This is a genomic window from Achromobacter mucicolens (genome assembly GCF_902859725.1).
GTDB classification, from domain to species: domain Bacteria; phylum Pseudomonadota; class Gammaproteobacteria; order Burkholderiales; family Burkholderiaceae_B; genus Achromobacter; species Achromobacter mucicolens.
Genome location: NZ_CADIJP010000012.1, coordinates 112,921 through 167,559, shown reverse-complemented (window position 1 = coordinate 167,559; position 54,639 = coordinate 112,921). Strand labels below are relative to the sequence as shown.

Genomic DNA, 54,639 nt, shown 5'->3' with positions numbered 1-54,639 from the left:
GCCACCGACGTGGCCGACGACGACATGATCCTGGACATCGGCCCGCAGACCGCGGCGCAACTGGCCGAGATCCTCAAAAAGGCCGGCACCATCGTCTGGAACGGCCCGGTGGGCGTGTTCGAATTCGACCAGTTCGCCAATGGCACGGAAGTGGTCGCCCGCGCCATCGCCGACTCCGAAGGCTTCTCGATCGCCGGCGGCGGCGACACCCTGGCCGCCATCGCCAAGTACAAGATCGGCGAGAAGGTCGGCTACATCTCCACCGGCGGCGGCGCCTTCCTGGAATTCCTGGAAGGCAAGGCCCTGCCCGCCGTGGCAGTGCTGCAAGCGCGCGCCGCGGGCTGATGTAGCGGTCTGACGGGTGTCTGACGCTCGGCAGCTGTCAGACACCCGGATTGATTTACCTTGCACCGCCCTTGAGCGAGTTGGTTTAGGCTTGGTGGTCGTCCCGCGTCGTGTGGGAGTCCTTTTTTCAGGTCGTCCTGCTGCACCATGAACCTTCGCGTCATTCCTGGCCTGGCCAACTTCCAGGGCATCACCCGCGACTCGGCCCGGCGCGACATCACGGCGGGCCTTAGCGTGGCCGCGGTGGCGCTGCCGGTGGGGCTGGCCTATTCGGCCATGATGGGGGTGCCGCCCGTTGCCGGGCTGTGGGCCGCCATTGCGGGCATGCTTGCCTACGCGTTCTTCGGCTCGTCGCGCACGCTCATCGTCGGTCCCGACACCGCCACCTGCACCCTCATTGCCGCCACGTTGACCGGCATGGCGCTGACCACACCCGAGGCGCGGCTGCAGGCCGCCACCAGCATCGCGCTCACCGTTGGCGTGGGTTGCCTCATCGCCCGGATCCTGCGGCTGGGCGTGCTTGCGAACCTGCTGTCGCGGCCGGTGCTGATCGGGTACATGGCCGGCGTGGCGATCACGCTGGCGACGTCGCAACTGAGCGGCCTGACGGGCGTGGGCCTGCGCAACAGCGGCCTGATCCACCCGTTCATGGAACTGTCCCACCGGCTGTCCGAAATCCGGCTGCCGACGCTGTTCCTGGGGCTGGCCTCGTGCATCTTCCTGGTGGCGATCAAACGCTGGCGGCCTTCGTGGCCCGGCCCCATTTTGCTGGTGGTCGCGACCTGCCTGCTTTCCTGGCTGTTCAATTTCCCGGCGATGGGCATCGCGGTGGTGGGCGACGTGCCGGCCGGGCTGCCGGCCTTCAATCTGCCCGTCAGCCTGGAAGGCGTGGACGGCATCCTGCTGGGCGCGGCGGGGGTGCTGGTCGTCAGTTTTTCCAGTGGCATCGTGACGGCCCGCAGCTTTGCGGCGCGCACGGGCGACCACGTCGACCCGAACCGCGAACTGGTGGGGTTTGGCGCGGCCAATGTGGCCGCGGGCTTGTTCCAGGGCTACGTCGTGACGGGCGCCGATTCGCGCACGGCGGTCGGGCTGGTGGCCGGCGGGTCGTCGCCGCTCGTCAGCATCAGCGCGGCGGCCGCGCTGGCCGTCGTGGTGGGCCTGTTGAGCGAGCCGCTGTTTTGGCTGCCGCAGTTTGCGCTGTCGGCCATCCTGCTGCTCGCCGCGGCCAGCCTGTTCGACTGGCAAGCCTTCAAGCGCCTGGCGCGGATATCTCGGATCGAACTCGCGTTCGGCGTCCTGGCGGCCGTGGGCGTGGTGGGATTCGGCGTGCTGCAGGGCGTCGCGGTTTCCGTGGGCGCGACGCTGCTCTATGCCATGTATGTGTCCGGCAATCCCCGCGATGCGCTGCTTGGCCGCTTGCCGGGCGAAACGGTGCTGGGCAAGATGCACCTGAATCCGCAGGCCCAGCCCGTGCAGGGCGCCGTGATCTGGCTGTTCGAGTCCTCGGTCTGGTTCTTCAATGCGGACGCGTTCCGCCGCCGCGCGCGCGAAGTCATCGAACAGGCGGGCCACGTGCGCTGGTTCGTGCTGGACGCCGAAGCCATGACCCAGGCCGATGCCGACGCCGTCGAGGCGCTGTATGAACTCAAACGCATCCTGGACGAGCGCGGCATCTCATTGCTGGTCGCGGGCGGCCACGGCAAGTTCCGCGAGGCGCTGCAGCGCTCGGGGCTGGTCAAGAAGATCGGGCCGGACAGGATCTTCGTCAGTCCTGAACAGGCGGTGGAAGCCATCGAGCGCTGGCGCCAGGGCGGGCCGGCGACGCTGGGCTGACCTTCGAATGACCAAGGTGTCTGACACCTTGCAAGCCATTACCCGCCTCAATCGATGATGTGATACCCGCCGTCGATGTACAGCGTCTGCCCCGTCATCAGCCGCGCAGCGTCGGTGGCCAGCCAGGCGGTCGCTTCGCCAACGTCGTCAATCGACACCAGGCTGCGCGCGGGCGCCTTGGCCTGGGCGCGGTCCAGCATGGTGTCGAATTCCGCAATGCCGGACGCGGCGCGCGTCTTCAGCGGTCCCGGCGAAATCGCGTGGACGCGGATGCCTTGCGGGCCCAGTTCGGCCGCCAGGTAGCGCGTGGCCGATTCCAGTGCGGCCTTGACCGGTCCCATCATGTTGTAGTGCTCGACCACCATCTGCGAGCCGTAATAGCTCATGCAGAAGAGGGCGCCGCCATTGCGCATCAGCGGCTCGGCCAGCTTGGCCATGCGGATGAAGGACCAGCATGACACGTCCATCGCCTGCAGAAAGCCCGCCCGCGAACAGTCCGTGACACGCCCGTGCAGGTCCTCGCGCGGCGCGTAGGCCACCGAGTGCAGCACGAAATCCAGCGCGCCCCATTCGTCCGTGATGCGGGCAAAGACGGCTTCAAGCTCGCCGTCGTTCAAGAGGTTCAGCGGCATCAGCAAGGGCGCGTCCACCTGTTGCGCCAGCGGCGCCACGTGCGGCAGGGCCTTGTCGTTCAGGTAGGTCACCGCCAGTTCGGCGCCCATTGCGCGAAACGCCTTGGCGCAGCCCCACGCGATGGAGTCGGCATTCGCGATGCCGGTCACCAGCCCGCGCTTGCCGGCCAGGGGCAGGTGCGCGCTCATTGCTGCCTCACGAGGGCAAGCGTGTGTTGCGCAATGATGAGCTCTTCGTTCGTGCGCACCACGTAGACGCCGATGCGGCTGTCGTCGGTGGAGATGCGCGGCCCGTGGCGGGCGTTGCGTTCGGGGTCCAGCTTGATGCCCAGCCATCCCCAGTGTTCGCTGATCGCCTGGCGGATCTCGGCGGAGTTTTCGCCGACACCGGCTGTGAAGACGATGCCATCGATGCCGTTCATCGCGCAGCCCAGGCCGATCATGCCTTCGGCCACGCGCCAGGCGAAGTACTTCAGCGCCAGCTTGGCCGACGGTGCGGTGCTGGCCAGGAGTTCGCGCATGTCGTTGCTGATGCCCGACAGGCCCTTCATGCCGCAGTCGTGATACAGCATGTGCTCGATCTCGTCGTGGCTCATGCCCTGTTCCATCATCCATAGCACCACGCCGGGGTCCAGGCGGCCAGGGCGCGTGCCCATCGGCAGGCCTTCCAGCGCCGTGAAACCCATGGTGCTGTCCACGCTCTTGCCCGCCTGCATGGCGCAGGCCGACACGCCTGAACCAAGGTGCGCGGCGACGATCTTGCCCATGGCGATGTCCGGCAGCGCCTGCTTCAGGCGCTGCGCGATGTACTCGTAGGACAGCCCATGAAAACCGTAACGGCGCACGCCTTCCAGGTACAGGCGCTCGGGCAGCGCATAGCGGTCGGCCACGTCGCTGTGGCTGCGGTGAAACGCCGTATCGAAGCACGCCACCTGCGGAATCCAGGGCCGGCGTTCGCGGATGACGCGAATCGGCGCCAGGTTGTTGGGCTGATGCAGCGGCGCAAGCGGCGTGAACGTGTCCAGCTTGGCCAGGATGTCGTCATCGATCAGCACCGGCTCGGACAGGTCGGGCCCGCCGTGCACCACGCGGTGGCCCACGGCCAGTGGCGCGCCGCCCAGGTGGCCGCTCAACCACGTGCCCACGACCTCCTGCGCGTTGGGCACGTCTGGCGCGTGGCTGGGCGCAATGTCGCGCTCGACCAGCGTCTCGCCCGCCGCGTCGCGAACCCGCAGGTGCGGATGCGTGGTGCCGATGCCTTCGAGCTGGCCGCCCAGCCGGGGCGCGAGCTGGTGGCTGGCATCGATGTCATACAGGTAGAACTTGATGCTGGAACTGCCGGCGTTGATGACGAGGATGGTGTCGCTCATGGCGGTGTGCTTCCATGTTGGGACAAGTCGCGCGAAAGCCCGCGTCGGCGGGCCGGGGGCAGGGAGCTGGCGTCAGGCCAGCGGTTTGGCCTGTTGCTGGGCAAGATGGTGGGCGTAGATTGCCGCCACCGCGCACGAGGCAAGACGCGAGCGCGGGCTGTCGGCGCGGCTGGTCAGGATGATCGGCACGCGCGCCCCGAGCACGATGCCGGCGGCTTCGGCATTGGCGAGAAACGTCAGGTTCTTGGCCAGCATGTTGCCGGCTTCCAGGTCGGGCACCATCAGCACCTGCGCCACGCCTGCCACAGGGGAACGGATGCCCTTGATGCGTGCGGCTTCCGGGCTGATGGCGTTGTCCAGCGCCAGCGGGCCGTCCAGCACGCCGCCCGTGATCTGCCCGCGGTCGGCCATCTTGCACAGCGCGGCCGCCTCGATCGTGCTGGGGATGCTGGGCGTGACCTGTTCCACCGCAGACAGGATCGCCACGCGCGGTTCGCCCAGCCCCAGTCCCAGATGCAGGTCGATCACGTTGCGGATGATGTCGGCCTTGGTTTCCAGGTCCGGAAAGATGTTGATGGCCGCGTCCGTGATGAAGAGCGGCTCGGGATAGGTCGGCACCTCCATGATGAACACATGGCTGATGCGCCGGCCGCTGCGCAGGCCCGTCGTGCGCGCCACGACCTCATGCATCAGTTCGTCGGTGTGCAGGCTGCCCTTCATGAGCAGCGACGCTTCGCCGCTGCGCACCAGCGCGACAGCCTTTTCCGCGGCGGCATGGCTGTGCGGCACGTCCACGATGCGGGCATCGCCCAGGTTCAGGTTGAACTTTGCGGCCGTGTCGCGGATCTTGCCTTCCGGCCCGACCAGGATGGGCCGCAGGAGGCCCAGGTCGCGCGCTTCCAGCGCCGCGGACAACGAGGGCTCGTCGCACGGGTGGGCGATGGCGCACGCGGCCGGTTCAAGCGTCTGCGCGCGTGCGATGAGTTTGTCGTAGTGCGTGGACGTCGGGAGGCTCATGGTTGTCAGGCCTTGGCGGGTTGATGGGCGGCAGCCGCGCGCTTGGCGGGCGATTTGGCGGCGTTGGACGCGGTTTTCGTGGCGGGAGCGGCCGGCTTGGCTGCTTGCTTGGCGGGCGTCCTGGCGGCTTTAGGGGCAGCTTTATTGGCGGCTTTTGCGGCGGTCTTTGCTACGGTCTTGCGCGCAGCCTTGGGCGCGGACGCCGCATTCACGGCCTTGCGCGCGGCGTCGGGATGCGGCCGGGCGGTCTTGCCGGGCACCTGTGCGGCCTTGTCGACCAGGTCGCTGACCGGATCATCCATCTTCGCGTCTTCGGCGCCGCGCGAGGGCTCGGCCTTCCCCTGTTCGCGGCGCTGTGCGCGGCGCTCGGCCGCTTCGAAGATGCGCTCCATTTCGTTCAGGCTTTCGCGCGCCGCGTCGCTCAGCGGTTCGGCCGCTTCCAGGACGCTCTTCATGGCGACCAGACCGGCGCGGATCTCGGCAGCCGACGAGCCGTCAAGCAAGTGCGGCATGGCCTGGATGGCAGCGGTGGAATCCAGCGTCATCATCAGCGCCTGTTCGCGAATGACGTCCTTGAATTCCTCCAGCGACAGGGCGTTGTCGGCCTCGGCACGCATCTTGCGGATCAGCGCGAAGCTGCGCTCGTCCAGGCCGCCCTCGGCGCCCGACACGTACAGCAGCATCCGGATCGCCGCTACGCGCAGTCCGCCTTCCTGCAGCATCGAGCGCAGTTCCGCGGCGCGTTCTTCCATGAAGCGGCGATGCTCCGGCGAGACGCCCGGATGCCTGCGCGGCGGGCCGGACTTGGCGCCCAGGCCGGCCAGATCCTGCACCACGGGCGAACCGTAGACGCTCATGAAGGTCCGTTCGTCGGCCGAATCGCGCAGCTCCTGCCAGATGTTCAGGCTGGTCTCGATCATGTTCGAGAACATCTCCTGCGCGACCAGGAACGGATTCGTGGGCGAGGCCTGCTTGCGGTGCTCGCGCACCTGTTCGGCTACCTTGGCGATGGGCGCGATGACCGGGTTGCGGTCGGAGATCAGTTCGTAGGGCAGGCGCAGCGGGTGCATGCGCTGCATCCATTCGGCGGACTGCGGCGTGACCATGGCGCGCAGCCAGGGCTGCACGAAGCTGCGGTACATGCCCAGGTTGATGTCGGAGATGCGGGCCACCGCGGCAAAGCGCTGGTCGTCCTCTTCCTTGCGGTCGACGATGGCGCGCACGTCGTCCAGCTTGCGCTGTTCGAACGACAGCACGTAGTTGCCGAAAGCCAGGTCGGCGTTGGGCGTGTCCGGCGTCTTGTCGGCGATTTCGGCCTGGTAGATGCCGGGCGGCAGCACATCGATCATGTCGATGTTGGAGGTGAACTCCTGGTGCTCCTTGCGGGCCACGCTGCCGGACACGAAGATGCCCAGGTGGCCGATGCTTTCGTGGATGGCGTAGACGATGGTCTGGCCGTGGGCCAGGACTTCGGCCTCGTTCTGGTACAGGTCGGGAATCCAGCCCAGCGCCTGCGGGGGCGGGGTGATGTTGTCGCCCTTCGAGCAGAACACCACGATGGGCGAGCGGATGTTGCGCAGGTCGATGCGGATGCCGTCGGAGGTCACCAGACCCGCGGTCGCCAGGCGGTTGCCCACGAACAGGTTGTCGACGATGTACTGGATCTCGGGGCCATTCAGGAAGACGTGGCCGCCCCACCATTTTTCGAAGCTCAGGTAGCGGCTGGCCTCGGTGTCGACATTGGCGTACAGGTTGTACTGCTTGGACCACAGGGTGTTGGCCGGATTCAGGTTCTCGAAGTTCTGCACCAGCCAGGCGCCGTCGAACTTGCCATTGCCCAGATCGCTGGTCATGGCCGTCAGCCAACTGCCACCCAACAGGCCGCCGGCATAACGCATGGGATTCATGCCGCGCCAGCCCGCCCAGTACGACAACGGCGCGCCCGCGACGATGATGGGGCCGAAGAGTTCAGGGCGCACCGCCGCGGTCATCATGATCTGCCAGCCCGCCTGGCAATTGGCCACGACGACGGGCTTGCCCTCGGCATCCGGGTGCAGCGCGATGATCTCTTCCAGGAAGCGGGCCTCGGCCATCATCACGTCTTCGACGGTCTGCGTGGGCATGGGTTGCGGCAGGAAGGTCGCGAAGTAGCAGGGGTGCCCGGCACGCACGGCCACGCCGATCTCGCTTTCCGGCTTGAAACCGCCAATGCCCGGCCCGTGGCCGGCGCGCGGGTCCACCACCAGGAAGGGGCGTTTGATCGGGTCCGTTTCGACGCCGGCCGGCGGCTTGATCCGCAAGAGGCCGTAATTGACCGGCCGGGGCAGCTCGCGGCCGTCGAGCACCAGTTCGAATTCCATGCTGAGCACGTTGGGCGCGCGCTTGGCCATGTGATCGTGGTACTGGTTGCCGCGCTGGCGCATCACATCGGCGTAAAGCACGCCGCGCTGCCAGGCATCGACGGCGTATTCATAGGCGGCCGTCCAGGGATTCAAGGACGGGGCAAGCGTGTGATCGGTGCCGGATCCGGCCATGGCGATCTCCTGTAAATAGCTGCCGGCGGCAAATGGCCGCCAAGCCGGTCCCCAGTGGAACCGGCGGAGTTGACCTCCCCATTACACCGCAATGGATGGTGCGGTGCAACATCCGAGCGATTGCGGCAGGTCAACCGGGGCAGCAGGATGGAGCGCCGCCCTGGGACAGGGATCAGTTCAACGCGCGGCGGCGTTGTGTTCCAGCCATTTCTGGACGGCGGGCCGCTGCCACTGCGCATCGGCGTAGGCGCGCAGCGTGTCGGGCAGGTCGTCGTGCGCAAGGCGCTTGAGCATGACCGCCAGATCGGTATCGGCGATGCACCACGCATCGAACAGCGTCGTCTGGTCAACGCCGATCAGGTGGCTGGCCACCTGGATCAGCTTGGCGGCGGCGGCATGGGCGGCGTCGGAAAGCGGCTGGCCTGTTTCGCCGTAGAACACGGTTTCGGTGGGGCGTTCCTGGCGCAGGGCGGCCAGGTCGCTGCGCAGCCAGGCCTGCAATTGGCGGGCGCGTGCGCGTTCGTGGATGCCGGACGGAAACAAGGCTGCGTGGGCGGGCGCGGGGAAGGCTTCGTCCAAGTATTCGGCGATGACGCTGGATTCGGTCAGGTTGAAGTCCGCATGCGTCAAGGCCGGCACCCGGGCCGTGAGCGCGCGGCACTGGAAGGGCTGCATGCGCTGTTCGCCGGCGCCCAGGTCGATGGGGCGCACTTCGAAAGGCAACTGCTTTTCGGTCAGCGCCACATAGACCGACATGGCGTACGGGCTGAGAAACAGGGAATCGACGTATAGCGTAATCGGGGCGCCCAAAGCTTGTCTCCGGTCAGGCGGGGTAACGAATGGTCAGGCAGCGCGCGGCGTCTGGTTTGCAAAGCGTAACGCAAGTGCAATCCAGGCGTGTCGCGCGGGCGCGTCAGTCGACGATGAAGAGCTTGGCGCCGGTTGCGGTGGACGAGCGGTGCGGCTCGGCTTGATCGGCCACCTGATAGCTCATGCCGGGCGTCAGGACGAATTGGCGGCCGTCTTCCAGTTCGGTGTGCAGTTCGCCTTCCAGGCAGAACAGAATGTGGCCCTTGGTGCACCAGTGGTCGGCCAGGTAACCGGGGGTGTATTCCACCATGCGCACGCGCAGGTCGCCGAAATGGCGGGTCCGCCAGTAAGCCATGCCGGTGTCGCCGGCGTGTTCGGTGCGTTCCACTTCGGACCAGTCGGTGGTGCCGAAGGGGATGTTGCTCATCTTCATCGTGATTCCTGCAGGGTCGGTCCGCCCCCGAATCCGGGGCGAAAAACACATACTACGCCATTCAGGCGGCCAGCTTTTTCTGCCAGAACATGGCGCGGCCGGTCGCATCGTCCAGCGCGTAGCCTTCGAAGCCCAGCTTGCGGTAAAGGCCCTGGGCGACGGTGTTACCCTCCAGCACTTCCAGCGTGATCTTGCAGCAATCCATCTGGCGGGCGCGATCCTCAAGCGCGGCGAGCAGCGCCTTGCCCACGCCCTGGCCCTGAAACCGCGGCGACACCGCCAGGTCGTGCAGGTTCAGCAGCGGGCGGCAGGCAAAGGTGGAGAAGCCTTCCACGTAGATTGCGACGCCGGCGGCCTGGCCGTCGATGCGCGCCAGCAGCGCGCGCACGGTCGGGCGGCGGGCGAGCTCGCGGATCAGGTTGGCCTGCGCATGGGCCGGCAAGGGCGTATTGCCGCCCATGGGGCCGCTGGCGTATTCGTTCAGCATGGCCAGCACCTGGCGGCCGTGGTCAGGGTCGTTGAAGTCGGCGTCGATGATTTCCAGCACGATCGGTCCTTTGAGGTAAGCCGCGCAAACCGACCATTATGCGCTTGGCCGCCAACTGCGCAATTGCATTGAAAAATCGGTCCATAACCCCTATCTTCTGGCTATTCAAGGCCGGATCCGGCTGTGCCGGACGCGGCCTCAACCCTCAACGTGAGCTGGAATATGGAGTTCAAGGACTACTACAGCATTCTCGGGGTGGAACAGGGCGCGTCCGACGACGACATTCGCAAGGCGTACCGCAAGCTCGCCCGCAAATATCACCCCGACGTCAGCAAGGAAAGCGACGCTGAAACCCGCATGCGCGACGTGAACGAAGCGTACGACGTGCTGCGCGACGCCGAAAAGCGCCAGGCCTATGACAATCTCGCGGCAGGCGTGTCGCCCGGCGGCGGCTTCCAGCCTCCGCCCGGCTGGGACGAAGGCTTCGAGTTCCACCGCGGCGCCGCGCCCGGCGACGAGGCGCAATTCAGCGAGTTCTTTTCGTCGCTCTTTGGCGGGCGGGGCGGCCGGCATGGCACGCGGCAACAGGAATTCCGCGCGCGCGGCGAGGACCACCACGCCGCGATCGAGGTCGACCTGGAAGACGCGATCAAGGGCGCCACGCGCGACATCAGCCTGCGTTCCATGCAGATGGACGACCAGGGACGCCCGCACATGCAAAGCCGCACGCTCAGCGTCAAGATTCCGGCAGGCGTGCGCGAAGGCCAGTACATCCGGCTGGCGGGGCAGGGCATGCCGGGCTACGGCGGCGGCGACAACGGCGACCTGTATCTGGAGGTGCGCTTCAAGCCGCATCCGCGCTACCGTGCCGAAGGGCGCGATCTCTATATGACGCTGCCGGTCGCGCCCTGGGAAGCTGCGCTGGGCGCCAGCGTCAAGGCGCCCACGCCGGGCGGCACGGTCGAAGTGTCCGTGCCGCCCGGTTCCGGCAACGGCCGCAAGTTGCGGCTGCGCGGACGCGGCATTCCGGGCGATCCGCCGGGCGACCTGTACCTGGTCCTTGACCTGGTGCTGCCGCCCGCCGACAGCGACGCCGCCAAGGCCGCCTACCGCAAGCTGCAGCAGGACCTGCCCTTCAACCCGCGCCGCAACCTGGGGGTCTGAGCATGAAAAAGATAGTGATCACCAGCGCCACCGTCGTGGGCGAGTCGCAGCCGCTCAGCGCCGACGACCTGGCCCGCGCCTGCGGCGCCGAAGTGGAATGGGTGGCCCAGCTGGTCGAGGTCGGCATCGTCAACGCCAGCGGCAGCGGCCCCTCGGAATGGCGCTTCTACAGCGTGGACCTGCAGCGCGCCCTGCACGCGCGCCGGCTGGAGCACGATTTTGGCGCGGGCCTGGACGCCGTGGCCCTCATCCTGGACCTGAGCCAGGAGGTGCGCCGGCTGAAGTCGCAACTGCGGGCATTGGGGGCGATGCCCTGAGCGCGCGGGCCACGCGATAGCGCGCGTACGGCGATGGGTAAAATGGGCGCCCGCCGCACTACGTAGAAGCAATGAGCGCCTTGGAGACTCCCCCCGACGCCGCGCGCGCCCCGTCCGGCAGCGCGCGCATCGATGGCCTGAAATCGTGTCTGCCGGTCATGATCGGCTACTTTCCGGTGGCTGTGACCTTCGGCATCGCCGGCGTCGCGGCCGGCCTGACGCCGCTGCAGGTCGTCTTGATTTCCGTGCTGGTCTACGCGGGCGCCAGCCAGTTCCTGTTGCTGGCCTCCATCAAGGCGGGAACGCCCTGGCTCTGGGTGGTGGCGCTGTGCTCGCTGCTGAACGCGCGCCACCTGCTCTACGGCCCGCTGCTGTCGCGCTTCCTGCCCGCGGCGCTGCGCGATCGCCTGAAGGTCGCCTTCCTGCTGACCGACGAAGTCTTTGCCACCGCCTTCAACCGCCTGCAGGCCGTCGAACCCGGCCGCCGCCAGGGCTGGATGATCGCGCTGGGCCTGGGCGCATGGCTGACCTGGATCGCCGGCACAGCCGTGGGCGTGTACGCCGGCGATGGCTTGGAGAAACACTATCCGATGCTGTCGCAGGTCATGCGTTTCGCGCTGCCGGCGCTGTTCATGGCGCTGGTGTGCCAGAGCGCGCGGCGCGGCATGGGATGGCCCATCCTGGCCGCCGTGGGCGGGGCCGGGCTGATTGCGGCGCTGGGATACACCAGCCTTGCCATCCTGGCCGGTGCGGTCATCGGCTGCGCCGCCTATCGCATGGGCAGGCCCGCATGAACACCAACGGCTTGGAATTCTGGGGCGCCGTCATCGCGATGGCGGTCATCACTTACCTCACGCGCGCGCTGCCCTTCATGCTGTCCGAGCGCAGCCGGCTGTTGCGGCGGCTGTCCCGCGAGGGCTCGGCCCTGTCCGCGCTGGGTCCGTCGCTGCTCGCGGGCATCGCGGCCGCCGTCATCGTGCCCGATCTGCTGGGCGCGGCGGACGATGCCGCCCGCATCGCGCCGTACGTGGGCGGGCTGGCTGTCACCGGCGTTGCTGCGCGCCTGGTCAGCAATACGGGCGTCGCGGTGCTGCTTGGCATGGGCGGGTACGGGATATTGCTGGCTTTGGCGGCCTAGCAAGCGCCCGAGACGTCAGGCGCCGCCCTGGATGCGCGTTTGCAGATGATCGCGCCATGCGTCGGGACGGCCCAGATAGCGGCTGGGTTCGAGCAGCGTGAAAACGCCATCACGCTCCAGCGCCAGCGTCGGAAAACCCGTGCCGCCCACCTGCGCCAGCAATCGGCGGCTGGCGGCAATATGCGCGGCCGTCTCGTCGCCTTGCGCCTTGGCGTAGGCGGTGTCGAAGGCGCCGGTGTCCCGGCCGATATCGGCGGCCAGCGCGCGCAGCACGGCGGGGTCGGCGATGCGCAGACCTTGGACGTAATGCGCGCGTTGGATGCGGCGCAACAGGTCCAGGCCGCGGCCGGCCAAGGTTTGCGCGGCCAGGATGGCGGTGGTGGGCGGTTCCGAATCGAACACGGCGCCGGTGTCTCGTAGCAGACCGTCGAAATAGTCCTTGCCGAACGGCTGGCCCGTCAGGCCGGCGATGCGTTCGTCGTGCGGCATGACATAGCGGCGCAGGGCGTCGGTGACCGGCTGGCGGTTGCTGCCCGTCATCATGCCGCCGCCATGAGGCTCGATGTGAAGGCCCGCAATGCCGCGGGCGGCCTCCACCAGCGGCGCGGCGCCATAGCACCAGCCGCAAAGCGGATCGAAGATGTAATGCAGGGTGGGGGAAGCGGTAGTCATGGCGCCATCGTAGACGGCGCGTGGCGCGGGCGCATAGGCCTGCGCAGTACCCAGATTGTTGCAGCGGCCGTGCAGATTGCCTGCACGGCCGGGTTTCATCAGCCGGTGAACTGCACGCCGATCCAGAAAAGGCCTGCGGCCAGCAGCATCGAGGCGGGCAGCGTCAGCACCCACGCCAGCAGGATGTTGCGCACGGTGTTGCCCTGCAGCCCGGACTTGTTGGCGATCATGGTGCCCGCCACGCCGGAGGACAGGACGTGGGTCGTCGACACCGGCAGGCTGAAGACGTTGGCCAGCCCGATGGCGCCCACGGCGGTCAGCTGCGCCGACATGCCCTGCGCGTACGTCATGCCTTGCTTGCCGATCTTTTCTCCCACGGTCAGGACGACGCGGCGCCAGCCGACCATGGTGCCCGCGCCGAGCGCCAGCGCCACGGCCACGATTACCCAGAAGGGCGCGTATTCCGTGGTGGCGGTCAGGTCCGCGCGCAGCCGTTGCAGGTCGGCAGCCTCGCGGGCGGGCAGGCCTTCCAGGCGGGCCACCTTCTTGGCGGTGTCGTCCAGGCACAGCAGGTAACGGCGCACGTCGATGCGCTTCTGCGCGGACAGGTCGGCGTAGTTGGACACGCCGTGCAGGTCTTTTTGCAGCGCCATGATGGTCGGCACCGTCAGCGTGGGATCGCAGCGGAAGTTGGCCGGCAGTTGTTCCTGCATGTCGACGCGGCGCAGCGACAGGTAGTCGCCCAGCAGCGCCTCGTTGCGCTGGTAGAACACCAGCAGGTGGTTGGCCGCGTCGCGTGTGCGTTCGATCTGGTAGGTGGTGCTGTGGGTGTCCAGCACGAAATTGGCGGGCACGATGCCGATCAGCACCAGCATGATGAGGCCGATGCCCTTCTGCCCGTCGTTCGAGCCGTGCACGAAGCTCACGCCCATTGCCGACAGGACCAGCACCAGGCGGTTCCAGAATGGCGGGTGCTTTTTGTTGTCGATGGCGCGGCGCTGTTCGGGCGTCTTGTGCATCTTGGACAGCGGCAGCCAGCGCTTGAGCGCCAGCAGCAGCAACCCGGCCACGGCAAAGCCGGCGATGGGCGAGGCCACCAGCGACATGCCGATGTCGATGGCCTTGCCCCAGTTCACCCCTTCGCCCAGCGGCAGGTCGGTGATGAGCGCATTGGCCAGGCCCACGCCCAGGATCGAGCCAATCAGCGTGTGCGAACTGGAGGCGGGAATGCCGAAGTACCAGGTGCCCAGGTTCCAGGCGATGGCCGCCGCCAGCATGGCGAACACCATCGCAAGCCCGCGGCCGGTATCGACATTGATCAGCAGTTCGACGGGCAGCAGATGGACGATGGCGTAGGCGACGCCCACGCCGCCCAGCAACACGCCCAGGAAGTTGAAGATGCCGGACAGGACCACCGCCAGGTGGGGCGGCATGGCCTTGGTGTAGATGACGGTTGCCACGGCGTTCGCCGTGTCATGAAAGCCGTTGATGAATTCGAAGGCCAGGACGAATGTCAGGGCCAGCACAAGACTGAGGCCAACCCAAAGGTCTAGGCCGTGGAAGAGGTCGAACATGGGGGAGGGGGCGAGGTTCCGGCGAGAATGCCCCGATTATTGCAGATTTATGACCTGTCCCTGAATGAAGCGGCCCCCAAATCTTAGAACTTCGAATATTGGAATTCGATCTCCATGGGTTTGCCCAGATTGGCGGAGGTATCCGCCTGGATGACCATCACGGCCAGGATGCCGAGATAAAGCAGGCAGAGCCAGAGTGTTCGTTTCATGGGCGGAATACCTCGGCGATCTTCTGATTGACGCGCAGCCAGCCCAGCTCGCCCAGATGCTGCACGTCGCGCAGCGTGCCCACCTCGAAGGGCGCGTCATACATATCCATGCAGGTCATGGCGTAAGTCTGGCACAGGCCGGCGACCTGGCGCTGGATCGGGTCGAACCGGTCCAGGTCCTTGAAGACCATGGGGTGCAGGGGCTGCATGACGAACAGCGCATTGACCTCGTGCTGGCGCAGCAGCGCCATCAGGGCCGCCAGTTCTCGCAGTTCGTCGCGCCCGGTCAGGGGTTGCGGCTGGTAGGCGGTCTTGCCCCCGGCGGGGATGGTGCGCAAATACTTGTTGAAAAATTCGTCGCGCACGGCATACCGGTTGTCCGTCATCAGCGCCTGTTCGGCGGCCTGCGCCTCGCCGGCCAGCGCATCCCAATCCACGACGCGGGCCGCCATCGCCGGGCCCTCGCGCTCCGGTTCGGGGGCGGGCGCGGCATATGCCGGCGCCCCCAGGCCCGCCAGGCGTTGCCGAAACACATACGCCTGCTCGGCCGCCATCGACCAGTACACGCCCGCGTCCGCCTTGGCGTCCAGCCAGCGCATGACCTCGGCCCGGCCTTCGGGCTGGCGCAGCAGGCGCGGCAACAACGGATTGGCGTGTTCCTTGAATTCGTCCGGTCCCAGTCCGCCGTCGCCATCAAACCAGCCGGGCGACAACATCACCACCACGCGCGAGGCCGGCGACAGGTCGTCGGCCAGCGCCGCCAGCACGAACTGCATGCCCAGCGACTGGAAGCCCGAATGGCCGTACGCCAGGACGGGCATCTGCAGCTCATCGGCCAGGAAGCGGTAGGGCACGAAGCGCAGGTCGTTGCTGGTGAGCTCAGACGAGCCCAGGATAACCAGCCGGTCGCCCGTGCGCAGCGCCTGGCTGAGCCGCGACAGGTTGCGCGTCTGCTCGTCCAGCGTATTGCCCAGGTTGGGAATGTAGAGGCCCGGCGCGGCGGCGGGTACCGGTTCGGTCTTCAAGGCGAGCGTGTGCAGGGCTGCCCAGCCGGCCACGGCCGCGGCGGACAGGGCCAGCGCCGCGGCAAGCGCGTGCTGCCGGAGAGTGCGTGTGAACATGGAAAACCTGAAAATGCGCCGCGCCGCGACAATGGGCCGGGATTGTTAGCGGATGTTATCCAGCGTCCATGACGCGAACAAGCGCGGGAAACCCTGGGCGGCGGGCGGTTTCCCCTTTTTGCGACACTTGGGGCCGCCGCCCCCGCCGCATGCCGCCTTACAGAATGCGATAGCATCGATGTCGCGCGGCCGTCCGGCAAGCCACGGCGGCCGCGCTGCCTGCCGCCGCCGCGGCGCTTCATTGCCGGATTTCCCGCTACGCCATGACCCACATTGCCCGCATTGCCCGCAGCCATCCCGACGAACTCATCGTGGGCCTGGTGTCCGTTTCCGACCGCGCCTCCTCCGGCGCCTACCAGGACCAAGGACTGCCCGCGCTGCGCGAGTGGCTGGGCGGGGCGCTGGCTTCGCCGTGGCAAGCGGTCGACCGGCTGATTCCGGACGAGCCGGGCCGCATTTCCGAGACCCTGATCGAGCTGGTCGACGGCTGCGGCTGCGATCTCGTCCTGACGACCGGCGGCACCGGCCCGGCGCGGCGCGACGTCACGCCCGAGGCCACGCTTGCCGTCGGCACCAAGGAAATGCCCGGTTTTGGCGAGCAGATGCGCCAGATCAGCCTGCGCTTCGTGCCCACGGCCATCCTGTCGCGGCAGGTGGCCGTCATCCGCGAAACGGACGGCCATGCCGCCCTGATCGTGAACCTTCCCGGCCAGCCCAAGTCCATCCGCGAGACGCTGGAAGGCTTGAAGGGCGACGACGGCGCCGTGCTGGTGCCCGGCATCTTCGCGGCCATCCCGTACTGCATCGACCTCATTGGCGGCCCCTACGCCGAGACGCGGCCCGAGGTCATCGCGGCCTTCCGCCCCAAGTCCGCCCGCCGCCCGCTGCAGGCGTGAAGCCGCCTCGGCCGGGCGTTGCCGGGCCAAGGCGCCAAAAGACCGTGCGGTATAGTTGGCCGCCCCGATCAATCCCTACCGACCGAGAGTTTCCATCGTCATGAAGGCTCGTATCATCCTGTCCCTTACCGTCCTGGCTGCCCTGTCCGCCTGCGCCAACGTCAAAGACGTCCGCGACCGCGAGCCCGTCTTCTATGGCTCGACCTCGCGCACCGCCCAGGACTACACGCAGTGCGTGGCGGATGCCTGGAAGGGGCTGGGCGTCAATTTCGAACAGAAGCCGGTGCGCAATGGTTACGAGCTCATCCTGCACGGCAGCCTGGGCGTCGAGGCCGTCATGACGACGACCCACTGGCAGGGCAAGACCGAGACCCGCCTGTCCACGCGCATCGCCCGCCGCGACCAGACCATCATCGAACCGGCCAACCTGTGCCTGTGAGTCCCATGTTCGAACGCCGCGATGTCCTGCGTGCCGGGCTGGCCGCGGCCAGCCTGTGCCTGGCCTGGCCCGCGCGGGCGCAGCAGGGCAGCTACATCAGCCGCAAGCTCGACGCCCGCGTGCCGGGCGGGGTGGCCGTCCTGACGCTGGGCGACGCGGCCAGCGCGCCCGAGGTCACATACCAGGACCGGCGCGTGCTGGTGGTGCGGGAACTGGGCAAGCAGTGGATCGCCGTGGTCGGCATCCCGCTCAGCGTGAAGCCGGGCCAGGAACACGTCCAGGTCAAGGACGCCGCCGGCGCTCGCCAGATGGCCTTCACGGTGGGCGCCAAGGATTACGTCGCCCAGCACATCACGCTCAAGAACCGGCGCCAGGTGGATCCGAACCCGGACGATCTCAAGCGCATCGAACGCGAGCTGGCAGAGCAGATCGAGGCCTACCGCGTCTATCGCGCCGGTGTCACGCCCAGCAACCTGATCCTGGACCGGCCCGTCAACGGCGGACGCCTGTCCAGCCCGTTTGGCCTGCGCCGCTTCTTCAACGGCCAGGAACGCAATCCCCATTCAGGCCTGGATTTCGCCGTGCCGGCCGGAACGCCCATCAAGGCGCCGGCTGCCGGGGTGGTGGTGCTGGTGGGAGATTACTTCTTCAATGGCAAGACGGTGTTCCTGGACCATGGCCAGGGGTTGATCAGCATGTTCTGCCACATGTCGGCCGTGGACGTGAAAGTCGGCGACGAGGTGCCGCGCGGCGGCGTGGTGGGCAAGGTGGGCGCGACCGGCCGGGCGACGGGTCCGCACCTGCACTGGAACGTCAGCCTGAACGATGCGCGCATCGATCCGGCGATCTTCATTGGGGCGTTCAAGCCCTGACCCAAGGCGGGATTTGCGGGCAGGCCGGGTTCAGGCCTGCTCTGCCGCCAGCGCGATGCGCTTGAGCACGTATTGGTGCATGCGCTCGGCGTATTCCATCTGCTGCTGCACGCTGCGTTGGCCGGCCTCCTGGTCGTCCAGGCAGTTGTCGTATTTGGTCTTGGCTTCGGCGTAGGTCAGGCCGGTATTGCGCAGGCTGTTGATGAAGGCCTCGCGCGACTGGCGCAGCAGGCGCAGGCCTTCCTCGCCCTTCGCGAATCTTCTTCGCGCCAGGGCAAGCTGGTCTGCGGCGGCTTGCAATTCTTCTTTCAGGTCCATCGTGCTTCGTGCGTATCCGGCCTGGCGTTGCGCCAGGCGAGGGAGCGCCATTCTTTCATGAACGGGCGTTCCACGCATTACGGCAGGACGCGAATCCGGCTTTAGGATTCGCGAAAAGTAGGTGCCGGGCGCCGGCATGAAGCCGGCCCGGGCGGCCGGCTTAGCGGCGGTATTGCTGCGGACGGTGCGCGGCGGGGGCGCGTTCGTCCTTGTGGCGGAAGTTGATGCGGCCCTTGGTCAGGTCATACGGCGACATTTCCAGGGTGACGCGATCGCCCGCGAGGATGCGGATGCGGTGCTTGCGGATACGGCCGGATGCGTAGGCGCCGACTTCGATGCCGTTGTCCAGTTTGACGCGGTAGCGGCTATCGGGCAGCACTTCGTCAACGATGCCATCCAATTCGATGAGTTCTTCTTTAGCCATGCTCTACTCCTTGATCAAAACGCGCAGCCATGCCGGCGGCATGAGGCGCCGCGCAAGGCGGCAAGCGCGTCGGACTCGGATAAACCGGTCCAGCGGTTTGAACGCAAAAAAACGTTCGGGCAAGCGTGGGTATGGGCCACGGCATCCGAAAGGATGTCTGAAATGGCGGATACTCGCGCCCTGAGGTAAGTGCGCGCGGTGCGCGCCTGGGTCGCGGCGTGGGTGCTGCGGGCACTTGGCCGGAAGAAGCGGGGTTGCAGCGGTTGCGGCAACGCCTGGCGCCACGGGGACTGCAGCGGCGTGCTGGGCAGTGACGGGGGGCGCCCAATAAAAAACCGGATCTCGTTCGCGTCGCTGACGTTCATTCAGTAGCGCCCTTTGGTGGGCGCTACAGGTTGGCACGCAGGATGACCGAAGTCCGGGTTTTGCGGAAAAATCACGCTCCCATGTTACTGCAAAGCGGGCGGTTTAGCCAGCTTTTATGCCAGATCGGCCCGTGATAGTTGCGCTTGAACGACTCTAGCGCCGGGGGATGTGGCGCTGGTATTCGGCCTCCCAGGCGGCATTGGCCGACCAGAACGGGCCCGGATCGCGGCCGGCCAGCCGGGCCGCGAGTACGTTCAGATGCGTGTGCCAGCCGCCCGCCACATCGACCATGTCGTCCCGGTTGGCAAGCTTGCGGTGGGTGAGGACGAGCAGGGCGGAATCTGCTTTCGGGGACAGTTCGAACATCACCTCGGACGGGGCGCCCGCCGATCCGCCCCAGGTGTAACTCAGGAGGTGCGGCGGTTCGCACCGGGTGATGAGGCCTTGCGTGGTGAGGCCTTCCTCGTAGGGCTTGTAGGCCTCGGGCGTCGGTTCGCGCACGGAGGACAGGTCGGCATGCAGGAACCGCAGCGTGACGCCGCCCCCCTCCATCAGGTCCATGTCGCCTGAAGCCAGCCACTGGCCGCGTTTGTCGGATTCCGTCAGCCAGGCCCACACCTCCTCCACGCTGGCCGGCAGCGTGCGCGTGAAACGCAGGGTGGTGGGGTCCAGTACGACGCCAAAGTCGCTCATATCAGTCTCCTGTGAAGTCCGGAGCCGGACGTGGGTTCATCTTCCGTGTGAAAAGGTCAGTGGCGGCACCTGCGAATCGTGCTCGGGCGCTTCGTCCATGGCGCCGGGATGCTGGGGCAGCGCATCCGTGATGTCGTACCACGGCGCCTTGCTCGCGACGTGGTAATGCGCCTCGGGCTTGACGCCCGGATCGTCGTCCAGCGGACCCAGCGGCAGGCCGTAGACGTCGGGCGTCTGGTCAAAGCGGCTGAGCAGGGGCGTGCCGCAGGCTTCGCAGAAGCCCCGGTAGTTGCCGGGCGACGAGGCGTACCAGGTCACGTGGTCTTCCCCCCGGGTCCAGGCGAAATCCTTGGACTGGACCGTTGCGCGGCTGCGGAAAGCCGCGCCATGCGTTTTGCGGCACATCACGCAATGGCAGTTCAGGGCATCGGTGAGCGGACCGTTGATCTCGTAGGCGACACGGCCGCAGAGGCAGGAACCTTTGATCATGATGAGCGCCAGGCAGGTTTGGGGGAATAACCCCAATATACCCGCGGCGCCGGGCGTCGGCTCCGGCTTTTGAGCCGGATGTCTTTCAGATCGTTGCTGCGTCAGGATGTCCCGCCGGATGCCGGGCAACGCGCGGCATCCGGGCCGGGCAGCGGTCAGGCGGCGGGCTGTGCCGCCTGCAGCGCCTGGAACGCGGGCAGGGCCAAGAGGGCCGCCAGCCGTGCCGCGTCAATGTCCGCCTGCGTCACCGCGGCGCGCGGCATCAGGAAGTTGACGGTGCCCAGGCACGCGCCGTCATAGACGACCGGCACGTTGATGACGGATTTCAAGCCCAGTTCGCGGATGGCGTCGTGGTCATTGAAGAACTCGCGGATGGCGTCCTCTCCCTGGCCGACGAACACCTGCTGCTCCAGCAGGACGTGCCGGCCCCAGGCCGTGCCGGTCTTGTCCTTGCTCCCGCCCGGCGGGTAGGCCTGCGGGTTCGAGCTGTACAGCCGCACCACGCGCATGGCGCTGGCGTCGTAACGATTCACGGTGCACAGCGTGTGCGCGAGGGCGAGGCCGGCGTAGGCATCGATGGCCTGAAAGGCCGCCTGCGCATTGCCCTGCGCGTACGCCTGGCCGATGGCTTGCACGCCCGTGGCGGCCGGGCTGAGGGCGCTGTCCGTCATTCCGCGGTGATGCCCAGTTCTTTGATCAACTTGCCGTACTTGTCGGCGTCGCGCGCCAGGATCTGGCCGAACTGCTCGGGCGTGGTGTCGGTCAGCAGCACGCCCATGTCGCCCATCTTCTTGATGACATCGGGCCGCTTCAGAATCACGTTGATCTCGCGGTTCAGTCGTGCCGTCAGTTCGGGCGGCATGCCCGCCGGGCCAAACGCGCCGTACCAGACCGCCAGCTCATAGCCGGGCAGCGTTTCGGCCACGGTGGGCACATCGGGCAGCAGCGGCGAACGCTGTGCTTCCGTCACGGCCAGCAGCTTGAGCTTGTTCGACTGCACGTGCGGCAGCGTCTGCGTGCCGGCGCTGAACAGCACCTGCGTGCGCCCGGCGACGGTGTCCAGCACCGCAGGCGCGCCGCCGCGGTAGGGGATGTGCATCATCTTCACGCCGGCGGCCTTCTCGAACAGGACGGCGCTCAGGTGGTTGGTCGAGCCCTGGCCCGCCGAGGCATAAGCCACGTTGTCGGGATTGGCCTTCGCGTAGGCGATGAATTCCTTCAGGTTCGAGGCCGGCACCGACGGATGCACCACCATCGTGTTGGTCACGAGGGCCAGTTCGGCGATCGGCGTGAAGTCCTTTACGCCGTCGAACGGCATGTTGGAATAGAGCGCCTGGTTCATCGTGTGGGTGCTCATCGAGCCCACCAGCAGCGTGTAGCCGTCCGGCTTGGCGCGCGCGACGAACGCCGTGCCGATGTTGCCGGACGCGCCCGAACGGTTTTCCACGATCACGGGCTGGCCCAGCGACTGCGTCAGGCCTTCGGACAACACGCGCGCCAGGATGTCCGTGGAGCCGCCGGCCGCCCACGGCACGACCAGCGTGATGGGCTTTTCAGGCCACGCGGCCTGCGAAAGCGCGGGCGTGGCCATCGCCAGTCCCAGCGCGAACGTGCGCAGCAGTCGTTTGAATTGCAGTGTCATGGTGTTTACCCCTTGCGTAGTGTCCGGCTTCTGAGAGCCGGTCGAATGAAAAGCGATTTAGCGGCCGACGGCGTATCCCTGCATGCCACGGGGATTGGCGGCGGCGCGCAACAGCAGGCGTCCGCCCGCGGCGGGTTCGCGCGTGCATGCGCTGATGCGGCCTTCGGACCAGTCCGGTCCCACCTTGACGTCGTGACCGGCCGCGCGCAGCGCGTCCAGCGTGGCCGCCGGCATGCGCGACTCCACCGTCAACCGGTTCAGCGTCAGTGCGCGCGGCCAGAACGAGCCTGGAAAGTGATCGATATGCCAGGACGGCGCGTCGATTGCCGCCTGCAGGTTCATGCCCATGGCGTGACGCAGGAAGAACGCGACGGTCCATTGGTCCTGCTGGTCGCCGCCCGGCGTGCCGAACGCCATGTAAGGCTGACCGTCGCGCAGCGCAAGGCCGGGCGACAGCGTGGTGCAGGGGCGCTTGCCCGGCTGCAGCTGGCCCGGCACGCCATCGTCCAGCCAGGTCATCTGCAGGCGCGTCGTGAGCGAAAAGCCCAGCGCGGGCACCACGGGACTTGACGACAGCCAGCCGCCCGACGGCGTGGCAGCCACCATGTTGCCGTCGCGGTCGATGACGTCGATCTGGCAGGTGTCGCCCACGAACAATTCGCGCGAGGCCCATTCGTCGACGGGCGGCAACGCCGCGAAGGTCGGTTCGCCCACGCCGTAGCGCGTGTCCGAGGCGGCCAGCGTGCGGATGGCGGCGTCCAGATCGGGCAGGCGCGGCGACAGCCCCTCCGGACTGCCGGGCTGCAGCGCGGCCGACGCGCGCTCGCCGATGCAGGCGGCGCGCGCTCGGGCATAGTCGTCGCTCAGCAGCGCCGCCAGCGGCACCTGCGCGTGATCGGGATCGCCGTACCAGGCGGTGCGGTCGGCAAACGCCAGCTTGGCGGCTTCGGCCACGCGGTGCACGAACTGCGGCGACAGCGGGTCCAGCTTGTCCACGTCAAGGTGGCGCAGCAGCGCCAGCTGTTGCAGATGCACCGGGCCTTGCGACCAGACGCCGCATTTGGCGACCGTGTAGCGGCCATATTGCGTGGTCAGCGGTTCATCGTAGGTTGCGCGCCAATCGGCCAGGTCGGACTTGCGCAGCAGCCCGCGGTTGCGCTGGCCGGTGGTGTCCAGCGCGGCCTCGTTGGTGTAGAAACTGTCGATCGCGTCGGCGACGAATCCCCGGTACCAGACGTCCAGCGCCGCATCGATGCGGCCGCGCCGGTCGGTGCTGGCGGCGTGCGCTTCGTCCAGGATGCGGGTGTAGGTGGCCGCGATGGCCGGCGTGCGGAACAGCGCGTCGGGGGCGGGCACGCGGCCGCCGGGCAGCCAGACCTCGCCCGAGCTTTTCCATTCGTCGCGAAAAAGCGCCTGCACGGCCAGGATCGCCTGCGAGATCCGCGGGACCAGCGGAAAGCCGTCGCGCGCATAGTCGATGGCTGGGCGCAGGACGTCCGCCAGCTCCCACGTGCCGTAGTCGCGCAGCAGCGTCAGCCAGGCGCCGAACGCCCCCGGTACCGTGGCGGGCAGCAGGCCGATCCCCGGCACGAGGTCCACGCCCAGCTCGCGGAAATAGGCGGGGGTCGCCAGCGCGGGCGCCGGGCCCTGGCCGCACAGCGCGCGCATGCGCTTTTCGCGTTCGCTCCAGATCAGGATGGGGACTTCGCCGCCGGGGCCGTTCAGGTGCGGCTCGACGATCTGCAGGACGAATCCGCCGGCCACGGCCGCGTCGTACGCGTTGCCCCCGCGCTCCAGCACGCTCATGGCCACTTGCGAGGCCAGCCAGTGCGTGGACGAGACCACGCCGTACGTGCCGCGTATTTCAGGTCGGGTGGTGAAGGACGGATTCATCGCGGGATACCGGGAGGGCAGGGAATGATGCGTGCAGTATAGGACCCAGAAATAACTAGTTTTATCTTTATGGGCATAATTGCATAACCAAATGGTTATCTGGAAAACGCCATGAGCCGCGATGCCGTCCGACTTGCCAACCGCTTGAAGCACCGGCATCTGATGCTGCTGGTCAATATCGACCGCCATAAATCGCTGACGCGGGTCGCCGCGCAGACCGGCATCAGCCAGCCCGCGGTGACCAAGGCCCTGGCCGAGCTGGAGGACATCTTCGGCGCGCCCCTGTTCCTGCGCACGGGCAGCGGCCTGCAGCCCACCCAACTGGGCAATCTGGCGCTGGTGCGGGCGCGTCACATGCTCAGCGATCTGGACCTGTGGGAGCGCGAAGTCGAGGCGTTGCAGGCCGGCCGCTCCGCGCACCTGCACGTGGGCGTGGTCCCCTACGTGTCCAGCGCCTTGCTTACCGCCGCCATCAGCCAATTGCACCAGCGCCACGGCGTGACGCTGAGCCTGCACCGCGCCACGACCGATCATCTGGTGCCGATGCTGCGCCAGCACGAGCTGGACTGCATCATCAGCCGCGCCACTTCGACGGTGATGCACGAAGACCTGATTCATCGCGTGCTGTACCGCCAACGGCCCCGCCTGGTCGCGCACGGGCGGCTGGCCCAGCGGCTGGCGCGGCGCAAGCCCGACTGGGCCGCGGTGGCGGCGCTGGACTGGGTGCTGCCGGCGGCCAATACGCCCACGCGGCAACTGATCGTCGAACACTTCATCCGTGCGGGGCTGCAGCCGCCGTCGCCCGTGCTGGAGGCCTATTCGACGGATGTGATCGAGGGCATCCTGTCGCAGAACGAATCGTCGATTTCGGTGGTGCCCGAAGACATCGCGCGCGAACTATGCCAGCGGGGCAGGCTGGGCATGGTGCCCTGGGATTTTGGCTGGGAGCTGCCGCCGATCAACCTGATCCGGAGGAAGCGCGAGCAGGCGTTGACGGCCGAGTCGCAGTTTTCCGACATTTTGCTGGACCTGTGCGCCAACGCGGCAGCACCCGTGCCTGCTCAGGCCTGACCTGCACGGGCGGCGCAAGCCTGTCTGGCAAGACATGCACATGTCCTAGGCGCAAAAACGTCGCTTCCCGCCACAGACGAAGTAGCCGGCATCTGGTTAAATGGCTGAAAGGCCACACGGCCCCGGGCAAGCCGCTGCCTTTTCCGGCTTGCCCATCCAATTCACGGAGCCCCAGATGGCACGATTCAATTTCACCCAGGACCTCGAAGAACCCGATCTGTGGGCGGCGGAAAACGTCCCCGCCGGCGAGGGCCGGCCCCCCATCCACGTCATGGTCCAGACCGACGGCGAAGAGCCCGATGCCGGCGCATCCAAGGTGGTCAAGGGCATTCTGGACAACCTGGACGACCAGATTCTGGCCGCGGCCGACTTCCTGCTCGACAACTATTCGTACGAGCACTACAAAAAGCTGGGCATCGAAGACGACCAGCTCCTGGCCGAAGAAACGGCCGAAGCCATGGCTGAAAAAGCCGTGCTGCGCGCGCTGTGGCTGTTTGACGAAGACGGCGACGGCTACGAGCTCTGGTTCACGCTGCCCTGGGATCCGGTGCACACCTACGACGTCGAGTTCGAGGACGGCGCGCCCGTGTCCTGCTCGGTAAACGACTGACGCCACCCGGCCAGCCGGGGCAAGGTCAGCGCGGCAGTTCGTACCGCGTCGCCAGGCTTTGCCCCAGCGATTCGTCGTACTTGTAGCGCACCTTCAACGGCTTGCCCCGCAAGATGGTGCGCGCTGGCACGTTCTCCAGCACCACCTCCACCTCCTTGTCCACGAACTCGCCGCAGTCCGTGTCGGCCCTTTCGCCGTCGGGAATGTCGGCGGTTTTGACTTTCAGCTTGAACAGCACCTGCGTCAGCGCCGTGCCGTCGGTCCGGAACTGCCGATAAGTGGTGGGAAAGGTGGAGACCGTGCCCGCCAGATCGCAGGAAATGCGGGTCCAGGCGTGAGCAGGGGGAATGCAGGCGAACAGGCCGGCGGCAAGCGCCGCGGCCGCGCGGGGCGAGAACAGAAGATTCATGGTGTGCGGGGCCGGGCGCGGCGCCCATGCGCGCCTCGCCGGTGCGTGACGAAAAGGGCTTTTATGTTGCGCCCGGCACTCGCGCCGGTCAAGCGGGCGCGCACCATTGAAAACGGGCCGTTACGGCCCGTATTTTCATGCGTTCTGGCTGGCAGTCCGCGCCGGTTGCAGGGTCGCGTCCACAGTCCCGGCGACCGACTCGCCGGCAATCTCGGCGTCCGTATCCGCGGGCAGATCCTCTTCATTGCCTTCCAGCTTGGCGATCACGGCCGTGGCCAGGCTGTTGCCGACCACGTTCGTGGCGGTGCGGCCCATGTCGAAGAACTGGTCGATGCCCATGATGAGCAGCAGGCCGGCTTCGGGCAGGTGGAACATCGGCAGCGTCGCGGCCACCACCACCAGCGAGGCGCGCGCCACGCCGGCCATGCCCTTGCTCGTCACCATCAGCACCAGCAGCAGGGTGAGCTGCTGCGTGAAACTCATCTCGATGTTGTAGGCCTGGGCGATGAACAGCACCGCGAACGACTGGTACATCATCGAGCCGTCAAGGTTGAACGAGTAACCCAGCGGCAGCACGAACCCCGAAATGCGCTTGGACACGCCGAACCGCGCCAGCGCCTCGATCGTCTTGGGATAGGCCGATTCGCTGCTCGCGGTCGAGAAGGCCAGCAGGGTCGGTTCCTTGATGAGGCCGCCCAGGCGGCGCGTGGACTTGCCCAGGAACAGGTAACCGACGCCGAACAGAATGGCCCACAAAAGGGCCAGGCCAAGATAGAACTCGCCGATCAGCTTGCCGTAGCTGATCAGCACGCCCAGGCCTTCGGTCGTGATGGCGGCGGCCATCGCGGCGAACACGCCCAGCGGCGCAAAACGCATCACGTAGTCGGTGACGCGGAACATGATCTTGGCCAGCTCGTCGATCATGTTGTAGATCGTGTTGTGGCCCTTGCCGCGGATGAACGACAGCGCGGCGCCGAAGAACAGCGAGAACACCAGGATCTGCAGGATCTCGTTGTTGGCCATCGCTTCGGCGATGCTCTTGGGAAACACGTGCGCAATGAACGCCTTGAGCGTGAAGTCGCCCGTCTTCAGGCCCGAGGTTAGCCCCGCGTCCGGAATCGCCAGGTTCATGTGCGCGCCGGGCTGGAATATGTTGACCAGCGCCAGGCCCAGCAGCAGCGAGATCGCCGAGGCGGCGATGAACCAGATCATGGCGCGCATGCCGATGCGGCCCACCGCGCTGGCGTCGCTCATGCTGGCCAGGCCGGTCACCAGGGTGGCGAACACGAGCGGCGCGATGATCATCTTGATCATGCGCAGGAAGATGTCGGTGACAAGGCTGAAGTACGAGGCGATCTGCGCCGCCTCCTGCTGGTTCTGCGCGAACTTGTTGCAGAAGTAGCCCACCACGATGCCCAGCACCATGGCGATGCCGATATAACGCGTCAGCTTCTTAGTGTTCATGTTGAATACGGGAAAACGGGAGCCGCCGCTTGGCCCGAGGGGCCAGGTCCGCCGGCATGAAGGCGGGGGCAGGCGGTCCGGTGACGGACATGCCAGGGCTCCAGGTGCTGCTCGGGTTAACCCTTGGGGCGCGATGTTAACGCCGCCAACCTGACAGCCAGTTGTCAGTTTGGGGACGGATCAGCCGTGCCAGAATGCCCCTTCCGGTCTCGTCAAGACAGGCCGGACGCCACCTGGGAACCCGCCCCGAGCGGGGCGACATGGGAGACAAAGCAATGCCGAATCGCGAATTGTCCGTACTGGCTTCCGGCTACACCTATCTGGAAGGGCTGCGCTGGCACGAAAACCGCCTGTGGGCCTCGGATTTCTATACCGGGCAGGTCATCACGGTGACGCTGCAGGGCGCCGTGGACCGTGTCTGCCTGGTGCCGCAGCAGCCCTCCGGTTTGGGCTGGCTGCCCGATGGCCGCCTGCTGATCGCCTCCATGAAAGACCGCAAGCTGCTGCGCCGCGAGGCGGACGGCACGCTATCGGTTCACGCGGACCTCTCCGCGCTGACCGGCGGTCCCATCAACGACATGGTGGTGGATGCGCAGGGCAGGGCGTATGTGGGCAACTTCGGGTTCGACATCATGGCGGGTGAAGCAGTCCGCACGACGACGCTGGTGCGCGTGGACCCGGACGGCGTGGCGCAGGTGGTGGCGGACGGGCTGTGCTTTCCCAACGGGTCGTTCATCACGCCCGACGGCAAGACGCTGATCGTCAACGAGACCTTCGCGAACCGCATTTCCGAATTCGACATCGAGCCCAATGGCGTGCTGGGCCCGCGCCGCGACTGGGCCAACTTCGGCGAGCTGCCGGACAGCGACGACCTCGCCACGCTGATCGCCGCCTCAAAGATCGCCCCGGACGGCGGCGCGCTGGATGAAGAAGGCGCGCTCTGGGTGGGCGATGCCATCGGCAAGCGCATCGTGCGGGTCGAACGGGGCGGCAGGATCCTGGAGCAGATCGACACGGGCGAGTTCGGCATCTTCGCGGCCGCGCTGGGCGGTCCCGACGGCAGGACGCTCTTCATGGCGGCGGCGCCGGATTTTGTCGAAGCCAATCGCCGGGCCAAACCCCAGGCCCGCATCCTGACGACGCAGGTGGACGTGCCGCACGCGGGCAGGCCGTAGGCCACAGCCCTAGGTCACAAGCGGGGCGGCAAAGGCCTGGCGTGCCGGACTTCTGGTCCGCATGGACGAGATCGCAAGTCGGGATATCAGCCGTCCCGCCCCTTGCGGTATCACCTGAATGGATAGGATACCGGCCGTTGCAAGACCTTTCTTCGATTCCCCCGTAAAATCACGCCATTCAGCAAGGCTTCAACCATCTCTCAATAGACAGTACCTAAGGAGGACCACTCATGGCCCTAGTCTCCATGCGCCAGTTGCTCGACCACGCCGCCGAGCACGGCTACGGCATTCCGGCTTTCAACGTCAACAACCTGGAACAGGTCCAGGCCATCATGGAAGCCGCGGCGGAGACCGACAGCCCGGTGATCATGCAGGCCTCGGCCGGCGCGCGCAAATACGCGGGCGAAGGCTTCCTCAAGTACCTGATCCAGGCCGCCGTTGAGTCCTACCCGCACATTCCCGTGGTCATGCACCAGGATCACGGCCAGTCGCCCAAGATCTGCCAGGGCGCGATCGACCTGGGCTTCTCCAGCGTCATGATGGACGGCTCGCTGAAAGAAGACGGCAAGACCATCGCCGACTACGACTACAACGTCGAAGTCACCAAGAAGGTCGTCGACATTGCGCACAAGCTGGGCGTGACCGTCGAAGGCGAACTGGGCTGCCTGGGCTCGCTCGAAACCATGGAAGGCGACAAGGAAGACGGCCACGGCGCCGACGGCAAGCTGACCATGGATCAGCTGCTGACCGACCCGGAACAAGCCGCCGACTTCGTGCGCCGCACGCAGCTGGACGCCCTGGCGATTGCCATCGGCACCAGCCACGGCGCCTACAAGTTCACGCGCAAGCCCACCGGCGACATCCTGTCGATCTCCCGCATCAAGGAAATCCACGCCCGCCTGCCCAACACCCACCTGGTGATGCACGGCAGCTCCAGCGTGCCGCAGGAACTGCTGGCCGAGATCCGTGAATTCGGCGGCAACATGAAGGAAACCTACGGCGTGCCCGTCGAGGAAATCCAGGAAGCCATCAAGTACGGCGTGCGCAAGATCAATATCGACACCGATATCCGTCTGGCCATGACCGGCGCGATCCGCCGCTTCTTCGCCGAGAACCCCGAAAAGTTCGACCCGCGCGAATACCTCAAGCCCGCCCGCGCCGCCGCCAAGGCAATCTGTGTCGCTCGCTACACGGAATTCGGCACCGCCGGCAACGCCAGCAAGATCAAGCCGCTGCCGCTGACCGAGATCGCCGCGCAATACGCGTCGGGCAAGCTGTCGCAAGTGGTGCAGTAAGGTCCCCGCCGGCGCCGCCTTCCTTGTGAAGGCGGCTCAGGCAAAAAAGGGCTGGTCCGCGAGGGCCAGCCCTTTTGTTTTGTGGACGTGATGCGCGCGGCCTATGCCGGCGAATTGCGCCCAAAGCTCGGCACCGTCCGGTCCACGTGGTGCCACGATGGCGCCGAGTCCGTCCACAGGCTCACCTTGGAATGAAACGCCTCGGGATCGTCCAGCGACCCCGCGCGCACCACCTCATAGCCCATGCCTTCCGAGCCGCCGAACAGCGGCGTCCCACAGGACGGGCAGAAGCTGCGCGTGACGGTATGGCCGGAGTCGCCCTGGTAGCGGTGTTCCTTGGGCTGGCCGCGCAGCAGCGTGACCGCGCCGGCGGGAAAGATCAGGGCGTGGGCTGGGGCGCCGCCGCTGGAATACTGGCAGTCCCGGCAATGGCAGGTCGCCGCGGTGATGGGCTCGTCCGTGAGGGCGTAGCGGATGGCGCCGCACTGGCAGCCGCCTGTCATGTGCACCTGCGCGTCGGCGTGGGGCATGCGCTTGGGGGAAGCATCCTGCATACGACTCTGTCTCCGGACGGGTTGCGCCGTGACGCCCGGGGGCGGCCGGCGCGAATTATGGATGGGGATCAAAGCCTAACCCGGGGTCTGGCCTGCGGCAAGGTGAACTTATTTGCAGTAATCTATGCGCTTTGCAGGGGCCGCCGCGCGGCGCCGCGCCTGCCTGGTATCCGATTTCGTTCCACTTCCCGCCCTGGCGCCCGCCCGTGGCGGGAATGTTCATTTTTGCCATAGGCCATTCCCGTGACTTCTGCTTTGCATGAATCCAGCATCAAGTCCCTGCCGCTGCTGGGACGCGGCAAGGTGCGCGATATGTACGCCGTCGGCGACGACAAGTTGCTGATCGTCGCGTCGGATCGCATTTCCGCCTTCGATGTGATCCTTGACGACCCCATTCCCGGCAAGGGACAGGTGCTGACCGAACTGACCGAATTCTGGTTGCAGAAGCTCGCGCACATCCTGCCCAACCACTCCACCGGCGTGAAGCCCGAGGACGTGGTGGCGCCCGATGAGGTCGACCAGGTGCGTGGCCGCGCCGTGGTGGTCAAGCGTCTGAAGCCGATCCTGGTCGAAGCGGTGGCCCGTGGTTACCTGATCGGTTCCGGCTGGAAGGACTACCAGGCGACCGGCGCCGTGTGCGGCATCAAGCTGCCGGCGGGCTTGCAACAAGCGAGCAAGCTGCCCGAGCCCATCTTCACGCCCGCAGCCAAGGCCGAATTCGGCATGCACGACGAGAACGTGGACTTCGCGCACGTGGTCAAGGAAGTCGGCCAGGAAATGGCCGAGCGCATCCGCGACGTCACGCTCAAGCTGTACGCCGAGGCCGCCGCCTTTGCCGCGACCAAGGGCATCATCATCGCCGACACCAAGTTCGAATTCGGCCTGGACGACGACGGCACGCTGCACCTGATGGACGAAGTGCTGACGCCCGATTCGTCGCGCTTCTGGCCTGCCGACGGCTACCGCGTGGGCATCAGCCCGCCGTCCTTCGATAAGCAGTTCGTGCGCGACTGGCTTGAAACCCAGACCTGGGACAAGACGCCGCCCGCGCCGCGCCTGCCGCAGGACGTGCTGGAAAAGACGGCCGCGAAGTACCGCGAAGCCCTGGACCGCCTGATCGCCTGATCGGACCCGCATTGAAAAACCCGCTCCAGCCGAGCGGGTTTTTTTTGTCGCGTGTGCTTAATCGGCATCACCAACCGGTGTCTGACACCGACCCTCCCCACCCGGGCAAACCCGCAGCTTCCGCATGAAATTATTTCGGATTGTTACGCTATACTCGTGCGCTGCTTGGTTCGGGAATTCCGAGAAAAGGAGCGCCGCATGGTGATGATGCTGCCCTTTGTGACGGGGACGCTGGCAGTATGGTTTGGTCTCGTGGGCCGGCGCCGCCCCTGCGTGACGTTCTGGCTGCTGACCCTGGTCATCTTTGCCGCCTGGTGCAATTACCACATGACCAGTCCGCTGGCGTTGTCCCTGTGAAGCGCCGGCAATGATCTTTTCACGCAACCCGGCGCGCGGTTCGCGCATCCTCAACGGTCTGGCCTTGCTCGGGGTCACCGCCATCCTTTGCATGGCCTTCGTCTGGCAATTCGCCTACGACGAACTGCCGTGTCCGCTGTGCCTGCTGCAGCGTGTCGCGCTGATGCTTGCCGGCGTGGGATTCCTCTTGAACATGCGGCTCGGACCGTCGCCGATGCACTATGCGATGAGCATCGCGGGCGCGCTGGCCGGGATGCTTGCGTCGGGGCGTCAGGTGCTGCTGCACATCGCGCCGGGCGATGCGGGCTACGGCACTCCCTTTCTTGGCCTGCATTTCTACACGTGGGCGTTTGTCGCCTTCACAGCGATCATCGTGTTCTGCGTCGTGATGCTGTGCGTGGACCGCAAATGGGGCGACAGCATGCTCAAGAAGCCCGTGTCGGCGCTGGGCATGGTGGTCATGGCCCTGTTTTTCATCGTCGCGCTGGCCAACGCCGGCAGCACCACGCTGCAGTGCGGCTTCGGTCCCTGCCCCGACGATCCGGTCAGCTACCTTTGGCTGCAAACGGCGGCCACGCCGTAGGGTCCGCCGCGCCGGGTAAAATAGCGGGTTTCGCGGGCCGGTCCCGCGGTTTCCTGACATTTCGCGGCGCGTGCGCCGTGGTCTCAACTACTAGACACCGGTTATGACAGACCAGACTTCCGCAGCGGCGCAAGCCTCCCCCGTGGTGGGCGTGATTATGGGATCTTCCAGCGATTGGGAGGTCATGAAGCACGCGGTGACGATGCTGGAGGATTTTGGCGTCGCCTTTGAGGCGCGCGTGATCTCCGCGCACCGCATGCCGCAGGACATGGCCGAATACGGCGCCGCCGCGCACCAGCGCGGTCTGCGCGGCATCATCGCCGGCGCTGGCGGCGCGGCGCACCTGCCGGGCATGATGGCCGCCCTGACCGAAGTGCCGGTGTTCGGCGTGCCGGTCCCGTCCAAGTACCTGCGCGGCGAAGACTCGCTGCTGTCCATCGTGCAGATGCCCAAGGGCGTGCCGGTCGCCACCTTCGCCATCGGCGAAGCCGGCGCCGCCAACGCCGCGTTGCATGTGATCGCCACGCTGGCGGGCACCGATGCCGGCCTGCATGCAAAGCTGGTGGCGTTCCGCGCCCGCCAGACGCAGGCCGCGCGCGACATGAAGGTTCCGCCCGAGGCCTGACGCGTATGACTCAATCGACTTCTTTCATGATTGCGCCCGGCGGCTGGCTGGGCATGCTGGGCGGCGGGCAGTTGGGCCGCATGTTCTGTCACGCCGCGCAAAGCCTCGGCTACAAGGTGGCGGTGCTGGATCCGGCCGCCGAGTGCCCGGCCGGCATGGTCGCCGACCTGCACATCCAGGCCGCCTATGACGACGAGGCCGGTCTGGCCCGCCTGGCGCAGACCTGCCAGGCCGTCACCACCGAATTCGAAAACGTGCCCGCCGACAGCCTGCGCGCGCTGGCGACCCGTTGCCGCGTCAGCCCGGCGGGCGACGCCGTGGCGATCGTGCAGGACCGCATCGCGGAAAAGACCTTCATCGCCGCGCAAGGCATCCCGGTTGCGCCGCACGCCGCCATCCGCAGCGAGGCGGACCTGCATGCCGCGTCCGAAGCCCTGTTCCCCGGCATTCTCAAGGTCGCCCGCCTGGGTTACGACGGCAAGGGCCAGGCCCGCATCGACACCCGCGAAGAAGCCATCGCGGCCTTCGCCCAGTTCGGAGGCGTGGCCTGCGTGCTGGAAGCGCTGATGCCGCTGGATTACGAAATCTCGGTGGTGCTGGCGCGCGGCTTTGACGGCGCCAGCGTGGTGTTTCCCGTGGCGCGCAACGTGCACCGCGACGGCATTCTGGCGGTGTCCACCGCCGCGCCCGTGCAGCAGGACGCCGCCCACGCCGAACGCCAGGCGCGCGCGACCGAGGCCGCGCAGGCCATCGCGCAGGGCCTGGGCTACCACGGCGTGCTGTGCGTGGAATTCTTCGTGCTCAAGGACGGCAGCCTCATCGTCAACGAGATCGCGCCGCGCCCGCACAACAGCGGCCACTACACGATCGATGCCTGCGTCACCAGCCAGTTCGAGCAGCAGGCGCGCGCCATGGCCGGCCTGCCGCTGGGCGGCACCGACCTTCTGGCCCCGGCCGTCATGCTGAATATCCTGGGCGACATCTGGTACGCCAACGACACCGACACCGCGCAACGCGAGCCCGACTGGGCGGCTGCGCTGGCGGTGCCGTCCGCCAAGCTGCATCTGTACGGCAAGCACGAGGCGCGACGCGGCCGCAAGATGGGGCACGTCACCATCGTGGCGGCCACGCTGCAGCAGGCCCGTGACGATGCCGCCCGCGTGGCGGCCGCGCTGGGCATGCAGGCGCCCGAATAAAGCGGCGAACCGATGTCCTCCTCCACGCCCGCCACCGCCAGCGCCGCGCAAATCGCCCACGCCGCCCAGCGCATGCTGGACGGCGAACTGGCCGCCTTTCCGACCGAGACCGTCTACGGGCTGGGCGCGGACGCCGAAAATCCGCAGGCGGTTGCCAAGATCTACGCGGCCAAGGGCCGGCCGTCGAACCATCCTGTCATCGTGCATATCGCGCCTGATGGCGATGTGTCGTATTGGGCGGCGCACGTGCCGCCCGAGGCGCGGCTGCTGATCAACGCGTTCTGGCCGGGTCCGCTGACCCTGATCCTCAAGCGCGCGCCGCATATCGTGGACACGGTGAGCGGCGGCCAGGACAGCATCGGCATTCGCTGTCCCTCGCACCCGGTGGCGCAGGCGCTGCTGACGGCTTTTGCCGTCGGCAAGCCGAACGGGCAGGGCGGCGTGGCTGCTCCGTCCGCCAACAAGTTCGGGCAAGTGTCGCCCACCCGCGCCGAGCATGTGCGCAGCGAGTTCCCGGACGAAGTCGCGGCCGGCATGCCCGTGCTGGAAGGCGGCGCGTCGGAGGTGGGCATCGAGTCCACGATCCTGGATCTGTCGCGGCTGGACACGGGCGCGGGGCCCGTGCTGCTGCGGCCCGGCCACATCAGCGCCGCGCAGCTCGAAGCCGTGCTGGGCGTGCAGGTCTTTGCGCCCGACGCCGCGGCGCCGCGCGCCTCGGGCACGCTGAAGGCGCATTACGCGCCGCGCACTCCGCTGGAACTGGCAAGCGACGCACGCATGCAGGAAGTGGTGCTGGGACGCAACCTGCCAGAAGGGCGCGTCGTGCTGGTGGCCTACGGCCCGCAGCCCGCCGCAGTCGATGCGCGCGTGCAGTGGCAAGCGGTGCCGGCGGACCCGGCCCGTTACGCGCAGGCGCTGTACGGCCTGCTGCGCGATCTGGACGGGCAGGGCTATGCGCGCATCATCGTGCAGGCGCCGCCCGCCACCGACGACTGGCACGCGGTCAACGACCGCATTGGCCGTGCCGCCGCCGCCTTCACGCTGGACACCACCGGCCTGTAGCCTGGCCGCTCAGGCGGCCAGGAATTCCCCGATCCGTTCAACGGCCTGCCGCAAGGGCGGCAGGAATTCGTCCTGCAAGCGCTCGAGCGGCACGCGCGCGGCCTTCACGCTGACGTTCACGGCGCCGCACGCCTTGCCGCTGGCCGAGCGCACGACCACCGAGATCGCGCGCACATTCAATTCCAGTTCCTGGTCGACCACCGCGTATCCCTGCTCGCGGATGCGCGCCAGTTCCGCGCGCAGTCTTGCCTCGGTGGTCAACGTGAACTCGGTGTAGGGCTGCAGGTCGGTTGCCGCGAAATACCTTGCCAGCGCGGGCTCGGGCAACTCTGCCAGCAGCACGCGCCCGATGGACGTGCAATACGCCGGCAAGCGGCTTCCCAGACCCATCGACGTGGCCAGCAGGCGGTTCACCTCCGAACGCGCCAGGTACAGCATCTCGTGGCCTTCCATGATGGCGAGCGCGCAGGTCTCGTTCACGGTGGCGCTCAGTTCCTCCAGCACGGGCTGCGCCAGCGAGACGAATGGCGTGGACGAAAAATACGCGTAGCCCAGCCCCAGGATGCGCGGCGTCAGCACGTACAGCCGGCCATGCTGTTCGGCCATGCCCAGCAGGATCAGCGTGTGCAGGCAGCGCTGCACCACCGCGCGCGGCAGGTTGGCGCGCCGGCTCAGCTCGGCGGCGGTCTGGGGATGGCGGCGGGTGCCGAACGCGCGAATGACGTGCAGGCCGCGCGCCAGCGTCAGCATGTAGTCCGGATCGCCGCGCAGCTGGTCGGGATGGTCTTCGGCCGCGGGCGGCGCCGCGTAGCCCGGAGGAGGCAGGTTCGGCAGCATCAGCCGGCGCGCAGCGGCGCGCCGGTGCGCGCCTGCAATTCGGTCAGGGTCATGCCGTCGATCATATCCCGGACGACAAGCCCGTCCGGCGTCACGTCGATGACCGCGAGGTCGGTGTAGATGCGGTCCACCACGCCGGCGCCGGTAAGCGGATAGGTGCAGCGCTCGACGATCTTGGGATCGCCGTTCTTGCTGTTGTGCTCCATCATGATGAACACGCTGCGCGCGCCGACGGCCAGGTCCATCGCGCCGCCCACGGCCGGCGCCTCGCCCGGCTTGTTGAGCGACCAGTTGGCCAGGTCGCCGTTGGCCGCGACCTGCATGCCGCCCATGACGCAGATGTCCAGGTGGCCGCCGCGCATCATCGCGAACGAGTCCGCATGATGGAAGAACGACCCGCCCGTCAAGAGCGTCACGGGCTGCTTGCCCGCGTTGATGAGGTCCAGGTTGATGTCGGCCTCGGCCGGGGGCGGGCCCATGCCAAGAATGCCGTTCTCGCTGTGCAGCACGATCTCGCGGCCTTCGGGCAAATGCGCGGCCACCAGCACCGGCATGCCGATGCCCAGGTTCACGTAGCTGCCGTCGGGGATGTCCAGGGCCAGGCGGCGCGCCATGGCTTCGCGGGTCAGGGGACGAAACATGCGGACTCCTGCATGAAGGGTTGCGTCAGCTGGAAAAGGCGGCGTTGGGCACTTCGGTGACGCGCTTGACGAAGATGCCCGGCGTCACGACCGTCTCGGGCGGTAGCTCACCCAGTTCGGCCTTGGCGCGCACCTGCACGATGGTCGTCCGTGCGGCCATGCACATGATGGGACCGAAGTTGCGCGCGCTCATGTTGTAGGTGAGGTTGCCCCAGCGGTCGCCACGGTCGGCCTTGACCAGCGCGAAGTCGCCATGCAAGGGTTCTTCGAACACATGGCCGCGGCCGTTGATGATGCGGGTCTCCTTGCCGCGCGCAAGCTCGGTGCCGTAGGCGGTGGGCGTGAAAAAGCCGCCCAGCCCGGCGCCGGCCGCGCGCAGGCGTTCGGCGATGGTGCCTTGCGGGACGCATTCCAGTTCGATGCGGCCTTCGCGGTAGAGCGCGTCGAAGACCCAGGAGTGAGACGCCTTCGGAAACGAGCAGATGACCTTGCGCACGCGCCCGGCCTTGACCAGCGCGGCCAGGCCCGTTTCGTGGTTGCCCGCATTGTTGCTGACCACGGTCAGGTCGCGCGCGCCCTGGTCGATGAGCGCATGGATCAGTTCGGTGGGCATGCCGGCGCCGCCGAACCCGCTGATCAGCACGGTGGCGCCATCGTGGATGTCCGCCACGGCAGCCGCGGGGGTGTCGATGAACTTGTCGATCATGGAGGGCTCCGATGGGGCGGGCGCGGCGGCGCCCGGCCCGCTCAGTTCACGGTGATGTTGGCCTGCTTGATGATCTCGGCGTAGCGCGCCGAGTCCTTCTTCATCAATTCGGCAAACTGCGTCGGCGTGCCGCCCACCGGCAAGAAGCCCGCATCCACGAACTTCTGCCGCACGTCGGGTTCCTTGACGATTTCGCTGATCTCACGCGCCATGCGTTCGATGATCGGCTTGGGCGTGTTGGCGGGCGCCATCAGTCCGGCCCACGAGCCGGTGACAAAACCCGGCATGCCGGCTTCTTCCATCGTGGGAATGTCCGGTTCCGTGGGCCAGCGTTCCTTGCCCGTGAACGCCAGCGCCTTCAGGCGGTTCTGCTTGACGTACTGCATCGGAACCAGCACGGGATCGAACACCATGGACACGCGGTTGCCCAGCAGGTCCGTGAGGATCGGCGCGCTGCCCTTGTAGGCTACGTGGGTCATCGTGATCTTGTTCTGCAGCGCGAAGTCGGCGCCGGTCAGATGCGCGCTGGATCCATTGCCGCTGGACGCATAGGTGAGCTTGTCCGGATTCTTGCGGGCATAGGCGACCAGTTCGGCCACGTTCTTGACCGGCAGCTCGTTCGCCACGAACAGAAACAGCGGCAGGTCCGCCATCTGCACGACCGGCGTCAGGTCCGCGGGCGTGTAGCCCAGCTTGTAGAGGTGAAAGTTGATGATGTAGGCCGGCAGCATCGACAGGAACGTGTAGCCGTCGGGCTCGGCCTTGGCGGCAAGCGCCGATCCCAGGCTGCTGTTTGCGCCGGGGCGGTTCTCGACGACGATGGTCTGGTTCAGCCTCGGCCCCAGCTTTTCCATCACGATGCGCGTCACGATGTCGGTCGATCCGCCCGGCGTGTACGGCACGATGATCTTGATGGGCTTGCTGGGCCAGTTGTCGGCCGCGTGGGCAGGGCCGGCGGCCAGACCGGTTGCCGCCAGCGCGGCAAACAGCAGGTGCCTGAGGGCTTGGCGGCGGTCAGTGGCCGCCGTGCGAGGGCGCTGCGACTTGCATGCTTGTGCCATGGACTTGTCTCCTCCATGAATTGGCCGATCAGCGGTGCGCGTCCGGGTTTTTGTGTGACGCGACCGGCTTTTTTAAAGGGCTGCGGCTTTGCTGACTATCGGACAAAGACGCAAAAAAAGTATGGCACGGGGGGATGCGCAGGGCGGCGCGGGGCCGCGGCAATAAAGTTCGATCACCGGACACGGGGGCGTCATTCGCGGACGACGCGCCTTACGGGTTTTCACTAGGGATTCGTGCGTTGTTCACGCTGTGGACATGCCTTAATCTGGCGGCCGGTCCAGTAAGGCGGGACCCGATTTCAGCCGCTCCCGGTTACGAGCCCAGAGCGGCCATCTATCTCAGGAGAAGCAGAACATGAAGCGGAAATTGATGGTTGCGGCCGGCGCGATTGCCCTGGCCTGCGCGTCCCAGGCGGCGATGGCCGGTCCCACGCTGGACGCGGTGAAAAAGAAGGGATTCGTGCAGTGCGGCCTGACGGACGGCGTCTCTGGATTCTCCGCGACGAACAGCAAGGGCGAATGGGAAGGCATGGACGTGGACATCTGCCGTGCCGTGGCGGCGGCGGTGTTCGGCGATGCCTCCAAGTTCAAGGGCACCGCGCTGTCCACCCAGCAACGCTTCACGGCGCTGCAGTCGGGCGAAGTCGACGTGCTGCTGCGCACTGTGACGCTGACGCAGACGCGCGACACGTCGCTCGGCCTGTCCGCCGTGGCCGCCAGCTTCTATGACGGCCAGGGCATCCTCGTGAGCAAGAAGCTGGGCGTCAAGAGCGCCAAGGAACTGAACGGCGCCACCGTCTGCGTGCAGCCCGGCACCACCACCGAACTGAACTTGGCCGACTGGTTCCGCGCCAACAACATCGAGTTCAAGCCGGTCGTGATCGACAAGGTGACCGAAGTCGTGCGCGCCTTTGAATCCGGCCGCTGCGATGCCTTCACGGACGACGCCTCGCAACTGGCCGCCGTGCGCGCCACGCAGGTCGCCAACCCCAACGACTACGAAATCCTGCCCGAACGCTTCTCCAAGGAGCCGCTGGGTCCGATGGTCCGCCAGGGCGACGAGAACTGGCTGGGCATCGTCCGCTGGACGCTGTTCGCGCTGCTGGAAGCCGAGGAATACGGCATCACGCAAAAGAACGTGGATGAAATGCTCAAGAGCAAGAATCCCAACGTCCTGCGCATCCTGGGCGTGACGCCGGGCGCCGGCAAGAACATGGGCCTGGATGAGAAGTGGGCCTACAACGCCATCAAGGCGGTGGGCAACTACAGCGAAATCTTCGAGCGCAACGTGGGCAAGGACAGCAAGCTGGGCCTGCAGCGCGGCACGAACGCGCTGTGGAACCAGGGCGGCGCGATGTATCCGTGGCCGATCCGCTGATGTGCCGGCAGCCCTAGCGGCCGGATAAGGCAATCCTTCCGACCCATGCAAGGCCTCCCTCGGGAGGCCTTGCCGTTTTTGGAGACGCCTTGAGCTGGCCACACGAACCGCCCGGGCGCACGCCGTCGCATTGTTTCGGCTGACGGAACCTCGAAGGAATGGTTCCATGTGCCCGATCGTAAATGGCTCTATCGCGAATCCGCCAGGCTCCCTATGATGTCCGTTGCGCGGGTGGCCATGCCACCCGCACTGCCATTGATAACTACTAGGGAAACAACGATGAACGGCGCCGACAGCCTCTGCGACACCTTGCTTGCCAATGATGTGGACGTTTGCTTTGCAAATCCGGGCACATCCGAGATGCACTTTGTGGCGGCCCTGGATCGCAAGCCGAAGATGCGCTGCGTGCTGGGCCTGTTCGAAGGCGTGGTGACGGGGGCCGCCGACGGCTACGCCCGCATGGCCGACAAGCCGGCGGCGACGCTGCTGCATCTGGGCCCGGGCCTGGGCAACGGCCTTGCCAACCTGCATAACGCCAAGCGCGCGCGCACGCCCATGGTCAACATCGTGGGCGACCACGCCACGTATCACGTCCAGTACGACGCGCCGCTGACCAGCGACGTGGAAGGCGTTGCGCGGCCGATGTCGCACTGGGTCAAGCGCACGATGACGGCGTCGGCCCTGTCGGCAGATGCCGCCGAAGCCGTGGCCGTGGCGCGCCGTTCGCCGGGCAACATCGCCACCCTGATCCTGCCGGCTGACACGGCCTGGACCGAATTGCCGGACAACGCGCCCGCGCCCATCGTGGCCAGGGACGAGCCGCTGGCGCAGACCACTGCCGACGCCGTGCGCGCCGCCGCCGCCGCCATCCGCTCGGGCGAAGTCACCGTGCTGATGCTGGGCGGCGCCGCGCTGCGCGAGCGCGCGTTGAACGCGGCGGGGCGCATTGCGCGCGCCACCGGCGTGCGCCTGGTATCGGAAACGTCGAACCGCCGCATCGAGCGCGGCGGCTCGCGCACCCCGGTGGACCGCCTGCCGTATCCGATCGACCTGGCCGTCGCCAAGCTCAAGGACGTCAAGCACCTGGTGCTCGCGGGCGCGAAGTCGCCGGTCGGTTTCTTTGCCTATCCCGGCAAGCCCAGCCTGCTGGCGCCGCAGGACAGCAACCAGGTGGTGCTGGCCACGGCCGACCAGGACCTGCCGCACGCGCTGGAATGGCTGGCCGACGAACTGGGTATCGCCGCCGATGCGCCGCGCCTGGCAGCGCCTGCCGCCAACTATGAAGTGCCCGCCTCGGGCAAGCTGACGGGCGCAGCGGTCAACATCCTGGTCGCGCATCATCTGCCCGAGCAGGCCATCGTCTGCGACGAGTCCATCACGCAGGGTCGCGAGTTTCCGCTGTACAGCGTCAGCAGCGCGCCGCACGACTGGCTGATGCTGACGGGCGGCGCGATCGGCATCGGCCTGCCGCTGGCGACGGGCGCGGCAGTTGCGTGCCCCGACCGCAAGGTCGTGACCTTGCAGGCGGACGGCAGCGGCATGTACACGCTGCAGGCCTTGTGGACGCAGGCGCGCGAAAACCTGGATTGCCTCACCATCATCCTGGCCAACCGTTCCTACGCCACGCTGCATGGCGAGATGAAGAACGTGGGCGTGCAGGAACCGGGCCGCAATGCGCGCCGCATGCTGGACCTGCAAGATCCGCATCTTGAATGGACCCATCTTGCGCGCGGCATGGGCGTGGAAGCAGTCAGCGTGGATACGGTCGAAGGCTTTGCGCGCGCGCTGGCCGAAGGCCTGAAGCGGCGCGGTCCCTTCCTGATCGAAGCCGTGATCTGACGGTCGCCCCGGCGGCGCGGGCGCTTCGCGGGCGTTCTCCCCAAGCGCCGCGCCGCTACACCCCCAGATAGCGCGTCAACTGCTCGGGCTGCCGGGCCAGCAACGCGCTGTCGCCATCCTGCACGATCAATCCCTTTTCCATCACGAGGCACCGGTCGGTGTGTTCCAGCACCGCGCGGTAGTTGCGGTCCACGATCAGCGTGGACATGCCGGTGGCGCGGATCTCGCGGATGATGCGCCAGATCTCCGCCACGATCAGCGGCGCCAGGCCCTCGGTGGCCTCGTCCAGGATCAGGAGGTCGGGGTTGGTCATCAGCGCGCGGCCGATGGCCAGCATCTGCTGTTCGCCGCCCGACAACTGCTGGCCGCCGTGGCCCAGGCGTTCGCGCAGCCGGGGAAACGTGTCCAGCACCCGCGCATAGGTCCAGTCCTGGCCTGCGCGCTGGCCCGGGCGCGCCGCCACCTGCAGGTTCTCGCGCACGTTCAGGTTGGGAAAGATGCCGCGGCCCTCGGGCACATAGGCCACCCCCATGCGCGCGATTGCATGGGGCTGCGCGTGGGTGCAATCGCTGCCGCGCACCCGCACGTTGCCCTGTGCGCTTTTCACATGGCCCATCAGGCTGCGGATGAGCGTGGTCTTGCCCATGCCATTGCGGCCCACCAGTCCCACCGATTCGCCCGGTGCGATGTGCATGTCCACGCCCCGCAGGACATGGCTGGCGCCGTAGTACACATGCAGGCCGCCTGCTTCGATCAGCGCGTGCATCAATGCGCTCCTTGTCCGTCTTCGCCCAGGTAGGCGGTGCGCACTTCCGGATTGGCGCGGATCTGTGCGGGGGCGCCGCTGGCGATGGCGCTGCCGTTGACCATGACGGTGATGGTTTCGGCGATGCGGAACACGGCGTCCATGTCGTGCTCGACCAGCAGGATCGCGTGGCCCGCCTTCAGGGTCTGCAGCAGATCCAGGATGCGGTCGGTTTCCTCGGGGCCCATACCTGCCAGCGGTTCGTCCAGCAGCAGCACCTGCGGTTCGCCCGCCAGGCACATTGCAATTTCGAGCTGACGCTTGCGGCCGTGCGGCAGCAGGCCGGCCGGCTGCCGCGCGTCGCCGGCCAGGCCCGTGCGGTCCAGCGCCGCGCCCGCCAGCTCGGCGCTGCGCCGGCAGCTGGCGGCATCGCGCCACCAGTGCCAGAAGCGCTGCCGGCTGGCCTGTGCGGCCAGCCGGCAGTTTTCAAACACGCTCAGTTCAGGAAAGATCGTGGATCGCTGGTAGCTGCGGCCCAGCCCGGCGCGCGCCCGTTCGGGCTGAGGCCAGGCGGTGATGTCGCGGCTGCCCAGCGTGACCTGGCCGCTGCTGGCCGCCAGTTCACCCGACAGGATGTTGATGAGTGTGGACTTGCCCGCGCCGTTGGTGCCGATCACGGCATGCACCTGGCCGCGCAGCAAATCGAGCGACACGCCGTTGACCGCCGTAAGACCGCCGAAGCGGCGCGTGACCGCGGCGGCCGAGAGCAGGACATCAGACATGGCGTTCTCCCTGGATGGGCAGGCGCGCGGCCGCCGGTTTGCTTTCCGCGCGGGCCGAGGGCGCCGCGTCTTTGCGAACGTCCGCGGCGCGCGCCTGGCGGCGTTCGCGCCATTGGGCCGGCAGACCTGCCAGCCCGTTCGGCAACAGCGCCACCAGCGCGATGATCGCCAGGCCCAGCGGCAGGTGCCAATGGCGTGCGTAGTCGCCAAACAGGTCCTGCGACTGGAACAGCTCTTGCAGCAGCACCATCGCCACCGTGCCCAGCACCGCGCCGCCCAGGCTGCCCATGCCGCCCAGGATGACCATCAGCAGCACCAGCCCCGACTGTTCCCAGGCCAACAGCTCCGGCGTGACGAAGCCATCTTTCAGTGCGAACAGAAAGCCCGCCAGGCCGGCCAGCGTGGCGCCGACGACATAGGCGGCGAGCTTGTAGGGATAAGTCGAATAGCCTGCCGCGCGCATGCGCTGTTCGTTGATGCGGATGCCGGCAAGCGCCGCGCCAAACGGCGAGCGGCGCAGCAACGCCAGAAACCCCCACGTCAGCGCCAGACAGGCAAGGACAAAGAAATAGAACGTGCCGGCGTTGCCCAGATCGAACGGCATCCAGCCCCCCAGCGAGAGTTCCGGCCGGAAATACAGGTAGATGCCGTCGCTGCCGCCGCCGATCTTGGTGTCGTGAAACACGTAGTAGGCCATTTGCGAAAACGCCAGCGTGACCATGATGAAGTACACCCCGCGCGTGCGCAGCGCCAGCGCCCCGGTCACCAGGGCATACGCGGCGGCTGTCAGAAGGGCGGCCGGCAGCAGCCACCACAGGCTGGCCGCTTCCGATTCGGGCGACAACAGCGCCGCCACGTAGGCGCCGATGCCAAAGAACGCCGCGTGTCCCAGGCTCACCAAGCCCGCGCCGCCCACCAGCAGTTGCAGGCTGAGCGCGAAGATCGCGTAGATCATGATCTTCACCGCCAGGCCGGTGTAGTAATCGCTGCCGCTGAAGGAAAAGGCCGCCAGCGCCAGCAGCGTGGCGATGGGCAGAAGTCGGTTGAGCAGAGGCGCGCGCATGCGTGGGTCCTTTTTAGGTCGACAGGACCTAGCCCTGTTTGAACAGCCCTTCGGGCTTGCAGAGAAGAATGAGGGCCATCAGCAGATAGACCAGCACGCCCGCCGCGGAAGGGAACAGCACCTGGCCGAACGTTTCGGCAAAGCCCACCAGCATCGCGGCCAGGAAGGCGCCGCGAATCGACCCGATGCCGCCGATCACCACCACCACGAAACAGATGATGAGCACGCCGTTGCCCATGCCGGGATACACGGACGACACGGGCGCGGCGATGCTGCCGGCCAGCGCCGCCAGCGCCACGCCCGCGGCGAACACGACGCGGTATAGCTTGTTGATATCGATGCCCAGCGAGCTGATCATTTCGCGGTTGCTGGCGCCGGCGCGCAACATCATGCCCAGCCGCGTGCGCGAGATCATCCAGTACAGCAGCAGCGCGACGACGATGCCCACGGCGGAAATGAAAAGGCGGTAGACGGGATAGGTCATCACGTCGCCCAGCGCAATGCTGCCGCGCAGCCATTCGGGCAGCGGCACCCCATGCACGTCGTTGCCCACCAGGATGCTGCGCAGTTCCTCGAACACCAGGATCAGGCCGTACGTCATCAGTACCTGCTGCAGGTGATTGCGCTTGTACAGGTAGCTGAAGAACGCGGCTTCCAGCAGGTATCCCATCACGCCGGCCGCCAGCACGCAGACGGCCAGCGTGGTGAGAAACCCGCCGCCCAGCCAGCGGTCGACCAGCGGGCCCAGCGCGAACGCCATGTATGCGCCGATCATGTAGAAGCTGCCGTGCGCCAGGTTGATGATGCCCATGATCCCGAAGATCAGCGTGAGTCCGCTGGCCACCAGGAACAGCAGCAAGCCGTACTGGAATGCGTTCAGGCTCTGGATGAGCAGGATGCTGATGTCCATGGGGCCTCCCGTGGCGGACGCGTGGCGGGGCGCTACAGCTTGCAGCCGCGGGCGGGGTCGGCCAGCTTCTGCACCGCGACCTCGACGACCTTGTTTTCCAGGCCGTCGACGCGGCGCAGGTAGATGTCCTGCACCGGGTTGCCGGCCTTGGACAGCGTGAACGAGCCGCGCGGGCTGTCCACGGTGGCCGTGCGCATGGCGCTGCGGAAGGCGTCCTTCTTCGTAAAGTCTCCCTTCACGGCGGTCAGCCCCGACTGCATGAGCTGCGCGGCGTCATAGCCTTGCACCGCGTAGACGTCCGGCTGCATCTTGTACGCCTTGGAATAATCGGCGCGGAACGCGTTGTCGCGCGGCGTGTTCAGCCCGTCGGCGTAATGCAACGTGGTCAAGAGCCCCTGCGCCGATGCGCCTTGCGCCTGCAGCGTGCCGTCCGTCAAAAAGCCCGAACCGTACAGTGGAATCGTCTTGTCCAGGCCTGCCGCGTGATAGTCCTGCACGAACTTCACGGCGCCGCCGCCTGCAAAGAAGGTGAACACCATGTCGGGCTTGAGCGCAGCAATCTCTGTCAGGAGCGACTGGAATTCCACATTGGGAAACGGCAGGCTCAGTTCGCGCACGACCTTGCCGCCGGCCTTCTCGAAACCTTCCTTGAAGCCGCCGATGGCCTCGTCGCCCGCCGCGTACTTCCAGGTAATGGTTACGGCGGTCTTGTGGCCCTTGGCGTAAGCCACCGGGCCCATGGCGTAGGCCGGCTGCCAGTTGGTGAACGAGGTGCGGAAGATGCCCGGGCCGCACAGCGGACCGGTGATCGCGTTGGCGCCCGCGTTGGTGACGATCAGCGTGGTGTCGGCGTCCTTGGCCGCCTTGGCCAGCGCCATCGCCACGCCCGAATGCACGGTGCCGATCAGCACGTCGACCTGATCGCGCTTGATGAGGCGGTTGGCGTTCTCGGCGGCCTTGGCGGGATTGGATTCGTCATCCACCTTGAAGTATTCGATCTCGCGTCCGCCGAGCTTGCCGCCTTGCTCGGCAACGTAAAGCTTGAAGCCGTTCTCGATGGCGTTGCCCAGCGCGGCAAACGTGCCGCTGTAGGGCAGCATGAAGCCGACCTTGAGCTTGTCGTCGGCATGCGCGCCGCTTGCGGCGATCGTCAGGGCGGCGGCCAGCGCGGCCCGGGTCAGGACGTGGTTCATGGTTTGTCTCCGTGCTTGTTATGGGCGGACGCGGGGCCTTGATGCGCGGCCTGTGTCAACCGGGTTTTTCCAGCGCGCCGACAAAGCGTGCGACGGCCTGGATAACGGTGGCGGGCTGATCCCGGTGCGGCGAATGGCCGCAATCCGGAATCTCCAGCAGTTCGGTTTGCGGCGCACGCCGGCGGATGCCTCGCACCTGCGCCAGCGTGCCGTATTCGTCGCCGGTGCCCTGAATGGCCAGCACGGGACAGGCAATGCGGCTCAGATCGTCCTCGATGTTCCAGCCGCGAAATTCGGGGTTCAGCCAGATGTCGTTCCAGCCCCAGAACGCGGAATCAACATCCTGGTGATGACGGCCCAGCCGCGCGCGCAGATCTGATTCCAGATAAGCCTTGCGCGCGGCCGCGATGCTGGTGACGGACACGTCTTCGACAAGGATGTGCGGGGCTGCCGCGATCACACCGGCAACCGCGTCCGGATACCGGGCGGCGTAAAGCAAGGCGATCGAGCCGCCGTCGCTGTGGCCGAACAGCACCGGCTTGTCGCGGCGCGCGTTCACGCCCAGGACCTCAAGCAAGGCCGGCAGGACGTCGTGCGCCTCGCGGTGCATGAAGTCCACGGGCCATGCATCATCCCGCGGGCGCGCGGTGGACCGGCCGTATCCATAGCGCGAATACACCAGCCCGCGGCAGCCGGCCGCCTCGCACACCAGCATGGGCCAGTCCTTCCACATCGATACCGATCCCAACCCTTCATGCAGGAAGACGATGAGCGGGGCGTCCGTGCGCTGCGGCGCGATCCAGCGGCATTCCAGCCGCAGGTCGCGCCCGCGTGCGTGGATGCCGGCAAAGACCGTATCCGATTCGGCGGCCGCCGTCATAGCGACGCCTCTTCCAGCGCGCGCAGGCGAAAGCGCTGGATCTTGCCGGTGGCGGTCTTGGGCAGTTCCTCCAGGAAATCGATCTGGCGCGGATACTTGAACGGCGCCAGGTGTTGCTTCACGTAATGCTGCAAGGCGGCGCCCGTCTGCGCGTCCGGTTCGAAGCCGTCGCGCAGCACCACATAGGCCTTGGTCTTGACCAGCCCGTCGTGGTCCGGCACCCCGATCACGGCCGCTTCCAGCACCGCCTCGTGCTGGATCAGGATGTTCTCGACTTCCACCGGCGACACATACTGGCCGCTGACCTTGATCATGTCGTCGCTGCGACCGGCATAGGTGTAGTAGCCGTCGGGATCACAAACGTATTTGTCGCCGCTCTTGAGCCAGTCGCCCAGAAAGCACTGGCGCGTCTTGTCGCGGTTGTTCCAGTACATCAGCGCGGCGCTGGGCCCCTTGATGTACAGGTCGCCGATGGCGCCGGGCGCGACGGGCGCGCCGTTGTCATCGCGCAGCTGCACTTCATAGCCCGGCACGGGCTTGCCCGTGGTGCCGTAGCGCAATTGCCCCGAGCGGTTGGAAATGAAGATGTGCAGCATCTCGGTCGAGCCGATGCCGTCCAGGATTTCACAGCCGAAATGGCGCGTGAAGCGCTCGCCGATATCGCGCGGCAAGGCTTCACCGGCGGATGTGCAGATGCGCATCGCCACCTGCTCGCGCGGCGGCAGGTCGGGCGAGGCCAGCATGCTGGCATACAGCGTCGGCACGCCATAGAACACGGTGGGGCGATGCCGCACCAGGCGCTGGAATACGGCCTGCGGGGTGGGGCGCTCGGCCATCAGCACGACCGTTGCGCCCACCGACAGCGGAAAGGTCAGGCCGTTGCCCAGGCCGTACGCGAAGAACAGCTTCGCGGCCGAAAACACCACGTCGCTTTCGCGGATGCCGAGCACGGGCTTGGCGTACAGTTCCGCCGTGTGCCAAAGGTTGCCGTGTGTGTGCACCACGCCCTTGGGCTTGCCCGTCGAACCCGACGAATACAGCCAGAACGCGATCTCGTCGGATAGCGTGCGGGCCGCGGGCGCCAGCGGGGCGGCGGCCAGCAGCGTGTCGAACGCGTGGGCGCCATCGGGCAAGGCCGCGACGGGCTGCGACACCACCAGATGTTCGACATCCGCCCGCGCATGAGCCAGCGCCGCCTGCAGCACCGGCAGCAGGGCGCCGGACACGAATACGGCGCGCACGCGGCTGTGCGCAATGATGTAGGCGTAATCGTCGGCGGTGAGCAGGGTATTGACAGCCACCGGCACCACGCCGGCGTGCAGCGCGCCCAGAAACGTCACCGGCCAGTCGGCCGTGTCCTGCATCAGCACCAGGATGCGTTCCTCGCGGCGCAGGCCCAGGTTGCGCAGCGCGCCGGCCATGCGGGCCACCCGCTCGGCCAGCTCGCCATACGTGAGCTGGCGCGTGTCGTCGATGTAGGCCGGCTTGGCGGCGCGCGGCGCGTTCAGCGCGGCAAGATGGCTGGCGAAATTCAGTTCGGCGGGGCAGGTATTCACGGTTGTCTCCTGGTGTCCTGGTGGGTGGACGCCGTGCCTGTGGTTGTTGTTGGCGGCACGGTTGCGGCGTCCGGGCCGGTCTTTTAGCCGGGGCGCGTGAATTCGATGGCCCCGCCGGGCAGCAGATACAGCACGAGGGCCCGGCCGCGCGTGACGGTGGGGCGGTGGGCCGAGCCCGGTCCGTAGACCAGCCAGCCCGCGCCGTGGCCGTCAAAGCGCGCGTCGCCGGTAAGCGGCATGATCATGTCGATCTCGCCGTTGGGATGGGCGTGGTGCGGGCCGGCCAGGTCATTCATGTCGACGACGTCCACCGAGCAGCCGCCCAGGTCGTCGGCGGGCTTGATGACCCGGCCGTACTTGATGCCGCCGCCTTCGCGGTTGCACATCCAGCCGTCGGCCACGCCCTGCCTACAGGTGGCAAAAATGTCCTGGAACAGGGCGCTCTCAGGGCCGGCCGCCTGGTTGAGCCGGGCCTGCAGCGCCGCGTCCAGCGGCTGACCGGCCGTCAGGCGCGTCACATCGCGCATCAGGGCGTGAAATTGGTCGGGCGTACTCACCAAGCGGCTCCTTTACACTGTCGGCGCTCAGGCAGTCCGCATTTGGACTGCTGTTTTTTTGCACCGGATCGGCTGTGGACTCGTTGGATGGAAAAATAGTGCTTCCGTTGATGTGGGTCAAGCACTATAGTGCATAAAAGAGCGGTAATCAGGGTTTTTGCGGAGTCAGTCGAACCATGAATCAAGCGCTAGACACGGCGCCCATCGAACCCCGGCGCGAGCCCTTCCTGATCGCCTTGGGCGAGCGCGTGCGCCGCCTGCGCGCCATCCGCGGTATGACGCGCAAGGGCTTGTCGCAGGCGACCGGCGTATCCGAACGCCATCTCGCCAACCTGGAGCACGGCGTCGGCAATGCGTCGATCCTTGTCCTGCTGCAGATTGCCCGGGCGTTTAACTGCGCGCTGGCCGAACTGGTCGGCGACGTCACCACGGAATCGCCAGACTGGCTGCTGATCCGGGAGTTGCTGAGCGGGCGCACCGAGTCCGATCTCCAGCGCGCGCGCGAGGCGCTGACGCAGCTATTTGGCGTGGGCGCCGGCGCGCAGCGGCCCAACCGCACGCAGCGCGTGGCGCTCATCGGCCTGCGCGGCGCGGGCAAGTCGACGCTTGGCCAGATGCTGGCCGACGACCTGGGCTATCCGTTCGTGGAACTGAACCGCGAGATCGAGCGGGTGGCCGGCTGCGGCATCCTGGAAATCCATAACCTCTATGGTCCAAACGCCTATCGCCGCTATGAACGGCGCGCGCTCGAAGAGGCGGTGCAGATCTATCCGGAAATGGTGCTGGCCACGCCGGGCGGGCTGGTGTCCGAACCGGCCACGCTTAACCTCTTGCTGACCCATTGCTATACGGTCTGGCTGCGCGCCACGCCCGAAGAGCACATGGAACGCGTCATGGCGCAGGGCGACTTCCGCCCCATGTCGGGCAACAACGAAGCCATGTCCGACTTGAAGCGCATCCTGGCCGGGCGCGAAGCGTTCTACGCCAAAGCGGACCTGACCTGGGTGACCAGCAATCTGGAAGTGGCCGAAAGCTTCGCCGGCCTGCGCACGCAGGTCCGCAAGGCCTGCGGCCTGCCGCTGTAGCGCCGCCGGCCTGCCGCCTTCGTTTCTGAGGCCGCCCCATTCGGGGCGGCCTTTTTGCTGCGCGCTCGGTACGCATGGAGACATGCACTTTCCTGCATATTCCGCTTGACGCTCCAAATCGCCTGCACTAACCTGCATAATAATTCATGTAGTGCAGTATTTTTCCTGTCAGCGAACAGGGCGTACGAGGAGACACACGATGAGCAGTCCCATCAACCGGGTCGATTTCCGGACAGATCCCGCCCAGTACCGGCACTGGCGCCTGACTTTCGACGGTGCAGTCGCAACCCTGGCCATGGATGTGGCCGAAGACGGCGGCCTGCGCCCCGGCTACAAGCTCAAGCTCAATTCGTACGACCTGGGCGTCGACATCGAACTGCACGATGCCCTGCAACGCATCCGCTTCGAACACCCCGAGGTGCGCAGCGTGGTCGTCACCAGCATGAAAGACCGCATCTTCTGTTCCGGTGCCAACATTTTCATGCTGGGGTTGTCCACCCACGCCTGGAAGGTCAACTTCTGCAAGTTCACCAATGAAACCCGTAACGGCATCGAGGACTCCAGCCGCCACGGCGGCCTGAAGTTCATCGCCGCGCTGAACGGCGCGTGCGCGGGCGGCGGCTATGAATTGGCCCTGGCCTGCGATGAGATCCTCTTGATCGACGACCGCTCGTCTTCCGTTGCGCTGCCCGAGGTGCCCTTGCTGGGCGTGCTGCCGGGCACGGGCGGGCTGACCCGCGTCACCGACAAGCGCCGCGTGCGCCATGACCACGCGGACATCTTCTGCACGCTGGTCGAGGGCGTGCGAGGGCAGCGCGCCAAGGATTGGCGGCTGGTGGACGACGTGGTCAAGCCCGCCCGCTTCGAGGAGGAAGTCCGGGCCCGCGCGCTTGCCTTGGCGCAGGACAGCGACCGTCCGGCAGGCGAGCAGGGCGTGGCGCTGACGCCGCTGCAACGCACCGAAACGGAAAACCGTCTGTCCTATCGCTACGTCGACGTGCAGCTCGACCGCGAAAAGCGTCAAGCCACCTGGACCGTGCGCGCGCCGCAAGGCGTAGTGGAAACCAACCTTGCGGACATCGTTGCCGCGGGGGCGGCCTGGTGGCCGCTGCAGATGGCGCGTGAGCTGGACGACGCCATCCTGACGATGCGCACCAATGAACTGGATATCGGCACCTGGATCCTCAAGACCGAGGGCGACGCGCAGCAAGTGCTGGCGGCGGACGCCGCGTTGGAACAGCACGCGGGCCACTGGTTCGTGCGCGAGACGGCCGGCATGCTGCGCCGCACGCTTGCGCGGCTGGATGTCACGTCCCGCAGCCTGTTCGCGCTGATCGAGCCGGGCTCCTGCTTTGCCGGCACGCTGCTGGAACTGGCGCTGGCGGCCGACCGCAGCTACATGCTGGACGTCGAGGGCGAGGAAGACATCGACGCCGCGCCGCCGCGTCTCGTGGTGGGCGAGCGCAACTTCGGCGCCTACCCGATGGTGAATGGCCAAAGCCGCCTGCAGCGCCGTTTCTACGGCGAGACCGGTCCGCTGGAAGCCGTGCGCGCCCAGGCCGGACGCAGCCTGCCGGCCGCCGACGCGCTGGAGCTGGGCCTCATTACCGATGCGCCCGACAGCATCGACTGGGACGACGAGGTGCGGATGGCGCTGGAAGAGCGCCGCGCGCTGTCGCCCGATGCGCTGACGGGCCTGGAGGCGAACCTGCGCTTTGGCGGGCAGGAAACCATGGAAACCCGCATCTTCGGCAGGCTGACTGCCTGGCAGAACTGGATCTTCAACCGCCCCAATGCGGCGGGCGACAAGGGCGCGCTCAAGCTGTACGGCAAGGGCGAGCAGGCGGCATTCGACTGGAACCGCGTCTGAGCGCCGCGCGGCTGGGAACAGCCGCCGGCCCCATTGCAAAAAAGAATCAGGAGAGAGACATGTCCGGCATCAACTACAGCGACAAGATTCCCAATAACGTCAACCTGTCCGGCGACCGCGCGTTGCAGCGCGCGCTGGAACACTGGCAGCCCAACTACCTGCAATGGTGGCAGGACATGGGCCCCGACGGTTCGCACGGCTTTGAAGTCTACCTGCGCACGGCGGTCAGCGTCGAGCCCGATGGCTGGGCCCACTTCAATCACGTGCGCATGCCCGACTACCGCTGGGGCATCTTCCTGGCGCCGCAGGACGGCCAGCGCAAGATCCATTTTGGCGAGAACATCGGCCGCGACGTGTGGCAGGACGTGCCCGGCGAGCACCGCGCCAACCTGCGCCGCATCATCGTCACGCAGGGCGACACGGAACCGGCGTCGATCGAGCAGCAGCGGCACCTGGGCCTGACCGCGCCGTCGCAGTACGACCTGCGCAACCTGTTCCAGATCAACGTCGAAGAAGGGCGGCACCTGTGGGCAATGGTGTACCTGCTGCACCGCTATTTCGGCCGTGACGGGCGCGAGGAAGCCGATGCGCTGCTGCAACGCAGCTCGGGCGATTCGGACAATCCGCGCATCCTGGGCGCCTTCAATGAAAAGACGCCGGACTGGCTGGCGTTCTACATGTTCACCTACTTCACCGATCGCGACGGCAAGTTCCAGCTGTGCGCGCTGGCCGAATCCAGCTTCGACCCGCTGGCGCGCACCACCAAGTTCATGCTGACCGAGGAAGCGCACCACATGTTCGTGGGCGAGTCCGGCATATCGCGCGTCATCCAGCGCACCTGCGAAGTGATGAAGGAACTGAAGACCGACGACCCGCAAGCCGTGCGCGCGGCGGGCGTGATCGACCTGCCCACCATCCAGCGCTACCTGAACTTCCACTACAGCGTCACCATCGACCTGTTTGGCGCGGATCAGTCGTCCAACGCCGCCATCTTCTACGGTTCGGGCCTGAAGGGACGGTACGAAGAGAGCAAGCGCACCGACGACCATCAACTGAAGAACGACACCTACCGGGTGCTCAACGTCAGCAACGGCAAGCTGTCCGAGACCGAAGTGCCGATGCTCAATGCGCTGAACGAAGTGCTGCGCGACGACTTCATCCGAGATTCGGTGGCCGGCATCGGCCGCTGGAACAAGGTGATCGAAAAGAGCGGCCTGGCGTTCCGCCTGCAGGTGCCGCACAAGGCGTTCAATCGCCAGATCGGCACCCTGGCCGGCATCCGCATGTCGCCCGAAGGCGAGATCCTGTCCGAATCGCAGTGGCAGGCCAACCAGCACAAGTGGCTGCCCACGCCGGAAGACCGCGCGTTCGTCGCCTCGCTGATGGGCCGCGTCACCGAGCCGGGCAAGTTCGCCAACTGGATCGCGCCGCCCGTCATGGGCATCAACCGCCAGCCGGTCAACTTCGAGTACGTGCGTTTCAACTAAAGGCCGCGCGGGCCGCGTGCCCGCGCGTAGGGAGGACGGCGATGAACGCCCCATTACCGGTGGAAGTTCTGAAGCAGCATCTGATCGATCCCGAGATCTGCATCCGCTGCAACACCTGCGAAGAGACCTGTCCGGTCGATGCGATCACCCACGATTCGAACAACTACGTGGTGGATCCCGAAATCTGCAACGGCTGCATGGCTTGCGTGCCGCCGTGTCCGACGGGTTCGATCGATAACTGGCGGCTGGTCGTGCGGGCGGAGGCCTATTCCGTGCAGGACCAATTGGGCTGGGAAGAGCTGCCGCAGGAAAAGCCGCTGCCGGTAGATGCAGCCGCGGGCGGCGAGGGCGGTCAGCCCATGCCGGCGCCGCAGGCCGAATCGGGCCTCGCGCAGCCGGCGGCCCTGACTGCCGCCACACCCGGCGCCGCGGTGCCGCCGTGGTCGGCCGCGCACCCTTACGTGAATCTCTACACGCACAAGACGCCGATCACCGCGACCGTGGTGGGCAACTATCGCGTCACGGGCGCCGACACGGAAAGCGACATTCATCACATCGTGCTGGACTTCGGCGAGCAGCCTTTTCCGGTGCTGGAGGGCCAGTCCATCGGCATCCTGCCGCCGGGCGTGGATGCGCAGGGCCGGCCGCATCACGCGCGCCAGTATTCGCTGGCCAGTCCGCGCGATGGTGAGAGGGCGGGGTACAACAACCTGTCGCTGACGGTCAAACGCGTCACCCAGGACCACGGCGGCGCGGCCGCGCATGGCGTGTGTTCCAACTATCTGTGCGACCTGGCCAAGAACGACACCGTGCAGGTGATCGGCCCGTTCGG

Annotated in this window: 59 protein-coding genes (2 of these 59 cut by a window edge); 25 read left to right on the top strand and 34 right to left on the bottom strand. The window is 66.8% G+C overall.

The features are described 5' to 3' along the window. Positions 1-345, top strand: partial view of a phosphoglycerate kinase gene (locus HV786_RS17230; RefSeq protein ID WP_128827312.1) — the 3' end only. The gene continues 852 nt to the left of window position 1, outside the view; the window shows 345 of its 1,197 coding nt (coding positions 853-1,197); the start codon falls outside the window, past its left edge; the stop codon is at positions 343-345. A 147-nt stretch (positions 346-492) separates the two neighbouring features. Then, positions 493-2,181 (top strand): SulP family inorganic anion transporter, encoded by a 1,689-nt coding sequence (locus HV786_RS17225; protein WP_128827313.1) that lies wholly within the window; start codon positions 493-495, stop codon positions 2,179-2,181. Between the two features lie 47 nt (positions 2,182-2,228). Here HV786_RS17225 and fabI read toward each other — a convergent pair whose 3' ends face one another. The 7 genes from fabI to HV786_RS17190 all read right to left on the bottom strand — a co-directional run bounded on the left by fabI (position 2,229) and on the right by HV786_RS17190 (position 9,524). After that, a complete protein-coding gene (fabI, locus tag HV786_RS17220; RefSeq protein ID WP_056326656.1) occupies positions 2,229-3,002 on the bottom strand; it encodes an enoyl-ACP reductase FabI in 774 nt (257 codons plus the stop codon). Then, a complete protein-coding gene (locus HV786_RS17215; RefSeq protein WP_175211340.1) occupies positions 2,999-4,183 on the bottom strand; it encodes an acetate/propionate family kinase in 1,185 nt (394 codons plus the stop codon). Before HV786_RS17215 ends, fabI begins: the two co-directional genes overlap by 4 nt. A 72-nt stretch (positions 4,184-4,255) precedes the next feature. Then, positions 4,256-5,200, bottom strand: coding sequence for a phosphate acetyltransferase (locus tag HV786_RS17210; RefSeq protein ID WP_128828121.1), 945 nt, complete (start codon positions 5,198-5,200; stop codon positions 4,256-4,258). A 5-nt stretch (positions 5,201-5,205) separates the two neighbouring features. After that, on the bottom strand, positions 5,206-7,734 hold the full coding sequence (locus HV786_RS17205; RefSeq protein ID WP_128828122.1) for a DUF3141 domain-containing protein: 2,529 nt from the start codon (positions 7,732-7,734) through the stop codon (positions 5,206-5,208). 177 nt (positions 7,735-7,911) lie between these two features. Then, positions 7,912-8,544: a glutathione transferase gene (gene yfcF / locus HV786_RS17200; RefSeq protein ID WP_128828123.1), complete on the bottom strand. Its 633-nt coding sequence runs from the start codon at positions 8,542-8,544 to the stop codon at positions 7,912-7,914. Between the two features lie 103 nt (positions 8,545-8,647). Next, the gene (locus HV786_RS17195) at positions 8,648-8,977 is read right to left on the bottom strand and encodes a DHCW motif cupin fold protein (protein WP_056326667.1); all 330 of its coding nucleotides are present in this window, start codon (positions 8,975-8,977) and stop codon (positions 8,648-8,650) included. Positions 8,978-9,038: 61 nt separating this feature from the next. Next, positions 9,039-9,524, bottom strand: coding sequence for a GNAT family N-acetyltransferase (locus HV786_RS17190; RefSeq protein ID WP_128828124.1), 486 nt, complete (start codon positions 9,522-9,524; stop codon positions 9,039-9,041). Between the two features lie 162 nt (positions 9,525-9,686). On the opposite strand from HV786_RS17190, the gene HV786_RS17185 reads away from it, so the two are divergent. From HV786_RS17185 to HV786_RS17170, 4 genes are all read left to right on the top strand, one after another. Further along, positions 9,687-10,628, top strand: a complete 942-nt coding sequence (locus HV786_RS17185) for a DnaJ C-terminal domain-containing protein (RefSeq protein WP_128828420.1) — start codon at positions 9,687-9,689, stop codon at positions 10,626-10,628. Positions 10,629-10,630: 2 nt separating this feature from the next. Further along, complete coding sequence (locus tag HV786_RS17180; RefSeq protein ID WP_128828125.1) at positions 10,631-10,945, top strand: chaperone modulator CbpM; 315 nt, start codon at positions 10,631-10,633, stop codon at positions 10,943-10,945. A 71-nt stretch (positions 10,946-11,016) separates the two neighbouring features. Next, positions 11,017-11,739 carry an AzlC family ABC transporter permease gene (locus tag HV786_RS17175; protein ID WP_252870095.1) on the top strand — a complete coding sequence of 241 codons (723 nt, stop codon included), beginning with the start codon at positions 11,017-11,019 and terminating at the stop codon, positions 11,737-11,739. Then, positions 11,736-12,083 carry an AzlD domain-containing protein gene (locus HV786_RS17170; RefSeq protein ID WP_128828126.1) on the top strand — a complete coding sequence of 116 codons (348 nt, stop codon included), beginning with the start codon at positions 11,736-11,738 and terminating at the stop codon, positions 12,081-12,083. Before HV786_RS17175 ends, HV786_RS17170 begins: the two co-directional genes overlap by 4 nt. Positions 12,084-12,098: 15 nt before the next feature. Here the strand turns inward: HV786_RS17170 and HV786_RS17165 are convergent, their stop codons facing one another. From HV786_RS17165 to HV786_RS17155, 4 genes are all read right to left on the bottom strand, one after another. Further along, entirely contained in the window at positions 12,099-12,755 is a 657-nt protein-coding gene (locus HV786_RS17165) for a DsbA family protein (protein WP_128828127.1), read from the bottom strand. A 98-nt stretch (positions 12,756-12,853) separates the two neighbouring features. Continuing rightward, positions 12,854-14,329: an inorganic phosphate transporter gene (locus HV786_RS17160; protein ID WP_128828128.1), complete on the bottom strand. Its 1,476-nt coding sequence runs from the start codon at positions 14,327-14,329 to the stop codon at positions 12,854-12,856. A gap of 83 nt (positions 14,330-14,412) precedes the next feature. Further along, complete coding sequence (locus tag HV786_RS27465; RefSeq protein ID WP_255357224.1) at positions 14,413-14,538, bottom strand: hypothetical protein; 126 nt, start codon at positions 14,536-14,538, stop codon at positions 14,413-14,415. Continuing rightward, positions 14,535-15,659 (bottom strand): D-alanyl-lipoteichoic acid biosynthesis protein DltD, encoded by a 1,125-nt coding sequence (locus tag HV786_RS17155; protein WP_175211338.1) that lies wholly within the window; start codon positions 15,657-15,659, stop codon positions 14,535-14,537. The genes HV786_RS27465 and HV786_RS17155 overlap by 4 nt, the downstream gene beginning before the upstream one ends. A 263-nt stretch (positions 15,660-15,922) precedes the next feature. On the opposite strand from HV786_RS17155, the gene mog reads away from it, so the two are divergent. The 3 genes from mog to HV786_RS17140 all read left to right on the top strand — a co-directional run bounded on the left by mog (position 15,923) and on the right by HV786_RS17140 (position 17,866). Next, the gene (gene mog / locus HV786_RS17150; protein ID WP_128827314.1) at positions 15,923-16,555 is read left to right on the top strand and encodes a molybdopterin adenylyltransferase; all 633 of its coding nucleotides are present in this window, start codon (positions 15,923-15,925) and stop codon (positions 16,553-16,555) included. 100 nt (positions 16,556-16,655) lie between these two features. Beyond that, positions 16,656-16,994 carry a hypothetical protein gene (locus HV786_RS17145; RefSeq protein WP_128827315.1) on the top strand — a complete coding sequence of 113 codons (339 nt, stop codon included), beginning with the start codon at positions 16,656-16,658 and terminating at the stop codon, positions 16,992-16,994. Between the two features lie 5 nt (positions 16,995-16,999). Continuing rightward, positions 17,000-17,866: a peptidoglycan DD-metalloendopeptidase family protein gene (locus HV786_RS17140; RefSeq protein ID WP_175211336.1), complete on the top strand. Its 867-nt coding sequence runs from the start codon at positions 17,000-17,002 to the stop codon at positions 17,864-17,866. Between the two features lie 30 nt (positions 17,867-17,896). Here HV786_RS17140 and HV786_RS17135 read toward each other — a convergent pair whose 3' ends face one another. The 8 genes from HV786_RS17135 to HV786_RS17100 all read right to left on the bottom strand — a co-directional run bounded on the left by HV786_RS17135 (position 17,897) and on the right by HV786_RS17100 (position 23,691). Further along, positions 17,897-18,184, bottom strand: coding sequence for a hypothetical protein (locus HV786_RS17135; protein ID WP_056326690.1), 288 nt, complete (start codon positions 18,182-18,184; stop codon positions 17,897-17,899). A gap of 160 nt (positions 18,185-18,344) precedes the next feature. After that, positions 18,345-18,608 carry a translation initiation factor IF-1 gene (infA, locus tag HV786_RS17130; protein WP_062683195.1) on the bottom strand — a complete coding sequence of 88 codons (264 nt, stop codon included), beginning with the start codon at positions 18,606-18,608 and terminating at the stop codon, positions 18,345-18,347. A 14-nt stretch (positions 18,609-18,622) separates the two neighbouring features. Continuing rightward, complete coding sequence (locus HV786_RS17125) at positions 18,623-18,973, bottom strand: hypothetical protein (RefSeq protein WP_128827317.1); 351 nt, start codon at positions 18,971-18,973, stop codon at positions 18,623-18,625. A 154-nt stretch (positions 18,974-19,127) separates the two neighbouring features. Next, positions 19,128-19,667 (bottom strand): SRPBCC family protein, encoded by a 540-nt coding sequence (locus HV786_RS17120; RefSeq protein WP_128827318.1) that lies wholly within the window; start codon positions 19,665-19,667, stop codon positions 19,128-19,130. 36 nt (positions 19,668-19,703) lie between these two features. Then, positions 19,704-20,156 carry a GFA family protein gene (locus HV786_RS17115; protein WP_128827319.1) on the bottom strand — a complete coding sequence of 151 codons (453 nt, stop codon included), beginning with the start codon at positions 20,154-20,156 and terminating at the stop codon, positions 19,704-19,706. Positions 20,157-20,311: 155 nt separating this feature from the next. Next, a complete protein-coding gene (locus HV786_RS17110; RefSeq protein WP_175211334.1) occupies positions 20,312-20,827 on the bottom strand; it encodes a GAF domain-containing protein in 516 nt (171 codons plus the stop codon). Then, entirely contained in the window at positions 20,824-21,798 is a 975-nt protein-coding gene (locus tag HV786_RS17105) for a Bug family tripartite tricarboxylate transporter substrate binding protein (protein WP_128827321.1), read from the bottom strand. The genes HV786_RS17110 and HV786_RS17105 overlap by 4 nt, the downstream gene beginning before the upstream one ends. A gap of 57 nt (positions 21,799-21,855) precedes the next feature. Beyond that, entirely contained in the window at positions 21,856-23,691 is a 1,836-nt protein-coding gene (locus HV786_RS17100) for a gamma-glutamyltransferase family protein (protein ID WP_175211332.1), read from the bottom strand. A gap of 111 nt (positions 23,692-23,802) precedes the next feature. Between HV786_RS17100 and HV786_RS17095 the strand changes: the two genes are divergently transcribed. After that, complete coding sequence (locus tag HV786_RS17095; RefSeq protein WP_175211330.1) at positions 23,803-24,762, top strand: LysR family transcriptional regulator; 960 nt, start codon at positions 23,803-23,805, stop codon at positions 24,760-24,762. Positions 24,763-24,937: 175 nt separating this feature from the next. Further along, entirely contained in the window at positions 24,938-25,372 is a 435-nt protein-coding gene (locus HV786_RS17090) for a hypothetical protein (RefSeq protein ID WP_128827324.1), read from the top strand. A gap of 25 nt (positions 25,373-25,397) precedes the next feature. Here the strand turns inward: HV786_RS17090 and HV786_RS17085 are convergent, their stop codons facing one another. Continuing rightward, on the bottom strand, positions 25,398-25,781 hold the full coding sequence (locus tag HV786_RS17085; RefSeq protein WP_128827325.1) for a hypothetical protein: 384 nt from the start codon (positions 25,779-25,781) through the stop codon (positions 25,398-25,400). Positions 25,782-25,916: 135 nt separating this feature from the next. Then, a complete protein-coding gene (locus tag HV786_RS17080) occupies positions 25,917-27,245 on the bottom strand; it encodes a dicarboxylate/amino acid:cation symporter (RefSeq protein WP_128827326.1) in 1,329 nt (442 codons plus the stop codon). A 275-nt stretch (positions 27,246-27,520) separates the two neighbouring features. Between HV786_RS17080 and HV786_RS17075 the strand changes: the two genes are divergently transcribed. Together HV786_RS17075 and fba are read left to right on the top strand one after the other, a co-directional pair. After that, positions 27,521-28,420, top strand: a complete 900-nt coding sequence (locus HV786_RS17075; RefSeq protein ID WP_128827327.1) for an SMP-30/gluconolactonase/LRE family protein — start codon at positions 27,521-27,523, stop codon at positions 28,418-28,420. Positions 28,421-28,650: 230 nt separating this feature from the next. After that, positions 28,651-29,715 (top strand): class II fructose-bisphosphate aldolase, encoded by a 1,065-nt coding sequence (gene fba, locus HV786_RS17070; RefSeq protein WP_056326713.1) that lies wholly within the window; start codon positions 28,651-28,653, stop codon positions 29,713-29,715. 101 nt (positions 29,716-29,816) lie between these two features. On the opposite strand, the gene HV786_RS17065 is transcribed toward fba, so the two are convergent. Continuing rightward, positions 29,817-30,269 carry a GFA family protein gene (locus HV786_RS17065; protein ID WP_128827328.1) on the bottom strand — a complete coding sequence of 151 codons (453 nt, stop codon included), beginning with the start codon at positions 30,267-30,269 and terminating at the stop codon, positions 29,817-29,819. Between the two features lie 243 nt (positions 30,270-30,512). Here HV786_RS17065 and HV786_RS17060 point away from each other — a divergent pair, with 243 nt between their 5' ends. The 6 genes from HV786_RS17060 to HV786_RS17035 all read left to right on the top strand — a co-directional run bounded on the left by HV786_RS17060 (position 30,513) and on the right by HV786_RS17035 (position 35,217). Then, positions 30,513-31,394, top strand: a complete 882-nt coding sequence (locus HV786_RS17060) for a phosphoribosylaminoimidazolesuccinocarboxamide synthase (protein ID WP_056326717.1) — start codon at positions 30,513-30,515, stop codon at positions 31,392-31,394. Positions 31,395-31,592: 198 nt separating this feature from the next. After that, entirely contained in the window at positions 31,593-31,751 is a 159-nt protein-coding gene (locus HV786_RS17055) for a DUF5993 family protein (protein WP_167427990.1), read from the top strand. 10 nt (positions 31,752-31,761) lie between these two features. Beyond that, the gene (locus tag HV786_RS17050) at positions 31,762-32,334 is read left to right on the top strand and encodes a disulfide bond formation protein B (protein ID WP_128827329.1); all 573 of its coding nucleotides are present in this window, start codon (positions 31,762-31,764) and stop codon (positions 32,332-32,334) included. A 103-nt stretch (positions 32,335-32,437) separates the two neighbouring features. Then, on the top strand, positions 32,438-32,959 hold the full coding sequence (purE, locus tag HV786_RS17045) for a 5-(carboxyamino)imidazole ribonucleotide mutase (protein WP_175211328.1): 522 nt from the start codon (positions 32,438-32,440) through the stop codon (positions 32,957-32,959). 5 nt (positions 32,960-32,964) lie between these two features. After that, positions 32,965-34,155 carry a 5-(carboxyamino)imidazole ribonucleotide synthase gene (locus tag HV786_RS17040; RefSeq protein WP_175211326.1) on the top strand — a complete coding sequence of 397 codons (1,191 nt, stop codon included), beginning with the start codon at positions 32,965-32,967 and terminating at the stop codon, positions 34,153-34,155. A 12-nt stretch (positions 34,156-34,167) separates the two neighbouring features. Further along, the gene (locus HV786_RS17035; protein WP_175211324.1) at positions 34,168-35,217 is read left to right on the top strand and encodes an L-threonylcarbamoyladenylate synthase; all 1,050 of its coding nucleotides are present in this window, start codon (positions 34,168-34,170) and stop codon (positions 35,215-35,217) included. A gap of 9 nt (positions 35,218-35,226) precedes the next feature. Here the strand turns inward: HV786_RS17035 and HV786_RS17030 are convergent, their stop codons facing one another. The 4 genes from HV786_RS17030 to HV786_RS17015 are packed head-to-tail and all read right to left on the bottom strand — an operon-like array spanning position 35,227 to position 38,462. Further along, positions 35,227-36,054, bottom strand: coding sequence for an IclR family transcriptional regulator domain-containing protein (locus HV786_RS17030; protein WP_175211322.1), 828 nt, complete (start codon positions 36,052-36,054; stop codon positions 35,227-35,229). Next, positions 36,054-36,695: a 3-oxoacid CoA-transferase subunit B gene (locus tag HV786_RS17025; RefSeq protein WP_175211320.1), complete on the bottom strand. Its 642-nt coding sequence runs from the start codon at positions 36,693-36,695 to the stop codon at positions 36,054-36,056. The genes HV786_RS17030 and HV786_RS17025 overlap by 1 nt, the downstream gene beginning before the upstream one ends. A 25-nt stretch (positions 36,696-36,720) precedes the next feature. Next, positions 36,721-37,401, bottom strand: coding sequence for a 3-oxoacid CoA-transferase subunit A (locus HV786_RS17020; RefSeq protein ID WP_128827330.1), 681 nt, complete (start codon positions 37,399-37,401; stop codon positions 36,721-36,723). 41 nt (positions 37,402-37,442) lie between these two features. Next, positions 37,443-38,462: a Bug family tripartite tricarboxylate transporter substrate binding protein gene (locus HV786_RS17015; protein ID WP_128827331.1), complete on the bottom strand. Its 1,020-nt coding sequence runs from the start codon at positions 38,460-38,462 to the stop codon at positions 37,443-37,445. A 355-nt stretch (positions 38,463-38,817) separates the two neighbouring features. Here HV786_RS17015 and HV786_RS17010 point away from each other — a divergent pair, with 355 nt between their 5' ends. Both HV786_RS17010 and HV786_RS17005 read left to right on the top strand, forming a co-directional pair. Then, positions 38,818-39,840: an amino acid ABC transporter substrate-binding protein gene (locus HV786_RS17010; RefSeq protein WP_056326734.1), complete on the top strand. Its 1,023-nt coding sequence runs from the start codon at positions 38,818-38,820 to the stop codon at positions 39,838-39,840. A 279-nt stretch (positions 39,841-40,119) separates the two neighbouring features. Next, positions 40,120-41,679 carry an acetolactate synthase large subunit gene (locus tag HV786_RS17005; protein ID WP_175211318.1) on the top strand — a complete coding sequence of 520 codons (1,560 nt, stop codon included), beginning with the start codon at positions 40,120-40,122 and terminating at the stop codon, positions 41,677-41,679. Positions 41,680-41,734: 55 nt separating this feature from the next. On the opposite strand, the gene HV786_RS17000 is transcribed toward HV786_RS17005, so the two are convergent. From HV786_RS17000 to HV786_RS16965, 8 genes are all read right to left on the bottom strand, one after another. Next, complete coding sequence (locus HV786_RS17000; protein WP_128827332.1) at positions 41,735-42,445, bottom strand: ABC transporter ATP-binding protein; 711 nt, start codon at positions 42,443-42,445, stop codon at positions 41,735-41,737. Then, on the bottom strand, positions 42,445-43,206 hold the full coding sequence (locus HV786_RS16995) for an ABC transporter ATP-binding protein (RefSeq protein WP_175211316.1): 762 nt from the start codon (positions 43,204-43,206) through the stop codon (positions 42,445-42,447). Before HV786_RS16995 ends, HV786_RS17000 begins: the two co-directional genes overlap by 1 nt. Continuing rightward, positions 43,199-44,269, bottom strand: a complete 1,071-nt coding sequence (locus tag HV786_RS16990; RefSeq protein ID WP_175211314.1) for a branched-chain amino acid ABC transporter permease — start codon at positions 44,267-44,269, stop codon at positions 43,199-43,201. Before HV786_RS16990 ends, HV786_RS16995 begins: the two co-directional genes overlap by 8 nt. A 28-nt stretch (positions 44,270-44,297) precedes the next feature. Then, the gene (locus HV786_RS16985) at positions 44,298-45,179 is read right to left on the bottom strand and encodes a branched-chain amino acid ABC transporter permease (RefSeq protein WP_056326745.1); all 882 of its coding nucleotides are present in this window, start codon (positions 45,177-45,179) and stop codon (positions 44,298-44,300) included. A gap of 32 nt (positions 45,180-45,211) precedes the next feature. Further along, complete coding sequence (locus HV786_RS16980; RefSeq protein ID WP_128827333.1) at positions 45,212-46,372, bottom strand: ABC transporter substrate-binding protein; 1,161 nt, start codon at positions 46,370-46,372, stop codon at positions 45,212-45,214. A 55-nt stretch (positions 46,373-46,427) separates the two neighbouring features. After that, positions 46,428-47,252, bottom strand: coding sequence for an alpha/beta fold hydrolase (locus HV786_RS16975; protein WP_128827334.1), 825 nt, complete (start codon positions 47,250-47,252; stop codon positions 46,428-46,430). Continuing rightward, a complete protein-coding gene (locus tag HV786_RS16970; protein WP_128827335.1) occupies positions 47,249-48,808 on the bottom strand; it encodes a benzoate-CoA ligase family protein in 1,560 nt (519 codons plus the stop codon). The genes HV786_RS16975 and HV786_RS16970 overlap by 4 nt, the downstream gene beginning before the upstream one ends. Positions 48,809-48,891: 83 nt before the next feature. Continuing rightward, positions 48,892-49,365, bottom strand: a complete 474-nt coding sequence (locus tag HV786_RS16965; RefSeq protein ID WP_128827336.1) for a DUF4863 family protein — start codon at positions 49,363-49,365, stop codon at positions 48,892-48,894. Positions 49,366-49,541: 176 nt separating this feature from the next. Here HV786_RS16965 and HV786_RS16960 point away from each other — a divergent pair, with 176 nt between their 5' ends. From HV786_RS16960 to boxA, 4 genes are all read left to right on the top strand, one after another. Further along, positions 49,542-50,450, top strand: a complete 909-nt coding sequence (locus HV786_RS16960) for a helix-turn-helix transcriptional regulator (protein ID WP_062841711.1) — start codon at positions 49,542-49,544, stop codon at positions 50,448-50,450. 199 nt (positions 50,451-50,649) lie between these two features. After that, complete coding sequence (gene boxC / locus HV786_RS16955) at positions 50,650-52,320, top strand: 2,3-epoxybenzoyl-CoA dihydrolase (RefSeq protein WP_128827338.1); 1,671 nt, start codon at positions 50,650-50,652, stop codon at positions 52,318-52,320. A 59-nt stretch (positions 52,321-52,379) separates the two neighbouring features. After that, positions 52,380-53,807, top strand: coding sequence for a benzoyl-CoA 2,3-epoxidase subunit BoxB (gene boxB / locus HV786_RS16950; RefSeq protein ID WP_128827339.1), 1,428 nt, complete (start codon positions 52,380-52,382; stop codon positions 53,805-53,807). A 41-nt stretch (positions 53,808-53,848) separates the two neighbouring features. Next, positions 53,849-54,639, top strand: partial view of a benzoyl-CoA 2,3-epoxidase subunit BoxA gene (gene boxA / locus HV786_RS16945; RefSeq protein WP_175211312.1) — the 5' portion only. It continues 466 nt past the right edge of the window; 791 of the gene's 1,257 nt are visible here — the first part of the coding sequence; it begins with the start codon at positions 53,849-53,851; the stop codon falls past the right edge of the window.

Excerpts from the sequence above, each read along its gene's own strand:
- HV786_RS17225 (WP_128827313.1), top strand. The coding sequence starts at position 493 with ATGAACCTTCGCGTCATTCCTGGCCTGGCCAACTTCCAGGGCATCACC.
- fabI (WP_056326656.1), bottom strand. The coding sequence starts at position 3,002 with ATGAGCGCGCACCTGCCCCTGGCCGGCAAGCGCGGGCTGGTGACCGGC.
- HV786_RS17215 (WP_175211340.1), bottom strand. The coding sequence starts at position 4,183 with ATGAGCGACACCATCCTCGTCATCAACGCCGGCAGTTCCAGCATCAAG.
- HV786_RS17210 (WP_128828121.1), bottom strand. The coding sequence starts at position 5,200 with ATGAGCCTCCCGACGTCCACGCACTACGACAAACTCATCGCACGCGCG.
- HV786_RS17205 (WP_128828122.1), bottom strand. The coding sequence starts at position 7,734 with ATGGCCGGATCCGGCACCGATCACACGCTTGCCCCGTCCTTGAATCCC.
- HV786_RS17195 (WP_056326667.1), bottom strand. The coding sequence starts at position 8,977 with ATGAAGATGAGCAACATCCCCTTCGGCACCACCGACTGGTCCGAAGTG.
- HV786_RS17185 (WP_128828420.1), top strand. The coding sequence starts at position 9,687 with ATGGAGTTCAAGGACTACTACAGCATTCTCGGGGTGGAACAGGGCGCG.
- HV786_RS17180 (WP_128828125.1), top strand. The coding sequence starts at position 10,631 with ATGAAAAAGATAGTGATCACCAGCGCCACCGTCGTGGGCGAGTCGCAG.
- HV786_RS17175 (WP_252870095.1), top strand. The coding sequence starts at position 11,017 with ATGAGCGCCTTGGAGACTCCCCCCGACGCCGCGCGCGCCCCGTCCGGC.
- HV786_RS17170 (WP_128828126.1), top strand. The coding sequence starts at position 11,736 with ATGAACACCAACGGCTTGGAATTCTGGGGCGCCGTCATCGCGATGGCG.
- HV786_RS17165 (WP_128828127.1), bottom strand. The coding sequence starts at position 12,755 with ATGACTACCGCTTCCCCCACCCTGCATTACATCTTCGATCCGCTTTGC.
- HV786_RS17160 (WP_128828128.1), bottom strand. The coding sequence starts at position 14,329 with ATGTTCGACCTCTTCCACGGCCTAGACCTTTGGGTTGGCCTCAGTCTT.
- HV786_RS27465 (WP_255357224.1), bottom strand. The coding sequence starts at position 14,538 with ATGAAACGAACACTCTGGCTCTGCCTGCTTTATCTCGGCATCCTGGCC.
- HV786_RS17155 (WP_175211338.1), bottom strand. The coding sequence starts at position 15,659 with ATGTTCACACGCACTCTCCGGCAGCACGCGCTTGCCGCGGCGCTGGCC.
- mog (WP_128827314.1), top strand. The coding sequence starts at position 15,923 with ATGACCCACATTGCCCGCATTGCCCGCAGCCATCCCGACGAACTCATC.
- HV786_RS17145 (WP_128827315.1), top strand. The coding sequence starts at position 16,656 with ATGAAGGCTCGTATCATCCTGTCCCTTACCGTCCTGGCTGCCCTGTCC.
- HV786_RS17140 (WP_175211336.1), top strand. The coding sequence starts at position 17,000 with ATGTTCGAACGCCGCGATGTCCTGCGTGCCGGGCTGGCCGCGGCCAGC.
- HV786_RS17135 (WP_056326690.1), bottom strand. The coding sequence starts at position 18,184 with ATGGACCTGAAAGAAGAATTGCAAGCCGCCGCAGACCAGCTTGCCCTG.
- infA (WP_062683195.1), bottom strand. The coding sequence starts at position 18,608 with ATGGCTAAAGAAGAACTCATCGAATTGGATGGCATCGTTGACGAAGTG.
- HV786_RS17125 (WP_128827317.1), bottom strand. The coding sequence starts at position 18,973 with ATGAACGTCAGCGACGCGAACGAGATCCGGTTTTTTATTGGGCGCCCC.
- HV786_RS17120 (WP_128827318.1), bottom strand. The coding sequence starts at position 19,667 with ATGAGCGACTTTGGCGTCGTACTGGACCCCACCACCCTGCGTTTCACG.
- HV786_RS17115 (WP_128827319.1), bottom strand. The coding sequence starts at position 20,156 with ATGATCAAAGGTTCCTGCCTCTGCGGCCGTGTCGCCTACGAGATCAAC.
- HV786_RS17110 (WP_175211334.1), bottom strand. The coding sequence starts at position 20,827 with ATGACGGACAGCGCCCTCAGCCCGGCCGCCACGGGCGTGCAAGCCATC.
- HV786_RS17105 (WP_128827321.1), bottom strand. The coding sequence starts at position 21,798 with ATGACACTGCAATTCAAACGACTGCTGCGCACGTTCGCGCTGGGACTG.
- HV786_RS17100 (WP_175211332.1), bottom strand. The coding sequence starts at position 23,691 with ATGAATCCGTCCTTCACCACCCGACCTGAAATACGCGGCACGTACGGC.
- HV786_RS17095 (WP_175211330.1), top strand. The coding sequence starts at position 23,803 with ATGAGCCGCGATGCCGTCCGACTTGCCAACCGCTTGAAGCACCGGCAT.
- HV786_RS17090 (WP_128827324.1), top strand. The coding sequence starts at position 24,938 with ATGGCACGATTCAATTTCACCCAGGACCTCGAAGAACCCGATCTGTGG.
- HV786_RS17085 (WP_128827325.1), bottom strand. The coding sequence starts at position 25,781 with ATGAATCTTCTGTTCTCGCCCCGCGCGGCCGCGGCGCTTGCCGCCGGC.
- HV786_RS17080 (WP_128827326.1), bottom strand. The coding sequence starts at position 27,245 with ATGAACACTAAGAAGCTGACGCGTTATATCGGCATCGCCATGGTGCTG.
- HV786_RS17075 (WP_128827327.1), top strand. The coding sequence starts at position 27,521 with ATGCCGAATCGCGAATTGTCCGTACTGGCTTCCGGCTACACCTATCTG.
- fba (WP_056326713.1), top strand. The coding sequence starts at position 28,651 with ATGGCCCTAGTCTCCATGCGCCAGTTGCTCGACCACGCCGCCGAGCAC.
- HV786_RS17065 (WP_128827328.1), bottom strand. The coding sequence starts at position 30,269 with ATGCAGGATGCTTCCCCCAAGCGCATGCCCCACGCCGACGCGCAGGTG.
- HV786_RS17055 (WP_167427990.1), top strand. The coding sequence starts at position 31,593 with ATGGTGATGATGCTGCCCTTTGTGACGGGGACGCTGGCAGTATGGTTT.
- HV786_RS17050 (WP_128827329.1), top strand. The coding sequence starts at position 31,762 with ATGATCTTTTCACGCAACCCGGCGCGCGGTTCGCGCATCCTCAACGGT.
- purE (WP_175211328.1), top strand. The coding sequence starts at position 32,438 with ATGACAGACCAGACTTCCGCAGCGGCGCAAGCCTCCCCCGTGGTGGGC.
- HV786_RS17040 (WP_175211326.1), top strand. The coding sequence starts at position 32,965 with ATGACTCAATCGACTTCTTTCATGATTGCGCCCGGCGGCTGGCTGGGC.
- HV786_RS17035 (WP_175211324.1), top strand. The coding sequence starts at position 34,168 with ATGTCCTCCTCCACGCCCGCCACCGCCAGCGCCGCGCAAATCGCCCAC.
- HV786_RS17030 (WP_175211322.1), bottom strand. The coding sequence starts at position 36,054 with ATGCTGCCGAACCTGCCTCCTCCGGGCTACGCGGCGCCGCCCGCGGCC.
- HV786_RS17025 (WP_175211320.1), bottom strand. The coding sequence starts at position 36,695 with ATGTTTCGTCCCCTGACCCGCGAAGCCATGGCGCGCCGCCTGGCCCTG.
- HV786_RS17020 (WP_128827330.1), bottom strand. The coding sequence starts at position 37,401 with ATGATCGACAAGTTCATCGACACCCCCGCGGCTGCCGTGGCGGACATC.
- HV786_RS17015 (WP_128827331.1), bottom strand. The coding sequence starts at position 38,462 with ATGGCACAAGCATGCAAGTCGCAGCGCCCTCGCACGGCGGCCACTGAC.
- HV786_RS17010 (WP_056326734.1), top strand. The coding sequence starts at position 38,818 with ATGAAGCGGAAATTGATGGTTGCGGCCGGCGCGATTGCCCTGGCCTGC.
- HV786_RS17005 (WP_175211318.1), top strand. The coding sequence starts at position 40,120 with ATGAACGGCGCCGACAGCCTCTGCGACACCTTGCTTGCCAATGATGTG.
- HV786_RS17000 (WP_128827332.1), bottom strand. The coding sequence starts at position 42,445 with ATGCACGCGCTGATCGAAGCAGGCGGCCTGCATGTGTACTACGGCGCC.
- HV786_RS16995 (WP_175211316.1), bottom strand. The coding sequence starts at position 43,206 with ATGTCTGATGTCCTGCTCTCGGCCGCCGCGGTCACGCGCCGCTTCGGC.
- HV786_RS16990 (WP_175211314.1), bottom strand. The coding sequence starts at position 44,269 with ATGCGCGCGCCTCTGCTCAACCGACTTCTGCCCATCGCCACGCTGCTG.
- HV786_RS16985 (WP_056326745.1), bottom strand. The coding sequence starts at position 45,179 with ATGGACATCAGCATCCTGCTCATCCAGAGCCTGAACGCATTCCAGTAC.
- HV786_RS16980 (WP_128827333.1), bottom strand. The coding sequence starts at position 46,372 with ATGAACCACGTCCTGACCCGGGCCGCGCTGGCCGCCGCCCTGACGATC.
- HV786_RS16975 (WP_128827334.1), bottom strand. The coding sequence starts at position 47,252 with ATGACGGCGGCCGCCGAATCGGATACGGTCTTTGCCGGCATCCACGCA.
- HV786_RS16960 (WP_062841711.1), top strand. The coding sequence starts at position 49,542 with ATGAATCAAGCGCTAGACACGGCGCCCATCGAACCCCGGCGCGAGCCC.
- boxC (WP_128827338.1), top strand. The coding sequence starts at position 50,650 with ATGAGCAGTCCCATCAACCGGGTCGATTTCCGGACAGATCCCGCCCAG.
- boxB (WP_128827339.1), top strand. The coding sequence starts at position 52,380 with ATGTCCGGCATCAACTACAGCGACAAGATTCCCAATAACGTCAACCTG.